This window comes from Microbulbifer sp. THAF38 (genome assembly GCF_009363535.1).
Lineage (GTDB): Bacteria > Pseudomonadota > Gammaproteobacteria > Pseudomonadales > Cellvibrionaceae > Microbulbifer.
On sequence record NZ_CP045369.1, the window covers coordinates 4,369,440 to 4,427,110 of the forward strand.

At 54.0% G+C, this 57,671-nt stretch carries 53 protein-coding genes (2 of these 53 cut by a window edge); 38 read left to right on the forward strand and 15 right to left on the reverse strand.

What is annotated here, in order from left to right; translation table 11 throughout:
- The 13 genes from FIU95_RS18945 to FIU95_RS19005 form a co-directional block, all read left to right on the forward strand.
- Nucleotides 1–1,046 carry the 3' portion of a hypothetical protein gene (locus tag FIU95_RS18945; protein ID WP_172975460.1) on the forward strand. 181 nt of this gene lie to the left of the window's left edge, so the window shows 1,046 of its 1,227 coding nt (coding positions 182–1,227); its start codon lies beyond the left edge, outside the window; the stop codon is at nt 1,044–1,046.
- 5 nt (nt 1,047–1,051) lie between these two features.
- Entirely contained in the window at nt 1,052–3,535 is a 2,484-nt protein-coding gene (locus FIU95_RS18950; RefSeq protein WP_152455523.1) for a LamG domain-containing protein, read from the forward strand.
- 155 nt (nt 3,536–3,690) lie between these two features.
- Complete coding sequence (locus tag FIU95_RS18955) at nt 3,691–5,262, forward strand: general secretion pathway protein GspF (protein WP_152455525.1); 1,572 nt, start codon at nt 3,691–3,693, stop codon at nt 5,260–5,262.
- A 12-nt stretch (nt 5,263–5,274) separates the two neighbouring features.
- Nucleotides 5,275–6,273, forward strand: coding sequence for an FAD:protein FMN transferase (locus FIU95_RS18960; protein WP_152455527.1), 999 nt, complete (start codon nt 5,275–5,277; stop codon nt 6,271–6,273).
- A 113-nt stretch (nt 6,274–6,386) separates the two neighbouring features.
- Nucleotides 6,387–6,911: an AraC family transcriptional regulator gene (locus FIU95_RS18965; protein ID WP_152455529.1), complete on the forward strand. Its 525-nt coding sequence runs from the start codon at nt 6,387–6,389 to the stop codon at nt 6,909–6,911.
- Between the two features lie 6 nt (nt 6,912–6,917).
- Nucleotides 6,918–9,014: a hypothetical protein gene (locus FIU95_RS18970; RefSeq protein WP_152455531.1), complete on the forward strand. Its 2,097-nt coding sequence runs from the start codon at nt 6,918–6,920 to the stop codon at nt 9,012–9,014.
- Nucleotides 9,007–11,874 (forward strand): tetratricopeptide repeat protein, encoded by a 2,868-nt coding sequence (locus tag FIU95_RS18975; RefSeq protein ID WP_152455533.1) that lies wholly within the window; start codon nt 9,007–9,009, stop codon nt 11,872–11,874. The genes FIU95_RS18970 and FIU95_RS18975 overlap by 8 nt, the downstream gene beginning before the upstream one ends.
- Nucleotides 11,861–12,511, forward strand: coding sequence for a tetratricopeptide repeat protein (locus FIU95_RS18980; protein ID WP_172975461.1), 651 nt, complete (start codon nt 11,861–11,863; stop codon nt 12,509–12,511). The genes FIU95_RS18975 and FIU95_RS18980 overlap by 14 nt, the downstream gene beginning before the upstream one ends.
- Nucleotides 12,511–12,789 (forward strand): hypothetical protein, encoded by a 279-nt coding sequence (locus tag FIU95_RS18985; RefSeq protein WP_152455537.1) that lies wholly within the window; start codon nt 12,511–12,513, stop codon nt 12,787–12,789. The genes FIU95_RS18980 and FIU95_RS18985 overlap by 1 nt, the downstream gene beginning before the upstream one ends.
- A gap of 236 nt (nt 12,790–13,025) precedes the next feature.
- Entirely contained in the window at nt 13,026–13,694 is a 669-nt protein-coding gene (locus FIU95_RS18990; RefSeq protein WP_152455539.1) for a MotA/TolQ/ExbB proton channel family protein, read from the forward strand.
- An 11-nt stretch (nt 13,695–13,705) separates the two neighbouring features.
- Nucleotides 13,706–14,233 (forward strand): biopolymer transporter ExbD, encoded by a 528-nt coding sequence (locus FIU95_RS18995; RefSeq protein WP_152455541.1) that lies wholly within the window; start codon nt 13,706–13,708, stop codon nt 14,231–14,233.
- Nucleotide 14,234: 1 nt separating this feature from the next.
- The gene (locus FIU95_RS19000) at nt 14,235–14,756 is read left to right on the forward strand and encodes a biopolymer transporter ExbD (protein WP_172975462.1); all 522 of its coding nucleotides are present in this window, start codon (nt 14,235–14,237) and stop codon (nt 14,754–14,756) included.
- A gap of 1 nt (nt 14,757) precedes the next feature.
- Nucleotides 14,758–15,762 (forward strand): AgmX/PglI C-terminal domain-containing protein, encoded by a 1,005-nt coding sequence (locus FIU95_RS19005; RefSeq protein WP_152455543.1) that lies wholly within the window; start codon nt 14,758–14,760, stop codon nt 15,760–15,762.
- An 83-nt stretch (nt 15,763–15,845) separates the two neighbouring features.
- On the opposite strand, the gene FIU95_RS19010 is transcribed toward FIU95_RS19005, so the two are convergent.
- Together FIU95_RS19010 and FIU95_RS19015 are read right to left on the reverse strand one after the other, a co-directional pair.
- Nucleotides 15,846–16,223 (reverse strand): DUF2237 family protein, encoded by a 378-nt coding sequence (locus tag FIU95_RS19010; protein ID WP_152455545.1) that lies wholly within the window; start codon nt 16,221–16,223, stop codon nt 15,846–15,848.
- A 2-nt stretch (nt 16,224–16,225) separates the two neighbouring features.
- Entirely contained in the window at nt 16,226–16,843 is a 618-nt protein-coding gene (locus tag FIU95_RS19015) for a DUF2939 domain-containing protein (protein ID WP_152455547.1), read from the reverse strand.
- 170 nt (nt 16,844–17,013) lie between these two features.
- On the opposite strand from FIU95_RS19015, the gene FIU95_RS19020 reads away from it, so the two are divergent.
- The 10 genes from FIU95_RS19020 (at nt 17,014) to FIU95_RS19065 (ending at nt 28,478) form a co-directional block, all read left to right on the forward strand.
- Nucleotides 17,014–17,757 (forward strand): hypothetical protein, encoded by a 744-nt coding sequence (locus FIU95_RS19020; RefSeq protein WP_152455549.1) that lies wholly within the window; start codon nt 17,014–17,016, stop codon nt 17,755–17,757.
- 29 nt (nt 17,758–17,786) lie between these two features.
- On the forward strand, nt 17,787–18,470 hold the full coding sequence (locus tag FIU95_RS19025; RefSeq protein WP_152455551.1) for an RDD family protein: 684 nt from the start codon (nt 17,787–17,789) through the stop codon (nt 18,468–18,470).
- A 6-nt stretch (nt 18,471–18,476) separates the two neighbouring features.
- Complete coding sequence (locus tag FIU95_RS19030) at nt 18,477–19,448, forward strand: stage II sporulation protein M (RefSeq protein WP_152455553.1); 972 nt, start codon at nt 18,477–18,479, stop codon at nt 19,446–19,448.
- Nucleotides 19,438–21,036 (forward strand): DUF4129 domain-containing protein, encoded by a 1,599-nt coding sequence (locus tag FIU95_RS19035; RefSeq protein WP_152455555.1) that lies wholly within the window; start codon nt 19,438–19,440, stop codon nt 21,034–21,036. Before FIU95_RS19030 ends, FIU95_RS19035 begins: the two co-directional genes overlap by 11 nt.
- Entirely contained in the window at nt 21,026–22,339 is a 1,314-nt protein-coding gene (locus FIU95_RS19040) for a DUF4350 domain-containing protein (RefSeq protein WP_152455557.1), read from the forward strand. Before FIU95_RS19035 ends, FIU95_RS19040 begins: the two co-directional genes overlap by 11 nt.
- Entirely contained in the window at nt 22,336–23,340 is a 1,005-nt protein-coding gene (locus FIU95_RS19045; protein WP_253868745.1) for a MoxR family ATPase, read from the forward strand. The genes FIU95_RS19040 and FIU95_RS19045 overlap by 4 nt, the downstream gene beginning before the upstream one ends.
- Nucleotides 23,337–24,734 (forward strand): DUF58 domain-containing protein, encoded by a 1,398-nt coding sequence (locus FIU95_RS19050; RefSeq protein ID WP_152455559.1) that lies wholly within the window; start codon nt 23,337–23,339, stop codon nt 24,732–24,734. The genes FIU95_RS19045 and FIU95_RS19050 overlap by 4 nt, the downstream gene beginning before the upstream one ends.
- Nucleotides 24,735–24,845: 111 nt before the next feature.
- Nucleotides 24,846–25,463, forward strand: a complete 618-nt coding sequence (locus FIU95_RS19055) for a 2OG-Fe(II) oxygenase (RefSeq protein WP_152455561.1) — start codon at nt 24,846–24,848, stop codon at nt 25,461–25,463.
- Nucleotides 25,464–25,647: 184 nt separating this feature from the next.
- Nucleotides 25,648–26,088: a hypothetical protein gene (locus FIU95_RS19060; protein ID WP_152455563.1), complete on the forward strand. Its 441-nt coding sequence runs from the start codon at nt 25,648–25,650 to the stop codon at nt 26,086–26,088.
- A 233-nt stretch (nt 26,089–26,321) separates the two neighbouring features.
- A complete protein-coding gene (locus tag FIU95_RS19065) occupies nt 26,322–28,478 on the forward strand; it encodes a TonB-dependent copper receptor (RefSeq protein ID WP_152455565.1) in 2,157 nt (718 codons plus the stop codon).
- A 91-nt stretch (nt 28,479–28,569) separates the two neighbouring features.
- Here FIU95_RS19065 and FIU95_RS19070 read toward each other — a convergent pair whose 3' ends face one another.
- The 5 genes from FIU95_RS19070 to cysK form a co-directional block, all read right to left on the reverse strand.
- The gene (locus FIU95_RS19070) at nt 28,570–29,208 is read right to left on the reverse strand and encodes an outer membrane beta-barrel protein (protein WP_152455567.1); all 639 of its coding nucleotides are present in this window, start codon (nt 29,206–29,208) and stop codon (nt 28,570–28,572) included.
- Nucleotides 29,209–29,357: 149 nt separating this feature from the next.
- The gene (locus tag FIU95_RS19075) at nt 29,358–29,615 is read right to left on the reverse strand and encodes a type II toxin-antitoxin system HicB family antitoxin (protein ID WP_152455569.1); all 258 of its coding nucleotides are present in this window, start codon (nt 29,613–29,615) and stop codon (nt 29,358–29,360) included.
- Between the two features lie 298 nt (nt 29,616–29,913).
- Nucleotides 29,914–30,105, reverse strand: coding sequence for a hypothetical protein (locus tag FIU95_RS19080; protein WP_152455571.1), 192 nt, complete (start codon nt 30,103–30,105; stop codon nt 29,914–29,916).
- 105 nt (nt 30,106–30,210) lie between these two features.
- Nucleotides 30,211–31,050, reverse strand: coding sequence for a 3'(2'),5'-bisphosphate nucleotidase CysQ (gene cysQ / locus FIU95_RS19085; protein WP_152455573.1), 840 nt, complete (start codon nt 31,048–31,050; stop codon nt 30,211–30,213).
- Nucleotides 31,051–31,087: 37 nt separating this feature from the next.
- A complete protein-coding gene (cysK, locus tag FIU95_RS19090; protein ID WP_152455575.1) occupies nt 31,088–32,005 on the reverse strand; it encodes a cysteine synthase A in 918 nt (305 codons plus the stop codon).
- A 301-nt stretch (nt 32,006–32,306) separates the two neighbouring features.
- Between cysK and FIU95_RS19095 the strand changes: the two genes are divergently transcribed.
- From FIU95_RS19095 to FIU95_RS19145, 11 genes are all read left to right on the forward strand, one after another.
- Nucleotides 32,307–32,981, forward strand: coding sequence for a lysoplasmalogenase (locus FIU95_RS19095; RefSeq protein ID WP_253868747.1), 675 nt, complete (start codon nt 32,307–32,309; stop codon nt 32,979–32,981).
- Between the two features lie 80 nt (nt 32,982–33,061).
- Nucleotides 33,062–33,742, forward strand: a complete 681-nt coding sequence (gene yrfG / locus FIU95_RS19100) for a GMP/IMP nucleotidase (protein ID WP_152455577.1) — start codon at nt 33,062–33,064, stop codon at nt 33,740–33,742.
- Between the two features lie 45 nt (nt 33,743–33,787).
- Nucleotides 33,788–34,165, forward strand: coding sequence for an RNA-binding S4 domain-containing protein (locus tag FIU95_RS19105; RefSeq protein ID WP_152455579.1), 378 nt, complete (start codon nt 33,788–33,790; stop codon nt 34,163–34,165).
- An 88-nt stretch (nt 34,166–34,253) separates the two neighbouring features.
- Complete coding sequence (locus tag FIU95_RS19110) at nt 34,254–35,744, forward strand: serine protease (protein ID WP_152455581.1); 1,491 nt, start codon at nt 34,254–34,256, stop codon at nt 35,742–35,744.
- Nucleotides 35,745–35,772: 28 nt separating this feature from the next.
- Nucleotides 35,773–36,210 carry a DUF4124 domain-containing protein gene (locus FIU95_RS19115; RefSeq protein WP_152455583.1) on the forward strand — a complete coding sequence of 146 codons (438 nt, stop codon included), beginning with the start codon at nt 35,773–35,775 and terminating at the stop codon, nt 36,208–36,210.
- 119 nt (nt 36,211–36,329) lie between these two features.
- Entirely contained in the window at nt 36,330–37,208 is an 879-nt protein-coding gene (hslO, locus tag FIU95_RS19120) for an Hsp33 family molecular chaperone HslO (RefSeq protein WP_152455585.1), read from the forward strand.
- 280 nt (nt 37,209–37,488) lie between these two features.
- Entirely contained in the window at nt 37,489–39,036 is a 1,548-nt protein-coding gene (locus FIU95_RS19125) for a phosphoenolpyruvate carboxykinase (RefSeq protein WP_152455587.1), read from the forward strand.
- A 215-nt stretch (nt 39,037–39,251) separates the two neighbouring features.
- Nucleotides 39,252–39,944 (forward strand): hypothetical protein, encoded by a 693-nt coding sequence (locus tag FIU95_RS19130; RefSeq protein WP_152455589.1) that lies wholly within the window; start codon nt 39,252–39,254, stop codon nt 39,942–39,944.
- Between the two features lie 3 nt (nt 39,945–39,947).
- A complete protein-coding gene (locus FIU95_RS19135) occupies nt 39,948–40,658 on the forward strand; it encodes a D-Ala-D-Ala carboxypeptidase family metallohydrolase (RefSeq protein WP_152455591.1) in 711 nt (236 codons plus the stop codon).
- An 80-nt stretch (nt 40,659–40,738) separates the two neighbouring features.
- On the forward strand, nt 40,739–41,851 hold the full coding sequence (locus tag FIU95_RS19140) for an AI-2E family transporter (protein WP_152455593.1): 1,113 nt from the start codon (nt 40,739–40,741) through the stop codon (nt 41,849–41,851).
- A 223-nt stretch (nt 41,852–42,074) separates the two neighbouring features.
- The gene (locus FIU95_RS19145; RefSeq protein ID WP_152455595.1) at nt 42,075–42,614 is read left to right on the forward strand and encodes a peroxiredoxin; all 540 of its coding nucleotides are present in this window, start codon (nt 42,075–42,077) and stop codon (nt 42,612–42,614) included.
- 60 nt (nt 42,615–42,674) lie between these two features.
- On the opposite strand, the gene FIU95_RS19150 is transcribed toward FIU95_RS19145, so the two are convergent.
- From FIU95_RS19150 to glnA, 5 genes are all read right to left on the reverse strand, one after another.
- Complete coding sequence (locus FIU95_RS19150; protein ID WP_152455597.1) at nt 42,675–43,007, reverse strand: PAS domain-containing protein; 333 nt, start codon at nt 43,005–43,007, stop codon at nt 42,675–42,677.
- A gap of 125 nt (nt 43,008–43,132) precedes the next feature.
- On the reverse strand, nt 43,133–44,539 hold the full coding sequence (gene ntrC, locus FIU95_RS19155; protein WP_152455599.1) for a nitrogen regulation protein NR(I): 1,407 nt from the start codon (nt 44,537–44,539) through the stop codon (nt 43,133–43,135).
- Between the two features lie 3 nt (nt 44,540–44,542).
- Nucleotides 44,543–45,625, reverse strand: coding sequence for a nitrogen regulation protein NR(II) (glnL, locus tag FIU95_RS19160; protein WP_152455600.1), 1,083 nt, complete (start codon nt 45,623–45,625; stop codon nt 44,543–44,545).
- Between the two features lie 349 nt (nt 45,626–45,974).
- The gene (locus FIU95_RS19165) at nt 45,975–46,625 is read right to left on the reverse strand and encodes a DUF4124 domain-containing protein (protein WP_152455603.1); all 651 of its coding nucleotides are present in this window, start codon (nt 46,623–46,625) and stop codon (nt 45,975–45,977) included.
- Nucleotides 46,626–46,843: 218 nt separating this feature from the next.
- A complete protein-coding gene (gene glnA / locus FIU95_RS19170; RefSeq protein WP_152456470.1) occupies nt 46,844–48,250 on the reverse strand; it encodes a glutamate--ammonia ligase in 1,407 nt (468 codons plus the stop codon).
- Nucleotides 48,251–48,569: 319 nt separating this feature from the next.
- Between glnA and thiI the strand changes: the two genes are divergently transcribed.
- The 3 genes from thiI to FIU95_RS19185 all read left to right on the forward strand — a co-directional run bounded on the left by thiI (nt 48,570) and on the right by FIU95_RS19185 (nt 54,684).
- Nucleotides 48,570–50,054, forward strand: coding sequence for a tRNA uracil 4-sulfurtransferase ThiI (gene thiI / locus FIU95_RS19175; protein WP_152455605.1), 1,485 nt, complete (start codon nt 48,570–48,572; stop codon nt 50,052–50,054).
- A gap of 227 nt (nt 50,055–50,281) precedes the next feature.
- Nucleotides 50,282–52,090 carry a translational GTPase TypA gene (typA, locus tag FIU95_RS19180; protein WP_152455607.1) on the forward strand — a complete coding sequence of 603 codons (1,809 nt, stop codon included), beginning with the start codon at nt 50,282–50,284 and terminating at the stop codon, nt 52,088–52,090.
- A gap of 512 nt (nt 52,091–52,602) precedes the next feature.
- Complete coding sequence (locus tag FIU95_RS19185; RefSeq protein ID WP_152455609.1) at nt 52,603–54,684, forward strand: glycosyl hydrolase family 18 protein; 2,082 nt, start codon at nt 52,603–52,605, stop codon at nt 54,682–54,684.
- Nucleotides 54,685–54,795: 111 nt separating this feature from the next.
- On the opposite strand, the gene FIU95_RS19190 is transcribed toward FIU95_RS19185, so the two are convergent.
- Nucleotides 54,796–55,659 carry a hypothetical protein gene (locus FIU95_RS19190; protein ID WP_152455611.1) on the reverse strand — a complete coding sequence of 288 codons (864 nt, stop codon included), beginning with the start codon at nt 55,657–55,659 and terminating at the stop codon, nt 54,796–54,798.
- Nucleotides 55,660–55,982: 323 nt separating this feature from the next.
- Here FIU95_RS19190 and FIU95_RS19195 point away from each other — a divergent pair, with 323 nt between their 5' ends.
- Nucleotides 55,983–56,303, forward strand: a complete 321-nt coding sequence (locus tag FIU95_RS19195; RefSeq protein ID WP_152455613.1) for a hypothetical protein — start codon at nt 55,983–55,985, stop codon at nt 56,301–56,303.
- A 17-nt stretch (nt 56,304–56,320) separates the two neighbouring features.
- On the opposite strand, the gene FIU95_RS19200 is transcribed toward FIU95_RS19195, so the two are convergent.
- Together FIU95_RS19200 and FIU95_RS19205 are read right to left on the reverse strand one after the other, a co-directional pair.
- Nucleotides 56,321–56,947, reverse strand: a complete 627-nt coding sequence (locus tag FIU95_RS19200) for a class I SAM-dependent methyltransferase (RefSeq protein ID WP_152455615.1) — start codon at nt 56,945–56,947, stop codon at nt 56,321–56,323.
- 79 nt (nt 56,948–57,026) lie between these two features.
- A protein-coding gene (locus FIU95_RS19205) for a phenylacetaldoxime dehydratase family protein (RefSeq protein WP_152455617.1) crosses the window boundary here: on the reverse strand, nt 57,027–57,671 show its 3' portion. 330 nt of this gene lie beyond the right edge of the window; 645 of the gene's 975 nt are visible here — the last part of the coding sequence; the start codon falls outside the window, past its right edge — the gene reads right to left on this strand; the stop codon is at nt 57,027–57,029.

Here is a 57,671-nt window from a genome sequence, read left to right on the forward strand (position 1 = left end):
TTGCCAACGGCGATCCTGCCAGCGCTGCCTATACAGCGATGCAACACGATGATTTCTTTAATGTGACCCTGAAAAATCTGGCCACTCCCTGGACTAACGAAGAGCAGGATGTGTTTGCGCCATTGAACGATTACAGTGCAACCGTTATCGGCATGGTGCGGGACGATATGGATTTTCGCCAATTGCTATCGGCAAATATTCTGTATACCGGGAATGTTTCCGGGTTGCCAGGCTACAGCACCAGTAATAATGATCACTACGAAGCTCTGGAAGCTGGTGGTTATTCCCTGAAAGAAAATCTCACCCAACAGAGTCAGTCATCCCTCAATGGACTCCCTGCCAGCGCCACCGCTGGGGTGATTACCAGTCGCGCCGCAGCAAAAGCCTTTTTTAGTGCTGGCACCAACCGAGCTATGTTCCGTTTTACTCTGCTCAACCACATGTGCCGGGATATGGAACAAGTGCAAGACAGCACTCGGCCACCGGATCGAATTCGCCAAGATGTGAGTCGCAGCCCAGGTGGGGATAGCCGGGTATTCCAGAACAACTGCGTCAGCTGTCATAGCGGCATGGACCCTATGGCCCAAGCATTCGCTTATTACGATTATGTCTACGATGCGGACAATGATCCGGAAGGTAATAACGGAGCCCTCGACTACAACGGCGCAGGAGATACAGACCCGGAAACCGGTAGTCGCGTGAAGGCCAAAAACCATATTAATGCGGCAAATTTTCCCCATGGATATCAGCTACCCGACGACCGCTGGGATAACTACTGGCGTGAAGGGCCCAACCTTCACCTGGGGTGGAGCAGCGCCCTGCCCGGTAGCGGTAACGGGGCAAAGTCTCTCGGTGAAGAATTCGCTAATAGTCGTGCTTTCGCCACCTGCCAAGTCACCAAAGTTTTTCGCCAAGTGTGCTTACGTGAACCCGAAGATGCCAGTGATCGCGCACGCATAGAAACCATCACGGACAACTTCAGCAGCTCCGGTTACAAACTGAAGCAGGTATACGCCGACACTGCAGTTTATTGCGCGGGGGATTAATAACAATGAAAACTTTTAAAAACCTGCAGATATTCACCTTCCTGTGCACAGTCGCATTTCTTGCCGCTTGTAGTGGCGGCAGTGGCCAGGATACGGAAGAGCAGCCAAATACCAACCAATCCAATAATGGTGCCAGCTATTCAGGGCCAGCACCAGAAACCGAGGATGTCAAACAGTACAAGCGCTATATCTGGGATAACCTGGCCGAACAAAATCGCTGTGGTAGCTGCCACGTAGAAGGCGCACAGAGCCCCCATTTTGTGCGTGGTGATGATATTAATGCAGCCTACGATGTTGGTCGCGAATTAGTAAATCTGAGCCTCCCAGAGGAATCTCGCCTGGTCACTAAAGTAGGTGGTGGGCACAACTGTTGGCTCTCCAGCGACGACGCCTGCGCTGAAATTATTACCAATTATATTGAAGAGTGGGCCCGAGCCAGCGGCGGCCTCAGTAATACCGTCACATTAACTCCCCCTATTGAACGCGATGTGGGTGCGAGTAAGAGCTTCCCGGTCTCCAGTAGTAACTTCGGTACTACCGTTTACCCGGTACTACGTAACTACTGTGCCAACTGTCACAGTGAGGATGCCGCGCTCACACAAAAACCTTATTTTGCCAGCTCCGATTTGGATCTCGCCTACGAAGAGGCGAAAAGCAAAATGAACCTGGACACCCCCGCGGACTCACGCTTCTCCGTGCGTCTGGGTAGTGAATTCCACAACTGTTGGGATGATTGCTCAGATAACGAAACGGAGATGACAGCTGCCATCCAGGCCTTTGCCGACAGTATTGCTACTACTGAGGTCAATCCAGATTGGGTTCTTAGTAAAGCCCTGCTTCTCACCGATGGCATCGTCGCCAGTAGTGGAGGCCGCATAGAAAATAATGCGATCGCCCTGTATGAATTCAAAACCGGCAGCGGCACCACGGCCTATGACACCTCCGGGGTAAACCCAGCCATTGATTTAGCTCTTTCAGGCGATGTGGAGTGGATCGAGTCCTGGGGTTTACAGCTGAAAGGGGGTAAGGCCCAGGGCGCTACGGCTACGAGTCGCAAGTTATACGAAACCCTCACAGCCACCGGCGAATACTCCATTGAGGTTTGGGCCGCGCCGGCCAATGTCACCCAGGAAGGTCCCGCGCGTTTAATCACCTATTCCGGCGGCGACGATATTCGCAACTTCACCCTTGGCCAGGCGCAGTACAGTTACACATTCCAGAACCGCAGTGACAATACTGATGCGGACGGCATGCCAGCGCTAATGACTGATGATGCCGACCAACTGGTACAAGCCAGCTTGCAACATGTGGTCACGACCTACGACCCGATCAATGGCCGTAAACTCTTTGTAAACGGCGCCGATACCGGAGAAATAGACCCCAGCGAAGCGGGCCTACTCAGCACTTGGGATGACACCTTTGCCCTAGCGGTTGGTAGTGAAGTGAGCAACGGAAATAGCTGGCAGGGTTCTATCCGCATGCTGGCAATTCACTCTCGCGCACTCTCTGCCGAGGATATTGCCACCAACTATGAAGTAGGTGTGGGAGAAAAATACTTCCTGCTATTTAAAGTTGAAGAGCACACCGGCATTGCCGAAAGCTATGTAATGTTTACCGTTCAGCAGTTCGACAACTACGCCTACCTGTTCAGTGAACCTACCTTTATCAGCCTGGACGAAAGTGTCGATCCGAAAGGTATCGCTATCGAAGGCATGCGTATCGGTATTAATGGTCGCGAGGCGGAAGTGGGTCAGTCCTGGGCCAACTTATCCACCGAAATCGATGATAGTTACGTGCCCCTGCAAGGCCAGCAGCTATCGAGGCTGGGTACCATCATTACCCTCGATAAGGGCCCGCTGGAAGATGAGTTTTTCCTCTCCTTCGAACGTATCGGCAATGTCACTTTTACCCGAGTGGAACCCACCCCTGCGGCCCCACCGGAATCGGCGGACCTGGAAGCCCAACCACGTATCGGCCTACGACGTTTCGAGCAGATCAATGCCAGTCTGTCACGCGCCACCGGTATTTCCAGCGCCCACCCGGATGTGATGGAAACCTGGGAAACCGTGAAGCGCCAGCTACCTGTATCCAGTGATATCACCGGATTCCTGGCTGCACAACAAATGGGTATCACCCAGCTTGCCGTGAAGTACTGCAGCACCTTGGTAGACTCCAATGAGCGCAGTGGTTACTTCCCAGGCTTTGATTTTAATGCTTCCGCTAATACGGCTTTCGACAGCGCTAGCAAACGGGCGCTGGTGATTAATCCATTAATGGAAAGCCTACTGGGCCACGAAATGAACTGGCACGACGGCAGCCACTCGCAGCTGTCGAATGCACCAGATCTGAGTACCGTGGAAGCAGAATTGAACAATCTGATCAATACCATGACCGCTTGTGGTAATGGTTGTGAAGCAGGGCGGACCGAGACCACGGTCAAGGCAGTATGCGCAGCCGCCATGGGCAGCGCGATGATCCTGATTCACTGATTATGAACGGACTATTGCCCAGGTGCGATTTTAAACACCACGCCTGGGCAATCTAATCGAGCTCCAGAAGAACCTGTTGAAGAATTTTTTCAACAGCCTTCATAAAAATTTAAAAAATAATTAACCGGCCCATCGGATATAAATCCGCAAAGACTATGAGCAAGAAAAAACATTTTGAGCTGGACCAGCCCCTACATCACCCGGACCACCATCGCCCGGTAACCCGTCGTGATTTTCTCGCCCAGGGTTTTCGTGCGGGCATGGCGACAGTATTAGGTGGCTCTGTATTTAGCATGTTCGCCAATCCACGTAATGCCCATGCAGCTCTATCTTCCGATCTGGAAGGCCTGCGCAAGAGCAACGGTGGCCCTTGTGATGTAAGCGCTTTCGGCGCCGGTAAAATCCCCTTTATCTGTTTCGACCTCGCCGGTGGAGCCAATATCGCTGGCTCCAATGTATTGGTAGGCAAACAAGGTGGCCAAATGGATTTTCTCGGCACGGCCGGTTACAACAAACAGGGCCTGCCGGGCGATATGATCCCCTCTGCGGGTGCAGGTTTTGTCAACACCGACCTGGGCCTCGCCTTCCATAGCGACAGCGGCATATTGCGCGGTATCTTGGAAAAAGTGAGCTCCGGCACCGCTACTGCTACCAATGGAGCGGTGATCCCGGCGCGCTCGGAAAACGATACCGGCAACAACCCCCACAACCCCATGTACGGTATCAATCAGGCCGGGGCCAATGGTTCCCTATTGGCCCTGATCGGCTCTCGCTCCAGTGATTCCGGTGGAAATTCCATGGCTCCGTCGGCAATGATCAACCCAGAAGTACGCCCCACCAAAGTGGACAGGCCTTCTGATGTTACCGGCCTCGTTGATGTGGGCGATTTGGTGGGACTGCTTAGCCAGGAAGACACGGTGGCAGTAATGGAATCCATGTATCGTATTTCTGATGCCAAGCTGGGGAAGGTAAACACCCGCGTGGGAGCCGACGCGATTATCAAGGACATGGTGCGCTGCGGTTACATGAAAAGCGCCGACTTAGCGGACCGCTTCGGTAATCCCGCCGATCTTAACCCCGAGGCCGACCCGGATATCGTCGGTCCCTCCGGTATTTTTACCAGCGCTGAACTGAGCGGGGATGGGGAATTCCGCAAAACCGCCTCAGCGATGAAACTAGTGGTGAATGGCTATGCCGGTGCCGGCACTATCACCATGGGCGGCTACGACTACCATACCGGCGACCGCGCCACCGGTGAGATGCGCGACCTTCGCGCCGGCCGCTGCATTGGCGCCTGCCTGGAGTATGCTGCACGTCGCAACCAGCCGCTGATGATTTATGTCTTCAGCGATGGTTCGGTTTTCTCCAACGGAATGATCGACGACTCTGTCGAAGGTCGTGGCAAGGGTGTGTGGACCGGGGACGATCAGCAAACCGCTGCTTCTTTCTTCCTGGTATACAACCCTGCGGGGCGCCCGCAATTACTCGGTGGCAGTGCCGACGAACAGGCAAGACACCAACAGCTGGGTTATATGCGTTCCTCCGGGGATGTAGAAACGTCCTCAAGCCCCGCCGCCAACAACGTCAATCTATTGGTGGAAACTGTAGTGTTGAACTACCTGGCCCTACATGGCGAACAGGATAACTTTGCCAGCCTCTTCCCCAACCATGGACTCGGAAACGGCACTCTCATAGACAGCATGACCGCTTTTGCCCCCATAAGATAATGTGAAATCGAAATGCTGCGTTTTATTCGATCCATCCTAATAGGCAGTGCTGCTCTCTGTGCAGCACCGGCACTGGCCGAGTGGCATTATGCCGAGCGTGCAATTATGGGGACTGAAGTCAGCCTGCAGCTTTGGCATGAAGATGCCAGTGAAGCGGAAAACCTGATTGAAAAGGTGATGGCAGAATTCCATCGCCTGGATAACCAACTGTCACCCTACAAACCAGAGAGTGAATTGTCCCAAGTCAATCGCGAAGCAGGTAGAACAGCGGTCAATATTTCTGATGAGCTGCTTTCTCTGGTGGATAAGTCTATCTGGTTTAGCCGCCTGACCGATGGAGCCTTCGATATCAGCTACGCTACTCTCGGCAAGCATTATGATTTCCGCAATAAAAAAAGGGCTGACACGGCCCTTACCGATTCTCTGTTGAAAGCTCTGAATTACCGTCACTTGCATCTAAATAAAAAGTCAAAAACCCTACGATTTGGTCACAAGGAGACAAAAATTGACCTAGGTGGCATTGCCAAGGGTTACGCTGTGGATAAAGCCATTCAGATTCTCGAACAGGCTGAAGTCTGTTGCGCCAGTGTCAGCGCCGGTGGCGATGCACGTATGCTCGGTGATAAACACGGTGAACCCTGGCTGGTAGGCATTCGCCATCCACGAGAGAAAAGCAAAAATGCCGCTGTGATCCCCCTAAGTGACACTGCCATTTCAACTTCCGGTGATTACGAGCGTTTTTTTATTGATGAACAACAAGAGCGTGTCCATCATATTTTTAATCCAAATACCGGAAAGCCCGCCGATACAACAGTTGGGGATAGCGATAAATTAATCAGTGTCAGCATTATCGGCCCAAGGGGTTTTGATACTGACCCGCTTTCCACCAGCGTATTTGTCCTGGGTAAGGAAAAAGGACTGGCACTCATTGATCGCCTGCCCCAATTTGAAGCGGTGGTTATCGACAGTAACAAACGTCTGTTTTTCAGCCAGGGACTGATAAATCCATAATAAACGTTCCAACGTCATAAAAAAATTGCCAACGGGATCACACCAGATAGCTACGCCCCTGACATAATTTGCGCCATTACACAATAAAGCCAAAAACAATCGAAAGGCCTTCCATGGGACGCGTTCTCCAGCTGTTTATTTTCTCACTCGTCCTCGTGTTGAGCGTAGCGTCTCAAGCTCAGAAAGAGTCTTTTTCCGCTGAAAAGCTGGAAAATCTAAAGCGCGATGTCATTAAGTTAAACCGGGATTTGTTAATCCTGGAAGAGGACCTACTCTACCCGGCACAAAGCCAAGTGGCTTTTTATGTTTCTGTGGATATTGGCCACTATTTCCAGCTGGACGCAGTCAAATTACATATCGACAATAAACTCACGGCTAGCCACCTGTATACCGAACATCAGCGCAATGCCCTTGTTCGCGGTGGTATTCAACCCCTGCACAAAGGCAACCTAAAGTCTGGTAACTACACCATTTCCGCATTCTTTACTGGCCTTGGGCCCCAAGGACGTGAGTATAAGCGGGGTGCTACTTTAGAGCTGGAAAAGACCGATGAGCCCGTTGTAATCGAGTTACGAATCTCAGATAAAACCGGCAAGCAACAGCCGGACTTTGAACTCATTCAATGGCCCACGCCCTGATTACCCATGAGCTACCGGCCCCTCTCCCACATAATATCCCTCAGTGTCGCTTTGCTAGGTGCCAGTTTGCCTGCTTATGGCACCGAGACCGAAGTTACCTCGGAAGAAATAGCGCCTCAGGAAAAGACGCAATCCGAAGACAAAAAGTATCGACAAGCTCAAGATATGTCTTACGGGGCAACCTTATATGAGTACTTTCAGGGCAATAACTTCGGTGCCCTTAGCACCCTGCTTGTCGCCAAACAACGTGATTCAATTAAAGTTCACCGCGACAGTGCCGCGTTGATTGAAGGGGGAATCAGCCTCAGTTTTGGTCTGCATCGGCGCGCTGCCGAACTTTTTGAGTTACAACTTCAAACCGGCAACCAAAATACAGATCCCAAACTGCACCAGGCAGCCTGGCTGAAGCTGGCAGAGCTGAACTATTTGCAGGGTGACTTTTCCCTGGCGGCAAAAAATCTGGAAAAGTCCGGAGCCATAGATTCCTCCACCCTTCCCCTTAACCTGGCCTTGCGCAGTGAAGAAATCTCCACAGCCCAGGAATTCCTTAAAAGAGCTAATCTGCCGCCGGCAGAGCGCCTACTTGGACACATCAATCTAGGCGCAGCCTTGGCCCGAAGAGGGGAGTTAGTTGCCGCCGCCGAGGAATATCGCTTCGCAAGCACACTGGCAAATGAGCAGGATAAACCCTCAGAGGATATCCTGATACTCGCTGACAAAGCGCATATCGGCGCTGGCTACGCTCTGGCATTATCAGAGCAGTTTACCCAGGCCCAAACTGAATTTTCCCAAGTGCGCCTGCACACCCCCTGGGCAACCAAAGCTCTGCTCGGGCTCGCCTGGTCTTCGATCAACAGCGAGCAATACCAGAAGGGTGTAGATGCTCTGCGTTTTTTATTGGCAGAACACCAACACAGTCCCGCCGCACGAGAGGCCAGGGTCGCCCTGCCCTATGCCTATGAAAAGCAGACTGAGCGCAATAAAGCCCTAAACGCCTATAGTGATGCAGCCAAATATTTCGAGAGCACATTGCAGCAGCTGCAGCACTTACAGCGGGCACTGTCTTCAGAACCGCTGGCGGACGCCAGTCAATTTAGCCAGTCACAACGCTACGGCTGGCTACAACTGGCTCAGGCCGCCCCCCTATTGCGGGATAACCAGCATTTTCTCTTGCCCATTTTACAGAGTGATCAATTCCAGCTACGCCTGTCAGAGCTGCGCGACCTGCAGCAGATGGATAGGGTACTCAATGACTGGTCGCAAAAAATTCCACAATGGCATTCATTGATCGAAGAGCGTCACCAAAGGCGCTCCGGCATTATCAGGCAGTACCAGAGCGCTGAGTTTGACCAGCAACTGCAAATCGCCAAGCAACACTACCGCAATCTCAACGATGCCCTGGCCCAAATAGAAGGGGAGCGTGACGCACTGACTCTGCTCGAAGCTACCGGCAACGGGGAGGGCGGAAATCACAGTGAGATATTCGAGATGCTGGAGATACTACAGGGCGCTGAGCAACGCTATCAACTACTGCGCAGTAACGGTAAAGGGTCCGACTACCAGGGCGAGACCCTGGCTAAAGCCCGTGGCATTTTATTGTGGCAAGCCAGCGAACAGTATCATCACCGCTTGTGGCAACAGCGCAAAACTCTGCAATTACTCGAAGCCAGCTTGCGCAATGGTGAGAAGCAGCTAGGTAAAACCACCGTAGAAGTGGGGCGCGCACCGCAATTGACCCAGCTTACAGAGCGTCTGGCTAGCACTGCGGCGCAATTATCCGGCCAACGCACAGCCATAGCCAAAACGGCTTCAGAGGTTGAGGCTGCCCTTCGCCGGGATATTATTGCTGAGCTGGGGCGAGAGCAATCGCGGATTCACGGTTACCAGGCCCATACCCGCCTCGCTATAGCGCGCTTACAGGATGCCTCCATGCTAGAGGCCGCCAGCCAGCCCCCGCCGGAGAACCCTGAAAAAAATACCCAGGTGGAAACGCAAGATGGCGAAAATACTCACGAAAAAGACAATGCCACAGTAGAGAAAATAACGGGGGAAAAGACCGCAGAAGCTCTATTGCCAGATAATGAAGGGGGGCAGAGTGAATAGGTTTGGTTCCAGAAGCTTTTCCCCGCGCCTGCTCACTGCCGCTATCTGCTGTATCAGTACCGCCTGCAGTAATCAATCCGCACTGACACTTGCAGATCTGCCCACGGCCACGGCTGCCTCCATTGAAGAACCTGTATCAGCGCCTCCTGAGTTGATACCGGTTGATCTCGCCACTCTGGTGCAGAGCTATCAACGGGCACTGGCCAGCCAGCCAGACCCGCAGATTCGCGCACAGATTCGTTTGCGCCTGGCCGATCTGGAAATGGAGCGACTAGAGCAACATCAGGCGGATAACCCGGAAGTTTCAGTCGGTTTTGCCAGTGCGGTGCAGCACTACCAGACACTCGCCAAAGAGAGCCCCCGAGACGACTATATTCTCTATCGTCTGGCGCGAGCTCGTGCTATGGATGGCGAAATGCCAGGCGCACTGCAAGCACTGGAGCGCATCGCCCAGGGCGCACCTGAGTCACCGTTTATGGGGGAGGTTTTATTCCGCCGAGGCGAAGCAGCTTTCAATCGCAAGGAGTATTCGGCAGCGGCACGGGACTTCCACGCATTGCTGGAGAAGGGCGAAAGCCCATTTTCCGATAATGCCCGCTATATGCTCGCCTGGTCAGAGTTTAAATCCAGCGATTACCGCCGTTCCACGGAGATATTTCTCGAGTCTCTGGATATTCTGCAGCAGCGTGCCAGCGAAGCAGAATTACCTCTGGGCCAGAAGCGCCTGCGCGAGGATAGCCTTCGTGGCCTGGCCCTGAATTTTAGTTACCTGGGCGGTGCCGAAGCTATCGAGTCCTTTAATCCCGATGGCAAACCACGAGGTTATCAGCACCTGCTGTACAGCGCTCTGGGCAATTGGTATCGAGAGAAAGAGTTATTCCGCAACAGCGCGGATACCTATCTGGCTTTTGTTAAGCACTACCCCAATAGCACTGATGCGCCATCATTACATTTGCAAGCTATTGAAACACTGCAAAATGGCGGCTTACACGATGAGGTGCTTCCAACCAAGCGGGAATTTGTACAGCGCTATGGTATTCGCAGTGAGTATTGGCAGCAGGCAGAGGCAAGTCAGCGCGAAGCCCTGGCACAATCACTGCGCCCCTGGCTTGAAGAGTTAGCCCAATTTGACCACGCGCGCGCGCAGGAACTTGCTCAGCTAGCAAGCAAGGCACCGGCTAATAAAAGTAAACAAAAACAGCAGCTCAAAGCTCAGTCTCGCAAAGCTTACCTAGCGGCAGCGGAACTCTACCGGCAGTTTTCACAGACGTTTCCACAGGACCCCCGCACTCCACCAATGGTCTTCCTGATGGCCGAATGTCTCGAGCAGGCTGGCGACTACGCTGGAGCCTGGCGCGCATACAGCCAGGTAGCCTGGGAATACCAAGACAAGAAGCATGGTGCGGAGGCTGGTTATGCAGCCATTCTTAGCTCTGCACAAGTGCATAAAGAAACACCGGACCAGGATGCCGAGCAAAAAATCCTGTGGCTGGATCGCAACATTGAGGCCAGCCTTAAATTTACCCAGAGCTGGCCACAGGATAAAAGAGCCTTACCAGTACAACTATCTGCCGCAGATAAGCTGCTACAACAGTCACGTTTTGCCGAGGCTATTGCCGCTGCACAAGCTGCAGATCAGTGGCAGCCACCAGCGAATAAGGCTCAGCAATTAAATATCGCGATGATCCTGGCTCACAGTCACTTTTCATTGAAAGATTATATGGCTGCGGAAGAAGCCTATACCCGTGCGCTGAATATACAGCCTAAGGACAGCCATTTGCGCGAGGACACACGCAAGCAACTTCAACTTTCCATCTATAGGCAGGCAGAGTTGGCACTTGCGCAACCAGCACTCACCGAGGATGGCAGAGAGATTCCCAGTGAGGAGGCGTTGCACCACCTGCTGCGAATCAGGGAGAGTGGACGCAGCGAAATTGCAGCCACCGCCCAGTATGACGCGATCAATTACCTGATGGAATTACAGCAGTGGCAGCGTGCCAGTGCTGAACTTGCAGACTTCCGGAGTTTCTATCCTGCACATCAGCTGGCACCTACCCTCGCCGCCAAGGCAGTAGTTATTTTTGAAGCCTTGAAAATGCCTGCCGCTGCAGCCGGCGAATTACTGCAACTTGCACAAAATGATCCCGACCGAGAAGTACGTCGCCAATCCTTATTCCTCGCGGCGGAAAGCTTGCAAAAAGCAGGTGAGTATCAAGGTGCCATTGAGAGTTACCGTAACTACAACAAGCTCTGGCCAAAGCCCGCTGAACAACGTCTGGAAGCGCAATATCAGTTAGTGCAACTGTACGCGCAAACCAATCAACCTAATAAACAGAATTATTGGCTACAGCAATTAGCAAAAAATTCAGAAAAATCCCCTCGGGGCCGCTACCTGTCCGCCTATTCCCAAAGCGCATTGGCAGAGCAGAGCTATGAAAAATTCGCTTCATTAAAATTGCACCTGCCGCTAAAAACCAGTCTCGCCAATAAAAGGCGCGCGATGAAAACCACCGTGGCCGATTATCGCAAGGTTCTCGAGCTGGAAATTGCGGAATTCACCACCCAGGCCAATTTCCGTTTAGCTGAAGTTTATCGACAGCTCAGCCATGACCTGATGGAATCTCAGCGCCCCAAAAACCTGAATGACCTTGAGTTAGAGCAGTACGAAATCCTACTCGAAGAGCAAGCCTTCCCTTTCGAGGAGAAGGCGATAGAGCTGCATCAGGCCAATATTCAGCGCACCAGTGATGGAATTTACGACGACTGGGTCAAACGTAGTTTTGCCTCCCTCGGCGAACTGTTACCCGCACGCTACAAAAAACCGGAAGCAACCCTGGAGTGGAGCCATGCACTGCATTGATTTGCGCAATTGCCCCAGTGGTATCTTTCGCTTCACAGCAGCACTACTGATTCTGGCGACCCTCAGCGCCTGTGGCAGCCTTCCGTTGGGTAAAAATGCTCAGCCGAAGGACGCCTCAATTGAAAATGAAGTTACGGAAAATCCTTATTTGGCGAATGCCAAGCGGGTTCCCAAAGAGGCCAGCGTCGCTATGGCCCAGGCACACGAGAGCTTTAACAACGGAGATAGCTCAACCGCAGTGCAGCAGCTACAGCAGGTCATTGAACGCTGGCCAGAACTCTCTGGCCCCTGGCTAAACCTCGGGATAGTACAGCAAAAAAGTGAACAGGCTGAGAATGCGGAAAATAGCTTTCGCAAGGCAATTGAGGCCAATGACAGTAATGTATTTGCCTGGAATCAGTTGGCTGCCCTACTACGCGACGCAGGCCGTTTCGAAGAGGCCGAACAGTGCTACCTGCAGGCGCTAAACCTTTGGCCCGACTTTAGCGATGCGCACCGCAACCTGGGTATTCTCTATGACCTCTATCTAAACAGGCCGGAAGAGGCATTACAGCAATACCGTTTGGCCCAGAGCAGTCGTGAACAAGAAGACAAATTACTCGGCGCTTGGATATTGGAACTGGAGCGTAGACTCTGATGCGAGATAAATTAATTATTCTAATGTCCGTAATATGCACCGGCTTCACCGCCCGTGCAGAAGAAATTACCACACTGGAATCCACGGTAATTGGCAGTCAGGAACAGCCCAAGGTGCTGTATATCATTCCTTGGAAGCAAGCCGACAGCCTGCAGCGCCTTGATAGTTCTCTAGCCCAAAATTTTAATACCGTTTTCAAGCACCAGGAGCTCTCAGAACTCAAACGGGAAATTCAACTGCTTAGTGCCAAGCCGGTTGTTGAAGAAAAAAATGAATAGAAAAAATAATGATACTCATCAAGCACCACAAACTAATGTAATCGTGCTTTTTTGCTGAAATTCAGCACTCCAGTGGAGCAGGGATAAGCCACCGCAGGTATTTCACTTATCAGGAATTTATTGTAGAGCCCTCATCTGGCTCCACAATATTCATCATCATGCCCAATGTCCATGGAATGGCCGTTTGGCAAAAAAATATCGCTAATTAAACACTTACTTCTGTGGAGACACTTATCATGGAATTTACTCAGGCGTTATTGCGCTTTTTCCAGAATGGCGGCCCTTTTATGTACCCTATTGCCCTGGTGCTGGTTATCGGCCTCGCTATGGTAGTGGAACGCTGGATTTTTCTTTCCCGCGCTAAGAGCGCCAATCGCCGCGCTTATCTGCAGGTATTACCGCTACTGCAAAAACGCAGTTATCAAAATGTATTACAACTGGCCCGGGACAACGATGCTGCGATGGGTCGCATTGCCGCCGCCGGTATTAATACCCTGCAATTCGCCAAGCGCGAGGAAAATATTGCATTGGCAATCGAAGAGGGCATCCTCGAAGCGGTACCGCGCTTGGAAAAGCGCACCAACTACCTGGCTACCCTGGCCAATATTGCTACCCTACTCGGTTTGTTAGGCACCATTATGGGCCTTATCGCAGCGTTCACCGCTGTAGCTGCTGCCGACCCTGCGGAAAAAGCTACTATGTTGTCTACCAGTATCTCAGTAGCAATGAATACCACCGCTTTCGGGCTTATCTCTGCGATTCCCCTTCTGCTATTTAATTCCATGCTACAAAACAAGACCAATGAGATTGTAGATAGCCTGCAGATGGCCGGAGTCAAGTTCCTAAACCTGTTGACTATGGGCCGCCCACAAAAAACGGAACAGCAGCGCGCAGTGAATGCCTGAGGGCTCTCGCCATGTTGAAATTAAATATTCGTCGCCGTGGACACGAGGAAGCAGAGCTGGACATCACCTCTTTTATGAGCCTGATGACTATCCTGGTTCCTGTACTGCTGCTCAATATGGTGTTTTCCCATATCTCAGTTTTAAAACTCAATCTTCCTGGTATCAGTGATGGAAGCATTAGTGCAACTGAACAGGAAAATCGGCAGTTGGAACTGGTATTACGCACCGCACATGTTGATATCAATTACCCGGCCGGGCAACTAGTCAGGCGAGTGGAGAATACCGATGGTGAGCCAGATATGGAAACGGTTTCCCTGATATTGCAGCAGATAAAGCGTAGCTTAAGGGAAAAATCCATCGAGAAAGACGACTTGGTTATTCTCTCGGAAAAAGGTACACCCTATAAAACCCTGGTGGCAGCAATGGATACCGCACGCAGTTATCGAGCAGTAGTTGCCGCATCAGTCGTCGATGCCGAGTTGTTCCCACAAATTTCCCTGGGCGATGCCCCCCAGCAAACAACCGTAGTGGGGAAATAAAATGATGCTTAACGCAGCCGCCAAATTACAGGAGCGGCGTCAGCGACAGAAACGACAGCAATCGAAGCTCAATCTGGTTTCTCTAATGGACATTTTCACCATTCTGGTATTTTTCCTATTGGTGAACTCCACTAGCGATGTACAGGTTTTACAAACAGACAAAACCATCAAGCTACCCAAGTCTACTTCTCAGCAAAAGCCGGAAGTTACTACCGTCGTGAGGGTGAATAACCAGCAACTATTCGTTGGTGATCGCATGATCGTCAGCATTAACGATATTGACGCTGGTAAGGAAAATATCGAGCCCCTCTTGAAGGAACTGGAGTACCGCGCCGAACGCGCCGGTGAGCTCAGCAACGAGCAAAAGCAAAGGGGACGCTCGGTTACCATTATGGGCGACGAGCAGGTTCCCTATGAGTTGCTCAAACAGATTATGCAGACCTGCGCCCAGGCAGATTACCGCGATATCTCTTTTGCTGTGGAGCAGACAGCACCAATAGATCCCGCGGGGGTGGAAAGCTGATATGAGCACTGCAACCAGCCGCTATGCCCCCTGGCAACTACAGGAAACCCTGTTGCCCTGGTCTGCTTCCAACCAGGAAGACCAGCGCTTTATAAAGTTCCTGCGTACAGGGCTTATTGTCTTCGCCGTTTGTGGTTCCATCATTACCTTTGCTCCAGTGCCGGAGCTGACCCGGGAACAAGCAGAGCGAGTGCCACCACAACTGGCCAAGGTTATCCTGGAGAAAAAGGAGCTCCCCAAGCCGAAGCCCAAACCCAAGGCCAAACCGAGGCCTGAGGAAAAAAAAACCGAGGCAGAGAAAACCAAAGAAAAACCAGAACCTAATAAAGTCGAGAAGGAAAAGCCGAAACCTGCTCCCAAACCCGAGCCCAGCAAAGTAGAGGCACCCCCTGTTGCCACTATACAAAAAGCGCGGGAAAAAGCGGCAAGCAGCGGCATCAATGCCCTGGCCGACGATCTATTGGATATGCGTGAGAGTTTTGATACGGGTGAAGTTACCCGCGGTCAGCTCAGTACCGGCAGCGCCACTGCCGCACAAACACAACGCAATATGATCAGCGATAAATCCAAAACTTCGAGTGGCGGAGTCAGGGCCGGGAGTATCAGCACTGACACAGGAGGCGTATCACTGGCGGGCCGACAAACCACCCAAGTTGAGCAGGCCCAGGCGAAGGGCTCCGCCAAACAGGCGGCGAGGAGAGTCAGAGGTGAGAAGTTGGCGCGTACCGATAATGCCATTCGCGGCATAATGGAGGCTAACAAGTCGGCGATCAATGCGATCTACAACCGCGCCTTGCGTCGTGATCCCACCCTGCAGGGTAAAATTACTGTGAAGCTGGTCATTGAAGCTAATGGCACTATTTCGTCTATCAAATTAATTGAGAGTGAGCTGAACAACCCAGCCCTGGAGCGCAAGCTGTTGGCGAGAATCCGCATGATTAACTTTGGTGCTGCGGATGTAAAAGCCACAACCCGCAATTACTCTATCGACTTCCTGCCATCCTGATCGGAATTTTAGATAATTGACATTGGCACAGCGGGGCAAATCTTTACAGCTTGCCCGCTGTGCCAATTTTTCTTTCGCACTAATTAATTCAAATCTGCAGCGTATTGTCGCAATAACTGTAGAGGTACTATCTCCAGAGCTTTCACATGGGTACGCTGTAAAAAAACTCGCGGAGCCCTATCCTGCTGCTGGGCCTCCAACCAGCGGGCGGCGCACAAACACCAGCGGTCTCCTGATACTAGCCCCGGAAAACCGTACTCCTCGATCGGCGTACTCAAGTCGTTACCACGGCTGCGGGAAAAACCTAGAAACTCTTCAGTCACCTCCACACAAACTGTGTGTGAGCCCTGATCCTCCTTGCAGGTGTTGCAGCAGCCATCGCGGAAAAAACCGGTCATCGGCTCCAAGCTGCAGGGAATAAGAGGATCACCAAATACATTTACTGAGTTATCCATTTCCATATTCAGTCCTCTGCCTCGGTGCCATTGAGCAACTCGATATCCACCAACTGCCAGTGCAAGCCGTTGCGCTGCATAGTCAGCCGCAGCTCCGCTCGGTCAGCCTCGCCATAATCCGCGCTCAGGTGGTTAATATCAGTAAAACGCCACTTGAGACGTCTCCAACTGCTCTCAGGCTTTTTTTCAGATTCCTGTTGGGCTTGTGGATAGAGATCTGCATCGGGGGCGGCATACTGACCAAACAGTCTTTGCTCCATCCCCTCCAGGTCCTCGCCGCCCCGCAGCAAGGCTGCTATCCCTTCCGGGGTGACAAATTGTTGCATCAACGGCCCCATAACAAAATTCGCACCAGCGGTCAGCAGTTCATCGAATTCCTGAGGGATCGAATTACCAATTGAGGAGCGCAGCTCTTCCTGTAATCGCACCCTTAAATTGTCACGTAATACCGGAAAATCCACATAGCGTTCCAGAGTATCGATACTTTCACGCCTTTTTTCTGGCTCCTGGGCACCCGCCATTTGTGCGGCACGCTGCAACTGCTCCATCGCATAAAAAGGCAAAGCCACATATCCAGCAACGATTAACGCCAGTACCACAATCCCCGCCCAAAGGGTTTTCTTCATTATTACCTCTCCTTATTACGTCTAGAGGGAATTTTATGCTGAGAAAGATCCATCACCTAATTTGTCCCTGTACTGGCGTGGCATTGTTCCTAAATCGTGCCTATGAGATATTCGCCCCCCAAGACTCTGCACATCCAACCAGTTAACTTTTAATAAGGACATCAGACAGGATGAGTGATATTTATCAGGCTCCCCAGGCAGAATTGGCCGGCAGGGAAGAGAGTAGTGACTTTGGTTCTGTAGAAAAGGGGCTTGCCGGAGATTATTCTTTTTCGATTGGCGATGCCATCAGTGAGGGCTGGAAACTCTCCCTTAGCAACCTCGGTACCATCTGGATTGGCCTGATACTCTACTTTGTAGGTGTTTTTGCATTAGCGTTTATATTGTTCTCGCTCTTCGGCCTCTCACTATTAGGCACCTTTGATATTGGATCATTCCTACTTTTGACTTTTATAGGTCCTATTGTATTAGTGGCGCTCTGTGCTCCTCTAATGGCAGGTATGGCCATGACGGGCATTAAAATTGCGCGAGGAGAAAAAGCATCCGGGACCGAAGTTTTTGCCTACTTCGATAAAATCATCCCCCTAGGACTCGTTTCTATTCTGACCTACATACTGATTTCTATAGGCTACGCCCTCTTTATCATTCCAGGCGTTTACCTGATGGTTGCCTATATTCTGGCTTTGCCACTAGTTGTCGATCAAAATATGGGGGCTTGGCAGGCTATGGAGGCCTCGCGCAAGGCAATTACCCACAATTGGTTCGCCTTCTTCGGTTTCTTAATTCTACTCGTCGCTATTTACCTGGTAGGAAGCTTTGCCTTCTTAATCGGCTTGATTTTTGCTCTGCCATTGATGTGTGTGGCCTACGGTATCGCTTATCGCCAGGTGTTCGGCGGCACTAGCAAAGCTTGATTTATTGAATACTCAACAGGAGCGGTGGCTTGCTGGATACCACCTATAACGTCGAAACCCCAGAGGGTATCGATCTGCGCGCACGGGCCGCCGGGCCTGTGCCGCGCATCCTCGCCTTTGCCGTGGATGTGTTCTATCGCACGCTGATACTGGCCGCTCTCGGTATAGGCTTGGCCTTTGCCAAAACTGCCGGTATGGGAATCTGGCTAGTCTGCTCCTTCCTACTGGAGTGGTTTTACCCGGTGTTTTTCGAGGTGCTGCGCGGCGGCCAAACACCGGGCAAAAAGGCCTTTGGCCTGATGGTGGTGAACGATAACCTCACCCCTATCTCCTGGGGCGCCTCCATCGTGCGCAACCTTTTGCGCTTCGCCGATTTCCTACCTTTCGCTTACGCCACCGGCATAATTGCCATGACACTGGGGCGCAACTTCCAGCGCTTGGGCGACCTGGCCGCGGGCACCCTGGTGGTCTATCGCGATACGGAAAAGGTGCCCATGGCACTGCCGGATGCAACACCGCTTCCACCGCCGCGCGACTTCAAACAGCAAGACCAGCTTGCGCTGATCAGCCTACTGGAACGCCACGAGGATTTGAGCGAGGCGCGCCAACAGGAGCTCGCCAACTTGCTCGAATCTATCACCGCCAAAAGAGACAGTGCCGCGCTGGAGTACCTGCGCTCAGTGGGCAGTTGGTTGCTGGGTGGCAGGGGCTAGGAATTCATGAGACAGAGAGATTTCGAAAATCGCCACCGCGATAGTTGGGCGCAGCTGGAAGCCTGGTTGAAAAATGACCACCACAGCGCCGAAGTGGCCGCATTGGACTTACCCGCCGCCTACCGGGAATTGTGTCAGCAATTGGCGGTAGCTAAGGAACGCCAGTACACCAACCGTTTGATCGACCATCTCAACCAGCTGGTTACCGCTGCCCACCACCGGGTTTACCGCCAGCAGACCTTGCGCCGCAAGGGGTGGCTGCACTACCTGCTGGCCGGATTCCCCCAGGCAGTGCGCGCCAACGGTCGCGTGGTGGCCCTGGCTACTGCACTGTTTTTACTGCCGGCCCTGGTGATGGGCATTGGCACCTATAACAACGACGCCCTGATTTACGCGATGATGTCGCCGGGAGACGTGCTCTCGCTGGAATCCATGTACGACCCCGGCAACCGGGTATTGGGACGCGAGCGCGGCTCGGACACCGATCTGGCCATGTTCGGCTTCTATATCAAGAACAATATCGGTATCGCCTTCCGCACTTTTGCCGGCGGCATACTGTTTGGCCTCGGCTCAATTTTTTTCCTGGTTTTCAATGGTCTCTATCTGGGCGCTGTGTTTGGGCACATCACTCGGGTGGGATTTGTCTCTACGTTTTACCCCTTTGTCATCGGCCACGGCGCTTTTGAACTGACCGCCATCGTGCTGGCCGGTGCCGCCGGGCTACTACTGGGCCGCTCCCTGGCCGATCCGGGACAGCATCGGCGCTCGGTGGCTTTGCGCCTGGCCAGTGTCGAAGCCATGAAAATTATGTACGGCACTTTCCTGATGCTGGTGATCGCCGCCTTCCTCGAAGCCTTCTGGTCCTCCAGCGCTGCCACACCCATAGCGATCAAACTCGGCTTCGGTGCTCTTCTATGGCTGCTGGTATTCGCCTATTTCGCCCTGGCCGGGCGCGGGGAGTCCCGCCATGCAAGTTAAAAACCTGGCGGTGCGCGCACGCCTGCGATCGCCCTGGGAATCCATCGACCTGGGTATCGCCCTGGCACGCAAGCACTGGCTGTCGATGTTTCTGGTTTGGCTGCTTCCGGCGGCACTACTACTGGGCGCCCTGGCCTGGGCTTTTCCCGGCCACCCCGGGTGGTCGATGTTCGCAATCTGGTGGTTAAAACCCGTGTTCGACCGCCTGCCGCTGTTTATGATCAGCCGCGCCCTATTCGGCACACCGGTCTCCGCACTGGCGGCCCTGAAGGAATTTTTCAAACACAACCGCACCGACTGGCTCGCCTGGATCACCATTCGCCGTCTGAGTCCGACCCGCTCCTTCGATATGCCCGTGACCGTGCTGGAGCAATCAAAAGGCAGTGCCCGCAGTGCGCGTCTCAGCGTGCTGCACCGCAAACACTCTGGAGCAGCCACCTGGCTGACCCTAACCGGTATCCACCTGGAGGGCTTCCTCCTGATTGCCGCCTTTATCCTGATTTACCTTTTTATTCCCGAGCAGGTTGCGGCAAACATCGACTGGGCTCCGCTGATTCGCGGTGAAACCCTGGTGCTGGAGTGGGTATCCAACGTTCTCTGCGTACTGATCATGGCCGCAGTGGCGCCGTTTTATATCGTCAGTGGCTTCTGCCTGTATATCGGCCGGCGTATTGAATTGGAGGGCTGGGATATCGAAATCCAGTTCCGCGACTTGGCCGAGCGCCACCAACGCAGCCTGCAGGCAAGCAAATCCGCTGCCGGCCGATCTTCTCCCTTGGCCTCGGTATTACTGTTGTGCGCGCTCGCCTGCACGACTCTGACACCGGCGCCACAGGCACAGGCGGAATCCCTGGAAAGCCCCCAACAGGCGCAACAGCGTATCGACGAAGTGCTCGCCGGCGAGGACTTCCACAATATTGAGCAGGTGAGTGGCTGGCGCCTTAAAGACCTCGGCGAGGAAGAGCAGGAAAAAATACCCGAGTGGCTTATCGAGCTGTTCGAGTGGCTGTTCAAGTGGCTCATGGAAAACCCTCCCGAGAGCGACGATTCCTCAGAGATCAATTGGGGGGCGCTGATCGCCAAGCCCATCGAACTATTGCTGTGGATTGCTGTAATCGCGGGCTTGATTTACCTGGGCTGGCGCCACCGTGAAGCCATTCTCAGCAGCCTGCGCTGGCAACACACCCCCAAGAAGAAAGTGGAGGTGCCAGAGACCCTGTTTGGCCTAGATGTACGTCAGTCGAGTCTGCCCGACGACGTGTGCGCAGAGGTGCTGCGCCTGTGGCAGGCCGGGGAAAAGCGCGCCGGCCTCGGCCTTTTGTACCGCGCCACCCTGTCTCACCTGATTGAGGACTTCCACTTCCACTTTGGCGATCATCTCACCGAGAGTGAATGCGCCCAATTGGTAAGCCGGCGTCAAAGGACCGCAGACGATACATCGCGCCCGGTAAGCGCTCCGCTGAGCCAGTTTGTACAGCAACTCACTGGCAGCTGGCAGCAGCTGGCCTATGCCCACCGCCCCCCCGCAGACCCACAGGTAAGCGAGTTGTGCCAGCAGTGGCAAGAGGTATTTGGCAATGACCACTAAACGCCTGTTGATCGGAATCGCCGTACTGCTGTGTGCCGGCCTGGTATGGCTGTTCCTCACTTTTTTTGAACGCTATACAGAAGAAAAGGATCGCGGCTGGGGGTCGGAAGCGCGGCGCAATCCCTTCCTGGCAGCCGAGCAGTATCTCGCCGGAGTAGGGCTGGAACCGCAGCAGGCGGAAAATATCTCCGTGCTGAATACCCTGCTGGCGGACGCCACTCTGTTTATCGCCAGTTCCAGCCAAGTCTATAACCCCCAGCGGGTCGAGGAACTGCTGCAGTGGGTGCGAGACGGTGGCCATGCTATCGTCGTCGCGCGCACCGAAGGCTTTGATTTCGAGGAGGGGCGCAGCGAAGAGCGCGACTGGCTGCTGGAAGCCCTCGGCGTCTCCATGCTGGAAGGGCATGGGGACTACTATTTTGAGCATCCACTGCAACCTCTGCTGGGAGAGGATGCAGAGCTGAAACCCGAACAGAGCCCGGGAGAGGCCCTGCGCGAATACAACCGCCGCATTGAAGAGGGCCAGGAAGAAGAGCAGGCGGAGTCTGAAAAGGAAAAGCCTCGCAATCCCGACGTGGACCCCGAAGATCTGGTCACCCTGCCCACCGCTGGCGGGAACGAGGCTCAATTACACTTCGACGCCAGCCACCTGCTCTACCATCCCGGCATCGAAGACAACACTGTCGAGGGCGCACCGGTATTTTTTGCCAAAGTCTGGCGCGACGACGAGGGCGTGCCCTTTATGCAGTTTGCCCAGGGGGAAGGCGTTATCACCCTGATGACAGACAGCACCATGTGGCAGTCGCACCGAATCGGGCATTTCGATCACGCCTACTTTTTACAGTTGCTGGCCGGAAGCGGTGATTTTGTTTTCCTCACCAGGCCACGCTTCGACTCGCTGGGATTGCTCGCACGCCAGTACGCTGCCGAATTTTTTATCTCCGGTCTGCTCGCCCTGCTGGGCTGGTTGATTTTGCGTGCGCGCCGCTTCGGTCCATTACAGCCATCGCCGGAGATAGCGCGGCGCTCCCTGTTAGAGCATATCTCCGCCTGCGGCCACTACTACTGGCGAGACGATCAGTGCCAGCGGCTACTCCGCGGGCAGCGTGAGGAGCTGTTGCGCCGCCTGGGAGCGACGGACACCAGCTCGTCTGCGCGCCAGACTCTGAGCAAAAGACTCAGCGCCACAACCAATCTCAGCGAACACAACATCATCGCCAGCCTGTGGGGCAAACCGGCGACCAGCGAAGAATCCTTTACCGAACAAATGCGCACCCTGCAGCGAATTGAGGCAGTCCTATGAGCGATACTACCCTGAATCCAGAACCCCAAACCCACAGCGAAACGCCAGACTGGCAGGCCGCGGCCGCCCAACTACAGCTACTGCGCAACAATATCAACCGCCTGTTGATCGGTCAGGAGCAGGTCGTCGAGCAGGTGCTGGTGGCTCTGCTGGCCTCCGGCCATGTCTTGCTGGAAGGCGTCCCCGGACTCGGCAAGACCCTGTTGGTGCGCACCCTGGCCAGCTGTTTTGGCGGCCACTTTCGCCGCATCCAATTCACCCCGGACCTGATGCCGGCGGATGTTACCGGCCACGCCATGTACAACATGGGCGAGAGCCGCTTCGAAGTGCGCCGTGGACCGGTGTTTACCAATCTACTGCTGGCAGATGAAATCAACCGCGCCCCGGCCAAGACCCAGGCGGCCCTGCTCGAGGTGATGCAGGAGAAGCAAGTCACTATCGACGGCAAGGCCTTTGCCGTACCCAGCCCCTTTATGGTGCTGGCCACTCAGAACCCCATCGAGCAAGAGGGCACCTACCCTCTGCCAGAGGCAGAGCTGGATCGCTTCCTACTTAAGGTTCTGATCGACTACCCCAGCCTGGAAGCCGAATTGCAACTGGCCGCCGCTGCCAGCAGCGGCCGCATAGAGAAACACCTGCGGGAGAAGGCTGCCGGTGAGATAACCGTGGAGCAGTTGCAGCAACTGCAGGCCCTGGTGCCCCAGGTAGCCCTGGACCAGCAGGTATTGGACTACGCCGTGCGCCTGGTGCGCGCCACCCGTGAAGCCAACCAGCTGCGCAGCCCGGCGGGTCCCCGCGCCAGTATCGGCCTGTTGCAGGCAGCGCGCGCCAGCGCCCTGCTGCAGGGGCGCGAGTTTGTTCTGCCAGACGACATCAAAGCCATGGCGATCCCGGTTATGCGCCACCGCGTCAGCCTGTCCCCGGATATGGAAATCGACGGCGAGACCACCGACAGCGCCCTGGCCATGATTATCGATAGCGTCGAGGCGCCGCGACTGTGACACAAAGCGCCGTCGCCACTGAAGTTCCGAGCACAAAGTCCAGTCTCGGGCGAGCAGGCCCCAGCCGCCGCCTGGTGAAACTACTCGGTTACTGGTGCCTGGCCGCTCTGGCGGTGAGTGCTGCACGTATCTGGCTGCCTCAATCTGCACAGCTGCTGCAGACTCTCTGGTGGACCGCTGGCGCGCTGTTAATCGGCGCGGCCCTGCTGGATTTCCTCACCGGGCGCAGGGTTCTGGGCCTGGGGGGCGAACGCAAACTGCCCGGTAATTTGGCCCTGGGCGTGCGTAACAGTGCGCGATTGAAACTGCACAACCGCGGCCAGCGCAGCCTCTCGCTATCCGTGTGCGACAGTGTGCCGCAACAACTGGGCAGCAGCGGGTTACCGCGCCAGGCGCTGCTGGAGCCAGATCAGGAAGTTGCCATTGAGTACACCCTGGTGCCGCACCGCCGTGGCAGTGCCGAATTCGGCCGAATCGAAGTCCTCGCCGACTCTCCCTGGGGTCTGTGGCAGACCCGTGTATGGCTCGGCAGTGAGCAAACCGTGAAGGTCTACCCCAACTTTCTCGGTATCTCCTCCCTGCAGGCGCTCTCCACCGAGCAGACCCTGCGCCATCTCGGCCTGCACCAACAGCAGCGCCGCGGCGAGGGTATGGACTTCCGCCAATTGCGCGAATACCGCCAGGGAGATAGCCAGCGCCAGGTAGATTGGCGCGCCAGTTCACGACTGCGCAAACTCATCAGCCGCGAATACCAGGACGAGCGCGATCAGGAAATTATTTACATGCTCGACTGCGGTCGGCGCATGCGTGCCAAAGACGGCGAGCTGAGCCATTTTGATCACGCCCTTAACGGCCTGCTGCTATCCGCCTATGTGGCGATCAAGCAGGGGGATGCGGTCGGCCTGCAGGCCTTCGCCGCCGCACAGGACAGCTCCGGCGGGCAGCTGCCGCCGGTGAAGGGTGAGAGTGCGATCAACCTGTTGCTGAACAATGTCTACGATCTGCACTCCGGCACCGGCAGCGTGGACTACAGCGGCGCCGCCCAACAATTACTGGTCACCCATAAGCGCCGTGCACTGGTGATCCTGATTACCAACCTGCGCGACGAAGACAGTAGCGAACTGCTCACCGCCGTGCGCCTGCTCACCCGCAACCACCTGGTGATGGTGGCGAGTCTGCGCGAGACCGCCGTGGACCGCGTGGCACAAAAGCCTATTGGAGATTTTTCCGAGGCAGTCGAGAGCGCTGCCGCGCGGGATTTTCTGCGCCGACGTGCGCGCCTATTGCAACAACTGCAGGCCTGTAATGTACTAGTGGTGGATTCCCGCCCGGAGCTTTTGCACCAGGCACTGGTGCAAGCTTATTGGCAGCTCAAGCGCAGCGGCAAAATCTGACCAGGTGCAAGCCCGGGGATTCAAATAAATGGATGCAAGAAGTAAAAAAAGAGTGATGTTAACGATGTTCCAATAAAAATAATCCCACTTTATAGGGAGCTAAAATTGACTATGTCCCAAGTCACTATCGAGCGGCTCAGCAGTGCCGAAGTAAAGCCTTCCCCCTTCCCCCATTTCTACTTAGAGCGCTCCCTGGCCTCCGACGAGGCCAGCGCCCTGATCGCAGACTTCCCCCCTCTACACAAAGGCGGCAGTTTCAACATCAAGGATGTCAAAACCTCGGAGCGCCTGCGCAGTTTTATCGAGCAGTTTGGCAGTGCCGAAGTGCGGCGTATTCTCGGTGAAAAATTCGCATTGGATCTATCTGATAAACCGATGATGGCCACCTTGCGTGGATACTCCCGGGCTAAAGATGGGCGCATTCATACAGACTCCAAAACCAAACTCATTACCGTACTGATCTATCTGAACAGCGACTGGTCGGCACCCACTGGACGCCTGCGTATCCTGCGCAGCGGCAAAAGCCTGGACGACTACAGTGATGAACTGCTACCCGGGCCGGGTTCTCTGGTGGCTTTCAAGGTGACCGATAATTGCTGGCACGGCTACCCCAGCTTTGTCGGTAAACGACAGGCGATCCAAATCAATTTTCTAAGCGGCGACAAGGCCAAGAAAAAACACCAGTTTTTTCATGGTATCAGTGCGCGATTAAAGTCTCTCTTGCGATAGAAATATCGGCTAATAGTTTTATTTGATAACAGCAACATAAAATAATTGAACTAAAAAATAGCAAAAAGCGGACCCTAAAAATTCGTTATTGGTAGTGGCACTTTTTACAGTCAGCGGGTAATCTGTTGCCACTTGCCCTCGGGGATTTATTAAGTCCACCCCGGTAACTTCAAGAACGCTATTTATGAGTCGCGCGCGCACCCGTAAAAACCGCCCACACCTGCCCCAGTGGCTGGCACTGCTGCTTTTACTGGCTTTTCTCAGCGCCCGCGGCTTGGTTCCCGCAGGGTTTATGCCCGCCGATTTCTCTGCGGGCACCCCCTACGGTCTTTGTCACGGCGACAGCCGCAGCGCCCTGTTATTAAATTCCCTGGCCAACCAGGCGCAGGATCATCATCACAACCTTGGTGATAATCACAGCGGGCACAACCACGATACACTGACCGCACATTCCTTTGCCGACAACCACTGTAATTTTTCCGCCGCTGCCAGTCTTGCCCAAGCACCAGCATTAGACCTGCATTTATTCATCGAGGGGAATATTCTCCCCCCTCACAGCAAAGGCATTAACCCCGCTCTTTCTTTACACTACAGCCGCCCCCTTATCCGCGCTCCTCCCGTTTAAAACCACGGTTTTCCTTATTTTTCACCACACAATATTCGAGGCCTGTTTCTGCGCTTCGCTGTACTGCCTTTGCCCGCATTCTTGCCGCTTAGGGTGCTGCAGCAGCCGTAGACCCACCTCGCGACAACTGTAATTCCCGCGACTCAGTCAGCGGGGGCAAACCTGTGCGCGCTTTTTTTACCGCGCTCCTTACGGCCGTACCCGACCTTCGGCCCAGAAACGGATAAGTCAGAATGCGAAAAGTTAAATCCCAAAAGAACAAGCCATTACACACTCCATTGAGCCTGGCAATTATTGCCGGCTGCACCTTTCCCGCAGCCTTAATGGCCAGCGAGGTCAATGAAAAAAAAGAGCGTGAAATGGAGCAGATGGTGGTCACCGGAGTAAAAACCGAGCAGCCACTAAATCTGCTGACGGACCCCAAAATGCCTCGTCAGCCTCTGCCTGCCAACGACGGCGCCGACTATCTAAAAACCATTCCCGGATTTTCCGTGGTACGCAAAGGTGGCACCAGTGGCGATCCCCTGTTGCGGGGCATGGGTGGTTCGCGCCTGGGCATGTTACTGGATGGAGAGTCTCTTATGGGCGGTTGTCCCGGCCGTATGGACCCGCCTACCGCCTATATTTTCCCCGAAAGCCTCGATGAAATAGAGGTAATTAAGGGCCCCCAGAGCGTCGCTCACGGACCGGGTAATTCCGCTGGGGTTGTACTTTTCAATCAGCTACAGGAACGTCCTACCGAACCCGAATGGGATATGCATGCGAGCCTGCTCGGCGGTAGCGCCGATCGAAAAGACGGGCTCTTTGACCTAGCTTACAAAACCCCGGAATTTTCCCTGCGCGGTTCGGCGACCTCTGCCTCTGCGGATGATTATGAGGATGGCGACGGTAATCAGGTGCACTCGAACTACGAGCGCTGGAGTGGCAAGGCCAATCTGGCCTGGACCCCTGACGATGACAATCGCCTGGAATTCGAAACGGCTTTTAGCGATGCCGAAGCGGCCTATGCCGACCGCGGCGTGGATGGCAGTAAATTTGCGCGCGAAAGCTACAAAGCCAAATATCGCCGCAGCAATATCGGCGATCTGCTGAATACCATCGACGTGCAGATCTATTACAACACTATCGATCACATCATGGATAATTACAGCCTGCGTGCCCCCTCGGGAATGACGACTAACCCAGTCGTGATGAATTTAGACAGCGAAACCATGGGTGCCAAGCTGAGCCTGCAGCTGAACCCTGCGGATAACATTGAGCTGACAGCAGGCCTGGATACCTGGCAAAACCGTCACCGCGGCCGCATGAGTATGAACCAGTCGATGATAGATTATCGCTCACTGAAGTGGGATGCGGATGCGGAATTTTCTCAGTTGGGCATTTTCTCCGAGGCCAGCTGGCAGTTTGCTCCCAACCAACGATGGATCGCCGGCGCCAGGCTGGACGACTGGAAAGTGAAAGATCTGCGCGAGACCATCGCGGTCTCCATGATGGCCAAAGTAGATAACCCAACCGCCGGCGAAAGCCGCTCCGAGCGACTGCCCAGCGGTTTTATGCGCTACGAGTTAGCCCTGCCGAGCCCTCCCAATAGTTCCGCCACTCTTTATGCCGGACTCGGATACAGCGAGCGCTTCCCAGATTACTGGGAACTATTCTCCCGCGAAGCGGCGGACTCCTACAGCGCGCTCAATATAGAGTCGGAAAAAACCAGTCAGCTAGATATTGGCGCTATCTATCGCACCGAAAAGTTGTCCGCCAGTATTTCCGCTTTTGCCAGTGATATCCGCGACTATCTATTAGTGCAGAATGATTACCAAAAGCCGGCGTTGATGTCAGGTATGGACACCATGTCATCCATGGATGCTGCTATGGATATGGGAGAGTCGGCAGATAGCCGGACCGTTGCGGTAATACGCAATATCCAGGCACGTACCTGGGGTTTGGAATTGGATGCCAGCTATCAATTGAACGATAACTGGCGCACCGAATTCACCGTCACTTCAGTGCGCGGTTCCAACGATACGGACAAGACTACCCTGGCCCAGCTACCCCCATTGGAAACACGCCTGGGGCTGCACTATGAGCAGGCTCAATGGTCGGCGGGTATTCTGTGGCGGGCCATTGCCAGCCAGGATCGCGTCGATGTCGGCAAGGGTAATATTATCGGACAGGACTTCGGTCCCACGGATTCTGCCGACGTACTATCGATTAATGCCGGCTGGCGCCCAAACCAGCGACTGCTGTTAACCGCTGGTATCGACAACCTGTTGGATGAGACCTATGCCGAACATATTAGCCGTGCGGGAGCGGAAATCCCCAATTTTCCGCAGCTGGATAGGGTCAATGAGCCCGGCAGAACCTTATGGATTAAAACCATTTACCGTATTTAAAATGTGCTGATTATTTTTCCGGTCTAAAAAACCGGCCATAGCATGTTAAGCGGGAAACACCTTGAATTTCCCGCTTAACATAGGTTTTTATTTAAAAACGATAGGAAAAATTCAGGCTTAAAGTACGCAGGTGCCCCAGATTTACCCTGTAGACAGAGTTAATATCGTTGTAGTTGTATTCGATAGAGGTATCAAAATCCTGGTTCCACATAAACCGGTAGCCGAGCCCTAAGTTCCAGAAAGAATCGCTGCCACTGGCGTCTATCACATGGTAGTAATGGCCGTCGTAATACCAGTCTTTTCCCTTGTCATCAACATCATACTGATGCCATTTATCTTTATGGTGATACCAATAACCATGTTTACGCACATCATTCAGATCCACGTCGGCATAGTTCCAGCCCGCCATCCAGTAGAGGCACTGAACATAGCAATTTAAGGTAAAATCCACCTTAAAATTCAGCCCCACCTGATTGATTCGCACATGGTTATCATTGAAGCGGGAAAATTGTAAATTTACCTGCCAAACACCCCCCGCGGGTGTCACTCCTACACTGACATAGCCAAAAAAATCCCGTTGATCATTGAGCTGCAGCTCTCCAGAACCCAATCCCAGCGTGGTAATAAGCCGATATTCACCCGACTCAATACCATCGAAAGGATTATTCCACTCCTTCGCAGCGACTATTGACGATAACAGCAGAGCCAGGATACATAACACTATCTTCATTCAATCCATCCTTGTAGCTCGATACCTATTCGCTCACCAAACTCGTTCAACAAACCTATTTATCTTTTTACCTTTATGGCGCTATCAGGGTTATTTGTTAGAAAAAATAGGCTATGCACAACCATTCCAATTTGTGCAGTAAGACAATCCTATACACTCTCGACATCAATAATGGCCCAGATACCGCCGGCAAAAGCGGGGTTATCACGCAAATCATCCACCTCCTGAGGTTGAGGCATTGGTTTCCCGGCTATACGTAACTCCTCCAGGCGCTGAAATATAGTTTCCGCCATTTTTTGCAGGGCGCCATCCAAGGTTTCGGCATAGCAATGACAATGCGGCAGGTCCGGTGCTATGGCACCAAAGCCGGCGTATTCGATGTTGTGAAGCACAACCGGATAGCGCATTGGAAAATTCTCTTATACATTGGCTTTCCAAAGCGTAGACGGGTTTCAATACTGCGAAGGAAATATGGCAAGTAAAATCAATTATTTCCCCAATGCAATTAATCCTGCGCAACGATTCTTACTAACCAGAGAAAATATAAAGAGAAAACCATTCATACTCGGATTAATTTTCTGAATTTAAATTGAAATAGATTACGGGGAATTGCACATTTTCCTGAAGTACGTATTAGAGGAATGGATAAAATACGATTGCTGTTGAAAGATATAAAAACGATATGTTGTGAGATTGACAGGAAGATTAGCGCGGCATTCTTCCGAGAAGCGCCCGGCGGGAAAAGATCATGCCATCTAGTGTGCGCCGCAGGGATTGTTGATTTTCCGACTCGGAATCTGCCAAAGCTTCTTGTTGTCGCTGTAACCAGGCAATTTCCTGCTCCAGCTCTCTGCGCAAACAGCGAATTTCACTGGGATCGAGCGCTTTGCTACTCACCTGGAGAGGCATGGTCCGGCCTTTTACGCTGGTGAAAAATTTGTGTAGATAATAATAAAGGAAGAGAATAATTTTCGCCCCCACCAAAGTGGGGGCGAGGCACGCTTAGTTCACTGGGGACTCTGCAATGAGCAAATCCTGCCAGTCGTAAGATGCATCACCGATTACATAGAAAAATGGATTCAGCAATGAGTCTTTACGGTTGTAACGCAATAGCTTGAAGGAATCGTCCACCACGATGCCACCAGCCGCCTCAACCACCGCCTGGGCCGCGGCTGTATCCCACTCACAAGTGGGCGCGAGTCGCGGGTAGAGATCAGCATCCCCCTCAGCCACCAGACACAGTTTGAGAGAGCTACCCATATTTTTACAAGCCACCGCACCAAGCCTGGATTCGATACGCTCTACCAATTGATCCACGGCACCGGCACCATGACTTCGGCTGGCAACCAGTTCCACCGCTTCGCCTGCCTCCAAACGCGGCTTCAGTGGGCGCACGCGTATTTCGGTATCCCCAGATTCGGTGCGTTTAAAGGCACCATCGCCCTTGCCACCGGCATAGGTGATATCCAGTACCGGTACATGCACTACCCCCAACACGGGCTCGCCATTCTCAATAAGAGCCACATTTACCGTGAATTCGCCGTTGCGGCGGATAAATTCCTTGGTGCCATCCAGCGGGTCCACTATCCAGTAACGCTGCCATTGGCTGCGCTCGGCAAATGACGGCATTTCCTGTTCTTCGGATAATACCGGCACTCCCTCAATCAATCGCGCCAGAGCCGGCGCCAAGATTTTGTGGGCCGCCAGGTCGGCAGCTGTCACCGGCGAGTCGTCCGCTTTAGTATCCACCTCCAGCTCAGCGCTGCTGTGGTAAACCTCCAGGATTGCTTCACCGGCGTTTTTGCAGATAGCAATCACCTGCTCCAATAATGCCTTATTCATTAAAACTCCCTTATTTTCAGCTGATGAGTATAAGGCCTTAAGATGGGAAAAGATCTTTTACAGATAGATAGCGCTCTCCGCTGTCATAACTGAAAATCAGCACACGGCTGCCTGGGGCGAACTCGCCCTCACGTTTTTTTAATGCCGCCAGACTGGCGCCGGAGGAAATGCCCACAAAAATCCCCTCCCGTTGGGCACATTGGCGCGTCATATCGAAGCTATCCTCTCCGCTCACCAAAATAGTGCCGTCGAGCATCTTGGTATTCAGCACTTCCGGAATAAATCCGGCGCCAATTCCCTGCAAGCGGTGCAGCCCTTTATCACCACCGCTGATCACTGGAGATTTTTCCGGTTCAACAGCAAAGACCTGCAGCTTTGGGAAGGATTCTTTTAGCACCTCACCACAGCCGGTGATATGGCCTCCAGTGCCGACACCGGTAATCAAGTAATCCAGTCCCTCTGGGAAATCTGCGAGGATTTCTTTGGCGGTAGTCTCGCGATGCACCTGAACATTAGCGCGGTTGCAGAACTGTTGTGGCATCCAGCTATTTTCATACTGCTTCAGCAGTTCCTCAGCCTTGGCAATTGCACCGCCCATGCCCTGCTCCTTGGGAGTGAGCACTAACTCGGCACCCATGGCTTTCATCACTTGGCGGCGCTCCATCGACATGGATTCCGGCATGGTGAGAATCAGGCGGTAGCCCTTCACCACCGCTACCATGGCCAGACCAATGCCGGTGTTGCCGGAGGTCGGCTCGATAATCACACCACCGGGCTGCAATGCGCCGCGGCGCTCGGCATCTTCGATCATCGACAGGGCGATACGGTCCTTGATACTGCTGCCGGGGTTAAAGCGCTCCACTTTCATCCACACCTCGATATCCGGGCGGAACAGGTGGTTGATGCGCACATGAGGGGTATTGCCGATGGTTTCCAGAATATTGGCTGCCTTCATCGATGAAGCTCTCCGTTATTGACTCTCCCGGCAGACAGTGGCCTGCCGACAAATAATTTTCTGTGCGCAAATAGTAACCCAGATGTGCACCCCCCCAAGAGATCAAGGTAAAAATCCAAGAGCAGTAAAGCTGGTTAGTTGCCTGGGAAATAACAACCAGTCTTCTATTCTTCACCCGAGAAATATTCGCACAGAATAGCGAACCTACAGAAATTCGGTTGGTGGCAACACGTCTTTGTGCCACATTGAATGGCTGGCCCCTCCTTCGGCTAACCATAAAATCAATAATAAAGGCGCTGTTATGAATCCCAATATGAACACCAATGCCCACAGTGCGGCCCACACAAGCCAATTTCTACCCGGCGCATTTTTTTTCTTTGCAACCCTTTTTATGCTGCTCGATGGTTTGGCGATTCAAGGGCTGTGGATGGCTTCGCTGAAAGCACTGCCAATCGCCATACTCGCCATGATGGCCATGCGCCATCTAGAGGGGCTCAGCCGCAGCCTGACACTGGCGGCCCTGGCTTTTTCCGCACTCGGCGATGTGCTGTTGGAAATGACATTTGCCCAGCAGTTTATCTTCGGACTGGGCGCCTTTCTGGTGGCACAACTCCTTTACGCGGCTAATTTCTTGCGTTTTGCCGACTTCCGCAATCGCCGCAGCCTGATACGTATCCTACCGGTGATTCTGGTCGCGGTAGGACTGGCCCGTTGGATACTTCCCGCGGCGGGAGAGCTGGCGCCAGCAGTGCTTCTTTACTTGCTGGCCATTGTCGCCATGGCCCTTGGCGCCGGGGCTCACCGAGGCAATTCCGGGCTGCTATTCGCGGGTGCACTCACTTTCATGCTGTCCGACGCATTGATCGCCGTTAACAAATTTATTGCTCCACTACCCTTGGCCGATACGGCGATTATGCTCACCTATTACGGCGCTCAGGTTGTCATCCTGTACGGCATACGTCGCGCCCAGGCATAATGCCAACCTTCATACTGGGGATAAGTTGGGAGGACTACACTTTGGCTTCCCACCCCACCACTGAGAGGTAGACAGGCCCCATGCTCGACTGGCGAAGTATCGATACCGTGCTGCTGGATATGGACGGCACCCTGTTGGATTTGCACTACGACAACCACTTCTGGCTCGACCACCTGCCCAAACGCTACGCCGAGGTACACGGCCTCGACCCCGAGCGGGCCCAGGTGGAACTGCAGCGGGAAATTGATGCGCGCCGCGGCACCCTGGAGTGGTACTGCCTGGATTTTTGGGCGGAAACCCTGAGGCTGGATATCCTCGCGATACTGCGCGAGATTGAGGAGCGCATTGCCCTGCGCCCCCATACTGAAGCCTTCCTGCAAGGGCTGCGGCAGCTGCGCAAACCCACTTACCTGGTCACCAATGCACACCGCCACGGGCTCGATCACAAGCTGCAAATCACCGGCCTCGAGCACTGGTTTGACGACATCATCTCCTCCCATGATTATGGACACGCCAAGGAGAGTGAGTGCTTTTGGCATGCCCTGCGCGAGGAAGTGGCTTTCGACCCCGGGCGCACCCTGTTTGTGGACGACAACCAGAGTGTACTGACCGCCGCACAGGATTACGGCATCGCCCACCTGCTGTGCATCCGCCAACCGGACAGCCGCGGACCCAAACGAGAGATCAGCGACTTCCCGGCGATTCACCACTTCGACGAAATTATGTCGCTGCAACCCAACAACAAAGCGCAGCAACAATAAGCCCGTATAACGTGGCCCCAAGTTCATATTGACCAACAGAATTCGATGGAAAAAGTACGTATCGACAAGTGGCTCTGGGCCGCACGCTTCTTCAAGACCCGTAGCATCGCCAAACAGGCCATCGAAGGCGGCAAGGTGCACGCCGATGGACACAGGGTCAAAGCCAGTAAGGACCTCACCGTTGGCGCGCTCTTAAGCATCCGTCAGGGCTGGGACCTGATTGAGGTGGAGGTTATCGACCTCTCTGACCAGCGCCGCGGCGCCGAGGTCGCCCGCACCCTCTACCGCGAGACCGAGGACAGCATTGCCCGACGCGAAAAGGAGCGCAATGAGCGCCAGGCGGCCAATGCCGGAATCCAGCGCGAGCGTCCCAATAAAAAACAGCGCCGCCAGATTCACCGCTTCCTGCGAGAACAGGAGTAGCGGCTAATGACAAAATTGGTGAAATTTCCGCCATTTTTATCTATAGCTGCTAAACTGCCCCCACTTAACCCGATAGAAAACAGCCACGATGAAACGACTGATTGCCATCTCTTTGCTGCTTTTGCTCGGAGTGCAGACGGCCCTCGCCGATAGCCGTGAACACGAGCAACTCAAGCGTTCGATTATCAAGATTTACACCACAGCCGCTGCTCCGGATTACTTCAATCCCTGGGCGCTGTTGAACCCCAAGCAGCTGTCCGGCTCCGGTGCGGTAATCCGCAACAAGCAGATACTCACCAATGCCCATGTGGTCGCCAATGGCAGCTTTATTCAGGTTCAGCGCCATGGCGATGCCAAGAAATTCCGCGCCCGCGTAAAGTTTATCTCTCACGATGCGGATCTGGCCCTGCTCACCGTGGACGACGACAACTTCTTCAATGACACCCGCCCCCTAACGCTAGGCAAACTGCCAGACCTGCAGGAAGAGGTCACCGTGTACGGCTACCCCATCGGCGGCAAATCCCTGTCGATTACCCGCGGCGTGCTGTCCAGGGTGGAACATCAGTACTACGCCCACGCCGAGAGCTTCCTGATGGCCGGCCAAATCGATGCGGCCATCAACCCCGGCAATAGCGGCGGCCCGGTGATCTCCGGCGGGCGTATTGTCGGTGTGGCCATGCAGACCAACCAGAGTGCCGAAAACCTCGGTTACTTCGTTCCTCCCAGCGTAATCGCCCACGTACTCGAAGACTCCGAAGACGGGGAGCACCAGGGCTTCCCCGAGCTGGGCGTGGTCACCCAGAGCCTGGAGAGCCCTTCCATGAAGAAGGCGGCCGGTCTCGATGAAGACCAGGACGGCGCCATGATCGTCAAGGTCTTTAGCGACTCCCCCGCCGCTGAGATCTTCCAGCCCGGCGACGTACTGCTCGAAGTGGATGGCTTCGAGGTCGCCGCCGATCGCACCGTAGAGTGGCGCGAGAACCAGCGCACCAATTACCACTACGCTGTAGACCGCCACCATGTCGGCGACAAACTGCCGGTCCGTTTCTCCCGCAACGGCGAAGAGCAGACCGCACAAGTGGCCTTAGCGGCCGCACCGCCCTCACGCGCCCTTGTGGTGGGTGAACAGTTCGACCGACAACCGCGCTACTACATCTATGGCGGCGTGGTCTTCGTGCCTCTGAACATGAATCTTATCAAGCGCTGGGGCAAGAGCTGGCACTCCAAAGCGCCAATCGATTATCTCTATGCGCGCAACCAGTGGGGCGAAGAAAGCCGGCGCGAGCTGGTGGTCGCCCTCAAGGTGCTGCCCGCCAACGTCAACCTGGGTTACCACGACTGGAAGAACTGGATTATCGATTCGGTGAATGGCCACAACGTCGCGGACTTCGATGAGTTTGCGCAGCTGATGGAAACCAACAAAGAAAACTTTGTGGAGCTGCGCGACCGCTCCGGCTACCGCATGGTGCTGGATCACGCCGAAGCCCAGGAACAGGAGCCGCTGATTCTACAGACTTACCATATACCCCAGCGCCACTCGCAGGGGCTGTTCAGTAGACTGGCCAATAAAGAGGAGTAAGGCCCGCAGTATGGGCTAGGGAGAAGCCGTGAAACAACTGAGAGGAATCCTATTCGGCAGCCTGCTGGTGGCTGCCAGCACCAGTGCCGGTGAACTCTACCGCTGGGTCGATGCCGATGGGCGGGTACACTTCAGTGACCGCCCACCTGCAGAGGTCAAGGCCCAGGATATCTCCGGGCAACTGGGCCCGATCAATGCCGCTGAGGCCACTCGAGTTCAGCGGAGTCTGATCACCTCTAAAGCCAATACCGCCGAGCGAGAGTACCAACAGCGTCAGCAAAAGGAACAACGTGCGCAGCAGCAGGAACAGCAGCGCATTTGCAGCAATGCTCGTCAACGCCTGCGCTCGATCAACGGGCGCGTGGCCTTTATCGACAAGAATGGCAAGGAGGTACGCTATTCAGAGCGCGAGCGCCAGCAGATGGCCGAGAAGCTCAAGCAGGAGATCGCCCGCCGCTGCGGCTGAGGCGCACCATCCCCAACGCCGGCATCCCGCTTGCCGGCGCCATAATTGTCCGGGCCGGCTACCATTTAGACATATCCACCTCTAAAATCCCGCGGTTTTAATACCGAGGCACTCGATCTATGTCCGATCAGCTGGAACGCTTTATCTTCTCCCAACACGATATTCGCGGGCAGATGGTGACCCTCACCGACGCCTACCGCGAAGTGCTCAAGCACAATCCACTGCCGACTCCGGTAGCGCATCTGCTGGGAGAGTTTCTCGCAGCCGCCTGCCTGCTCTCCACTACCCTGAAGTTCGAGGGCATATTGAGCCTGCAGGCCCGCGGTGAGGGCGATGTGCCGATGATTATGGCCGAGTGCACCCACCACAGCGATCTGCGCGGCATAGCCCGTATCGCCGAGGGCGCACAAATCAGCGAGGACGCCAGTCTGATGGACATGATCGGCCCCCGCGGCGTCATCGCCATCACCCTGGAACCCAAGCGCGGGGAGCGCTACCAGGGGGTGGTGCCTCTGGAGAAGGGCAGCCTGGCCGGGTGTCTGGAGGATTACTTTGCCCAATCGGAACAGCTGGAGACACGCTTCTGGCTGGAGTGCGATGGCAGCAACGTGGGCGGCATAATGCTGCAGGTATTACCCGGCAATAATGCCGCCAGTGCCGAAGAGAATAACGACGCCTGGGAAACCGCTCTGCACTTGGCAAACACCGTGACCGCCCAGGAGCTGTACGATGTACCCCACGATGAGCTGATTCACCGCCTGTTCCACCAGTTGAAACCGGCCACCCTGGGCACCGACAGTATCCGCTTCAAGTGCAGCTGCTCGCGGGAGCGCAGCGCCCGTGCCCTGGTTTCCCTCGGCGCCGAGGACGTCTACCGATTATTGGAAGAGCAGAACGGTGAAATTGTCACCGATTGCCAGTTCTGTAACGCGCAGTACCGCTTTGATCGGGAGCAGGTCGAATCCCTGCTCAATGCCCCGCCCCATACCCTGCACTAGAGAAATCGTTGCCGGTGGGGAGCTCTCTCCGCCGCCGGTGACACCCTCTTTTTCGCACAAAAATTCATACAATCTATAGGGTAAAAATACTACATAGATTATATGAATTTAAAACGCTCTAATTTGCAATGACAGCGCTGTCAAAGCGCAAAAAGTGATCGTATTTGCTACCCGCTTATTTTGAATTTTGCCATAATGCGCCCCCCTAATTTTGCCTGGCTGTCTAATACTTGGGCGGCCCTAATTTTTTTACTATCCAACATTCACGGGTAATCGACGAATGGCACAGATCGACGACACCGCGCTGGTTTATAAGAACCTTTCACCAGCACAATTGGTAGAGCAGGCTCTTACGCGCGGCGAGGGCAAACTTTCCGACACCGGCGCGCTGGTCACTGAAACTGGTGCCCGCACCGGCCGCTCCCCGGCGGACCGCTTTGTTGTGGAAGAACCCTCCACCGCCGACAGTATCGCCTGGGGCAATGTGAACCGCCCCTTCCCGCAGGACAAGTTCGATGCCCTGTGGGACCGCGTAGAAGCGTTTGTCGCCGGCGCCGACAGCTTTGTACAGCAGCTGCACGTTGGCCAGGACGAAGATCACTACCTGCCGGTTGTCGTAACCACCCAGACCGCTTGGCACAACCTGTTCGGCCGCAACATGTTTATCCGCGCCGAGAAGTACAACCCCAAGGGCAAGGAAGAGTGGCGCATCCTGCACGCGCCTAACTTTGTGTGTGAGCCTGAGCGCGACGGCACCAATTCCGAAGGCTGCGTTATCATCAACTTCGGCCAGCGCCGTGTGCTGCTGGCGGGTATGCGCTACGCCGGTGAGATGAAGAAGGCAATGTTCTCCGTGCAGAACTTCCTCCTGCCGGAAAAAGACGTTATGCCCATGCACTGTGCCGCCAACGTTGGCGAAGACGGCGATACCTGCCTGTTCTTCGGCCTGTCCGGCACCGGCAAGACCACCCTGTCCGCAGACCCCGACCGCTACCTGATCGGCGATGACGAGCACGGCTGGACCAAGGGTGCAGTATTCAATATGGAAGGTGGCTGCTACGCCAAGACCATCGACCTGAGCCAAAAGAATGAACCGGTAATCTGGGACGCTATCCGTTTCGGCGCTATCGTCGAGAACGTTGTGACCAACGAAAACGGCACCGCCGACTACTGTGACACCAGTCTCACCGAGAACGGCCGCTGCTCCTACCCGCTGGAGCACGTTGAAATGCGCCAGCTGGAGAACCGCGCCGGCGAGCCGAAGAACGTTATCTTCCTCACCTGCGATGTGTCCGGCGTACTGCCCCCAGTATCCATCCTCTCCAAAGAGGCTGCGGCATACCACTTCCTGTCCGGTTACACCGCGCGCGTTGGCTCTACCGAACTGGGTGCAGAGGCCGGTATTCACCCGACTTTCTCCACCTGCTTCGGCGCTCCGTTTATGCCCCGTGCCCCCCGTGAGTACGCGGACCTGCTGATGAAGCGTATTGAGGACTTCGGCTCCAAGGTATACCTGGTGAACACCGGCTGGACCGGCGGCTCTGGCGACAACGGCAAGCGTTTCCCGATCCCGGTTACCCGCGCTGTGGTAGCCGCTATCCAGAGCGGCGCCTTAGAAGGCGCTGCCACCGAGCACCTGGAAACCCTGAACCTGGATATTCCTCTGGAAGTACCGGGCGTGGACAAGGCCTACCTGAACCCGCGCGAAGCCTGGGAAGACAAGGCCGCCTACGACGACCAGGCAGGTAAGCTGGCCAAGCTCTTCGCCGAAAACATTGAAAAATTCAATGTCAGCGATGAAGTGAAAAGTGCCGGCCCCAAGGCCTAATGCTTTTTAAGTAGCCTTCTTTTAGTAGAAGCACAAAAAAGCCCCGCTGCCGCAAGGTAGCGGGGCTTTTTTATTCGCCTTTCCTTAAGCGAAGCGGCATTTAAGCAGAGTGTCGATTTTTGCGGCTATAGTGTTTAAAGAAGCGCCGACGAAATAGACGTCCGTGCGCAGACTTACACGTCTCAGGCCAAATTTCGGAGCTGTAGCCGCACCCCATGTCTGAAGGCAATTCCTTTACTCGCTTCAGGACACTCTACCCCCACCAGCCTCCCGGCCGGCGCACCAACTTTGTTGTGGTAGCCAGCCTGACCCTGCTACTTGCTGGCGTGCTAGCGGCCCTGTGGTTGTGGCTGTGGTTCAAGTCGCAGGAAAAACCCTATGTGGAAACTCGCGGCTATCGCATTGCCAGCGAAGAGAGTTTCGAGAGTTTTTTGCGCAGTAACGACAACCGTGCACGGGTGCAGGCACTCAGTGACTACCTGCGGAGCCAGGGAATAGGCGAAGTCACTGCGGTAAGTGATCTTTTGCGCCAAGGTAGCGAATGGCTGGAAATTGAGAAGCCCCCCTTCTCTCTCCCCCCGCAAGATCAGTGGCCCAAAATAGTCGCCACCCTAAAGCTACTGCAGGAGCAGATTGTGCCTCTGATCGGCCCGGTCGCGGTGGTCACCGGGTTCCGCAATGACAGCTATAACCGCGAGCTGGAGCACACCGATAAATCCCGTCACCGGGCGTTCTGCGCCCTCGACCTGATTCCAACATCCCATATCAGCCACGGTGAACTTGTGGAAGAGCTGCAAGCCCTGCACGCGCGCCTGGGACCAGAAAGCAATTTCGGCCTGGGTCTCGGTGAAGGACTACTTTTCCATATCGATACCTGTGGCTATCGCTCATGGCAACTGGTGGATTGAAGCATGGCTATACAAGACAACAGTAATCGTCAATCAGGCATCTCTCGAACCCGGCGCCGCTGGCTACTCCTTCTAGGTGGGCTGCTGCTGATCGCCATTATGATTGCGCTGCTATTCACCTCGGAGAAAACGCGCGATTTGGGCGAGCGAATCCTCAGTCCCATCGAACTCCTGCCACTACCGGGAACCCCTGAGGTTTACGATATCCAGGGATACCCTGCAGCCTCAGAGCGGGTCTTTAGCCGCTTTCTCAAGCAGAAGGAAAACCAGGCTCTATTTGCCAAGCTAAAGAATTACCTGCACATCAATCGGGTGGACCAAGTGGTAGCCCCCTTTGAACTCCTGCGCCAGGGCAGCGACTGGCGGGATCTGGATGAACCTGCCTTCGCTATTCCACCAGTGGAAAACTGGGGATTAATGATTTACACCCTGAGGGTGCTGCAACGGGAAATAGTGCCACGCATCGGCCCCGTTACCGTAGTCTCCGGCTGGCGTACCACCAGCTACAACAGCAAGGCCGGCGGTTCCAAAGGCAGTAAGCATTTGCGCTTTTGCGGCCTGGATATAGTGCCGCAGAAAAAATTCAGCCGCGAACAATTAGTTCCTGTCCTGAGAGATATCCACAAACACAAAGGCAAACAATGGAATATGGGGCTGGGCATTTATAAAGGTATTCGCTTTCATGTAGACACCTGTGGTTACAGGCGCTGGTAAATCCCCCTTGCTTCTGCTTAGATAGATCGCAATTTAGGCGCCCGATACCACAGGGCTTTGCAGAAGTAGAGGGAGTTCCAGTGCAGGAAAAATTAGAAAGGCGCTCATTTATTCTTTCGCTGATCTTGGTGTCAGTGGCTTTTATGGTACTGATTAAGCCCTTCTTCACACCAATTTTTTGGGCTTGTGCTATCGCCCTGATTTTTTATCCCGTGTACCGCCTATTAATGCAGCGCTTTCCCAGTTCTCCCAATTCCATGGCGCTGCTGACCCTTTTTATGTGCATCGTGTTATTGGTGATACCAGTATTGGTGGTCGCCACCTCCTTTATCAATGAAGCGGTAACGCTTTATCAGAAGGTGCAGGAGGGACAAATCGATGTATCTAAATCCCTAGAACAGGTGCGCAGCGCCTTTCCGCGCGTTAACGACTTCCTTGAGGGCATCGGTGTAGATATCGACGAGGCCAAGAAGCGTTTACTTGGCGGGGTAATGAATGCCGGCAGTTTTATTGCAAAAAACGCAATAGAAGTGGGACAGAACACTGTCAATTTTTTTGTCATGCTCGGCCTGATGCTCTACCTCACTTTCTTTTTAATTCGCGACGGGGAGAGGCTGGTCAACTTGATTATTCACGCACTGCCACTTGGTGATGAGCGTGAGCACCTGCTACTGGCTAAGTTTGCCGAAGTCACCCGGGCCACTATTAAAGGCAACCTGGTCGTCGCAATTACCCAGGGTAGCCTGGGCGGCATTATTTTCTGGGTACTCGATTTGCCCGCCCCCCTGTTATGGGGTGTGTTGATGACCCTATTATCATTACTGCCCGCCGTTGGTGCAGCACTGATCTGGTTTCCTGCAGCGATCTATCTGTATGGGGTTGGCGAGCCGGTCAAGGCCACCATACTACTGGCCTACGGATTTACCGTAATCAGCCTGGTGGACAACTTGCTGCGCCCCATCTTGGTAGGGCGGGATACCAAGCTGCCAGATTACCTGGTGCTGTTTTCCACCGTGGGCGGCCTGATACTGTTTGGCATCAGTGGCTTCGCCATGGGCCCCCTGCTAGCCGCATTGTTCCTCGCTTTCTGGGAAATCTTTATGCGGGAGTTTGTCCACCCGGAAGATATGCTGATGCCACCTAAACCCGAAGGCAACGATATGCTGATGCAACCAAAGAAAGATAGCGAGTAATTTGAGATCACTTTCTTTTTTAACCGCGTTGTCGAAACCTGAACTCGGTTTACTGCAGCGCTTTCGAACATTTTTTGATCTGACTCATGGCGTGAGCACTGGTCAGTCATATTTGGTAAAGATGGAAGATGCGGCAGGTCTTAGCCATATAAGCGTCATATACTAATGTGAGGCACACAATGGCAATAGATTAGACGCCAATTTTGCCAGAGCGGATGTCCCTATGAAATATTGGTTAACCCTGATTGTCGCCACCATGCTCAGCTTGCCGCTGATGGCGCTGGAAGTCGGGCAAAAAGCGCCTGACTTCACCTTGCAGGGCACAGATGGAAAGACGCACTCGCTAAAGGACTATGTGGGCAAGACCGCGGTGGTTATCGCCTGGTATCCCAGGGCTTTTACTAAAAACTGCACAATAGAGTGCAAATCCCTGGCCAAAAACGGTGACCAAATCCGGGCCTTTAACGTCACCTACTTTATGGCCAGCACCGATAAGCTCGACGAAAATGTCCGATTTTCCAAATACAATTCCGCCGACTTCCCCCTACTCAGCGACCCCACGGGAGAGGTTGCGAAAGCCTACGGTGTACTCATTCCCATTATCAAACTCGCCCGGCGCGTCACTATTTATATCGGCAAAGATGGGAATATTCTAAAAATCGATAAAGATATCAATCCCGCCACCAGCGCAGAGGATATCGCCAGTAATCTGGCCAAACTTGGCGTGGAGAAAACAGAAAATGCGGAGAGGGTAAAACAGTAATCAGCATGCGAACCCGGTCACCCCTGAACCGGATTCATAAGGCAGATGACAGTACTTCGCTCAGTCACTAATAAAAGAAATGCCGAAGCAGCACTGCTGCCCTTCAAAGTCGTCGAGCCACTTGCAAACACTCAAGTTGGCCCTGCCCTCAGAGGATTTATCGATAAATTCATGAGAATAGATGGGCTCTCCTGAGGCGAAGACCTTTAAGTCATCATCTCGCAATTCCACAGCGTTATCCGACCAGGGCAGCTGGGCATCGGTCTTGCCTTCCACTTCCTCGCCGGCCAATTCACAAATTTTGCGATTTCCCCAGAGATATTTTCCCTGCCGGTCTTTTACCCAAAACAGGAATGGCACTTTTTCAACAACAGAAAGCTCTTCGATTTTCACAAAAACCCTCCCTTATCGTTTCAGTAATAAGAGCTACAAATTCACGCTAAGGAGAATTTTAGGTGCTGAAAAGAATATTTCCTTTTTTGGCCTCTCTATTTTTTTTGCCGATTAAAAGCGCGAAATTACTCTCCGTTCATCCCCAATTCCTTCAACTTCCTCGTCAGGGTATTGCGTCCCCAGCCAAGCAGATCCGCAGCATCGCGCTTGCGCCCGGCGGTGTGTTTTAACGCGATTTCTATCAAAGCTTTCTCGAAGGCGGGTACGGCTTCGCTGAGAATTTCCTTGCGTCCGGCGCTGAGCGCTTGATCGGCCCAGATGCGCAAGGCTTTTTGCCAATCCAGCGGTGCTTCGGTCTCATTGCTCTGCTGGTGCAATTCTTGCGGTAGGTCTTCGATATGCACTTCGCGACCAGAGGCCATTACGGTAATCCAGCGACAGGTGTTTTCCAGCTGGCGTACATTGCCGGGCCAATCGAGGCCGGAGAGATATTCCTCGGCATCTTTACTCAGAATTTTTGGCTCTACACCGAGGTCTGCGGCGGCGGCATTGAAGAAGTGGCGCACCAGCCGCGGAATATCCTCGCGCCTGTCCGCCAGGCGCGGGATGTGAATTCGAATCACATTCAGGCGGTGGAATAAGTCCTCGCGGAATTTATGCTCGCGCACCAACTCCTCCAGGTTCTGGTGGGTGGCGGCAATGATACGCACATCCACTTTTACCGGAGTATGGCCACCAACCCGATAAAACTCCCCATCCGCCAGAACACGCAGCAGCCGGGTCTGGGTCTCCGCCGGCATATCGCCAATTTCATCTAAAAACAGAGTGCCGCTATTGGCCTGTTCGAAGCGACCGGCCCGCTGGGCGCTGGCGCCGGTAAAGGCGCCCTTCTCGTGCCCGAACAGTTCGGACTCCATCAGGTCTTTGGGGATGGCGGCCATATTGAGGGCGATAAACGGCTTGTCACGGCGAGGGCTGTGGTTGTGCAGGGCCTGGGCCACCAGCTCCTTACCGGTTCCCGATTCGCCATTAATCAACACGGTGATATTGGAATGGGACAGGCGTCCAATAGCGCGAAATACTTCCTGCATGGCCGGCGCTTCGCCGATGATTTCTTTGTTACCGGTACCATTATCCGGCTCAGCCCGTTCTTCCTGGACCTGCTCCTTGGCGTGCGCCAATGCGCGCCGCGTTACCGCTACAGCCTCGTCAATATCGAAGGGTTTGGGTAAATATTCGAAGGCCCCGCCCTGGTAAGCGGCAACCGCACTATCGAGATCGGAGTGCGCGGTCATAATAATAATTGGCAGGCCCGGACGCTCCGCCTGAAATCTTTCCAACAATTTAAAACCATCGGAACCGGGCATGCGAATATCGCTGATCACTACATCCGGGGAGTCGCTGTAAAAATCATCCAGGGCGCGATCACCGCTTTCATAGCACTGGGTCTCAATCCCCTCCCGCGACAGTGCCCGCTCCAGTACCCAGCGGATTGATCGGTCGTCGTCAATAATCCAAACGCGATTGCCCATTCTCTAGGTTCCTGTATTGGCTGATTCGGTAACAAGTGGCAGGTAAATCTGGAAGACACTGCGACCCGGTCGGCTGTCGCATTTAATTAGGCCACGGTGTTGGTTGATAATATTTTGCGAGATAGACAACCCCAGTCCCGAGCCCTCGGCACGACCGGAAATCATCGGGAAAAAAATGCGCTCGCGGATCTCCTCGGCAATCCCGGGGCCGTTGTCTTCAATTTCGATACGGCAAACCAGCGGGCAGTGGCGTCGACCAATGGTGAACTGGCGCTGCACGCGCGTGCGCAACACGATTTCCCCATTGGCGAGGCCGATACTCTCATCAATGGCCTGCATGGCATTGCGGGCGATATTCAACAGGGCCTGGATCAATTGCTCTGGGTCCGCCGGTACATCGGGAATTGAGGGATCGTAATCCCGGCGAATCTGCAGCTGCCCCCCGCATTCGGCCTCGACCAATTGTGCCACCCGCTCGAGTATCTCGTGCACATTGCTGGGCACCAGTTGTACTGGCTGGCGGGGCCCCAGTAGTCGATCGACCAGATTACGCAGGCGATCCACCTCTTCGATAATGATCTGGGTGTACTCTTCCAGGGAGGCGTCGGGCAGTTCGCGCTGTAGTAACTGTGCGGCACCGCGAATCCCGCCGAGGGGATTTTTCACCTCGTGGGCCATGCCTCGCACCAGGTTGCGTGCGGTTTCCTGAGTGCTGAGCAGTGCGTCCTCACGGGCGATGCGCAGCAGGCGATCCATCGGCTGCACCTCCACCAACAACACCCCCAGCTCCGGCACAGGGCTGACGGAGTAATCCACGGTCCGCGTTTTCAGATTATGCAGGCGCCAGCGGGCGCGGCGCACGGTGAACTTTTCCCCGGTGAGGAGCGCGTTTTGCAACGCCTTTTCTGCGGCGGCGGATTCCCGCACCACCTCCTGCAGTGGCATGCCTTCGACCCGCGCATTGGAGGCAGCCAACAGATCCTCAGCGGCATTATTCAGGTAGCAAAGCAATAACTGGTCATCCAATACCAGTACCGCTGAAGTAAGACTGTCTAAAAGCTGACGCAGCTGGCGATCATTAAGCATTCAATCGTTTCCGCTTTCTAACGGGCCCGGACACTCTCCTGTACCCGGCGCGATAACCCCTTGTATCTAGCCAGTGCAAAAAGCAAACCAAAATGGCGCACAGGATTATCGGGGGGCGCGCCCAGAGGCCCCAGAACTCTCCCCAACCTCCAAGCGTGCACGACCATGAGACTGATTAAGCCGCCGCAGGCACAGGCAAAACTGTTGAGACAAAACCGTGTGCGCACCATATTAGTGCGCAGAGCAAAATTTAACCAGGCGGATCTGGGGTGGAAGCCACCGCCACAAAAAAGTTATTTGCGGTGGCGGCATACGAGGAGGCCGCTTAAGGAGTGGCTTAGGCAGTGGATCAGGGAGTGGGCTGAGCCTGGGGAATACCCGGTCCCAGCGGGGCTTTGGGAGCTTGCGGTGCGCGCGGCGCCGGGTTGTCTGGCAGCTTGCCGCCAGGACGTTTCACATAGAGCGTAATCACCTGGGATTTGGCCAGTACCTGGCCGTTGGCATCGGTGAGTACCGCCTGCACGGTGTGGGTACCCCGCTCGAGTAGGGAGATATCCAGGCCCGCTCCCGAGGAGCGACCACTCCAGGGCTTGCCATCCACCACCGCAAAGAAACTCGCCCCTTCCGGGTACACCGGCTGCACATCCACCTGCAGCGGAATAAAACGCTGTCCAGGTGGGATGGTGGCGTCATTTAAGGGGCTCACTATCTGAATAGAAAACGGGCCAGAGTAACCGTCCTTGGCCTTGTCACCTTCATCTTTTGGCGACAACTTGCGGGTCGGCAGGGTGCGCGGCAAAGCGATTGGCTGCACATTAATTGGGGCCAACTCTACCCTTTGCGCCTGCCCATTGGGGGGCGGCGTATCGCTGAACGTCACCTGACCATCCGGGCCGACAACCTTGTAAATGGTACTAGAGGTGGTTCCGCCATCGGTGCCGGCGAGGGCCAGCAGGGGAACGGCAAGAAAAAGTGCCTGCAACAGTTTTAAATATCCCATAGCTCAATCAGCCGCGAAGCGGTACTCCTTGTGCTTGCCTACAAACGGGCTCCAATCTGCAGAGGGGCAGGCTTTCTAATCCACGAACGCTATATCGGCCACAGACGGCGAAAGTAACCCCCTCAACCGACAGTGTACCCCCAATAAAAAAGCCCGCACCAGAGAGGGGCGGGCTTTTCGAGAACGGCTCGACGGCATCGGCGTGATGCCGCTCGCCATTACACGGAGTAGTACATATCGAACTCGACCGGGTGAGTGGTCATGTTCAGGCGCTCAACCTCGGCGCGCTTCAGGTCGATGTAGGCATCGATAGCGTCGTCGGTGAAAACACCACCTTCAGTAAGGAAGGCGCGATCCTGATCCAGTGCGTCCAGGGCACCTTCCAGGCTAGCGGCAACAGTCGGGTACTCGGCCAGCTCTTCCGGCGGCAGGTCGTACAGGTCCTTGTCGGCAGCGTCGCCGGGGTGGATCTTGTTATTGATACCGTCGAGGCCCGCCATCAGCAGCGCTGCGAACGCCAGGTATGGGTTTGCGGTCGGATCCGGGAAACGGGTCTCGATACGCTTGCCCTTCGGCGAAGTCACATACGGGATACGGATGGAAGCGGAGCGGTTGCGCGCGGAGTAGGCCAGGATAACCGGGGCTTCGAAGCCTGGCACCAGGCGCTTGTAGGAGTTAGTGGATGCGTTACAGATCGCATTCAGGGCGCGCGCGTGCTTCACGATACCGCCGATGTAGTAAAGGGCGGTCTCGGACAGGCCCGCGTAGGCGTCGCCGGCAAACTGGTTGACACCGTCCTTGGTGAAGGACTGGTGTACGTGCATACCGGAACCGTTATCGCCAACCAGCGGCTTGGGCATAAAGGTCGCGGTCTTGCCGTAAGCGTGCGCCACATTGTGCACGGCGTACTTGAGGATCTGTACTTCGTCCGCTTTCTTGGTCAGGGTGTTGGCGGCAACGCCGATCTCACACTGGCCGGCAGTGCCCACTTCGTGGTGATGCACTTCAACGCGCAGACCCATCTGCTCCATAGCGGAACACATGGCGGCACGCACGTCGTGTAGGGAGTCAACCGGAGGCACTGGGAAGTAACCGCCTTTCACCCCGGGGCGGTGACCGATATTGCCCTCGGCAAAGCTGTGGCCGGAAGACCAGGCTGCCTCTTCGGAGTTGATCTTGTAGAAGGCGCCACCCATTTCGGCACCCCAGGTGATGTCGTCGAATACGAAGAACTCGGGCTCGGGACCGAACAGTGCGGTATCGCCCAGGCCAGTGGACTTCAGGTACTCTTCTGCGCGCAGTGCGATGGAACGCGGGTCGCGCTCATAGCCCTGACCGGTGATCGGGTCGACGATGTTACAGCGAATAATAACGGTGCTTTCGTCGGTGAAGGGGTCGAGAAAAGCGGTCTCGTCATCCGGCATCAGGATCATGTCGGACTCGTTGATGCCTTTCCAGCCAGCGATAGAGGAGCCATCGAACATCTTGCCCTCTTCGAAGAACTCGTCGTCAATCTCCGACACGGGCACAGATACGTGCTGTTCTTTACCCTTGGTGTCGGTGAAGCGCAGGTCTATCCACTTAGCCTCACTCTCATTAATCAAACCGAGCGTTTTCGCTGACATTGCTGTCCTCCAGGTCTTAAAAAGTATTTGGTCGCTATGCCTTTGCTGCCGGCATTCGCTCTTTACCTGGCGTGAAATAAAGCAAAGAGTGTGCCAAATTAGGGCAGTGGCGTCACAGCCGCGACTGGTGCCGGTGCGGGCCCCAGCACTGGGCCGACTGGGGCAGGATAGATGTATTGTGCCCGTGCAGCCACAGCTAAATGCACCAATTTGGCACATTTACTCTCCTGCTCGCGCAGAAATAGTGCACAACCAACTTGCCTCCGGCTAGTTTATAATGCCGCACCTTCTATCAACATGCGGTACCCCACGGATTCCCATGCACTTTGTCGTCAAGTTTTTTCCCGAGATCACCATCAAGAGCAACCCCGTGCGCAAGCGTATGTCGCGCCAGCTCAAGGACAACCTACAGCGCCTGCTGCGCCAGCTGGACGACCGAATCCAGGTGCGCAAAGACTGGGAAAAGATCGATGTGATCGCCCCGGACGCCGTGGCCCACCTTGGCAGCCGCATTGAAGAGGTGCTATCTCACACCCCCGGCATCGCCAACTTCTCCCGCGTGCGCCAGTTCCCCCTGGGCGACCTGCACGATATGTACGAGAAGACCCTGTCGGTGTGGGGCCCCGCCCTCAAGGACAAGACCTTCTGTGTGCGGGTAAAGCGCACCGGCGACCACGACTTCAAATCTCTCGATGTGGAGCAGTACGTGGGCGGCGGCCTCAATAAAAATACCGAAGCGGCCGGGGTGAAACTGAAAAACCCGGATATCACGGTGAAGCTGGAGATCCGCCACGACAAACTCAACGTGGTCGAGGAGCAGCACGCAGGCCTCGGCGGCTTCCCCCTGGGTACCCAGGACCCGGTGCTGTCGCTGGTTTCCGGTGGTTTCGATTCCACTGTGGCCAGCTACCTGACCATGAAACGCGGAATCCGCACCCACTTCCTGTTCTTCAATCTGGGCGGGCGCCAGCACGAGCTGGGCGTTAAGGAAGTGGCCTACTACCTGTGGAACAAATACGGCGCCTCCCACCGGGTGCGCTTCGTCACAGTGCCCTTCGACGAAGTAGTGGCAGAAATCCTCGAGCGCGTGGACGACTCCCATATGGGTGTAATTCTCAAGCGTATGATGCTGCGCGCCGCAGAAGTTATCGCGAAAGAGCTGGAAGTGGATGCCGTGGTAACCGGTGAGGCCATCGCCCAGGTTTCCAGCCAGACCCTGAAAAACCTGTCCGTGATCGATAGCGTCACCGATACCCTGGTACTGCGCCCGCTGATCACCAGCGATAAGACCGATATCATCCGCACCTCACGGGAGATCGGCACCGAGGAGTTCGCCGCAAATATGCCCGAATACTGCGGCGTGATCTCGGTGAAGCCCACCACCCGCGCCAAGATCGAGAAGGTGGAATCCGAGGAGAACCGCTTCGACTTCACCATCCTCGACCGCGCCATTGGCAACCGCTCGATTCAGAATATCGACGAGGTGATCGAAGAGGTGGACGGCGAGGCGCCGGAAGTGGAAATCCGCGAGGAGGCCGGCAACGCGGTGGTGATCGATATCCGCCATCCAGATGAAGAGGAGATGGACCCGCTGGAGCTTGATGGCGTCGAAGTAGAGACGATCCCCTTCTACCGCCTCAATAACAGCTTTGCCAAGCTGGATCAGGAGCGCGAGTACCTGCTCTACTGTGCGCGCGGCGTGATGAGCCGCCTGCATGCTTCCCACCTGCTGGACGAAGGCTTCCGCAATGTGGGCGTGCTGCGCCCACAGATCCCGCACCGCCCCGACGGCATCAAGAAGTAGCCGTCATTGCCCGGCGCGGGCGGAGCTGTCGCCCGCGCCCTTCTCGCTTTCTTCTCACGTTCTTCACCAGGTCGCCATTCTGCACACGACCGGTGATTTTTTACTCAAAATCACTCCCAATTGTCATGCGGCCCCCCTATAATCGCCGCCTTTGGCCGGAATGCTGCTGTAGAAACCCCGCAGGCCCCCGCCCCGATTTACCAAGTTTTAACGCCCAGAGGCCCCCAGTGATAGAGAATCTGCGCAATATTGCGATTATTGCCCACGTTGACCACGGCAAAACCACCCTGGTGGACAAGCTGCTCTCCCAGTCCGGCACACTCGACCGCCGAGACGAAGGCGCCGAGCGGGTCATGGACTCCAATGACCAGGAGAGAGAGCGCGGCATTACCATCCTCGCCAAGAACACCGCCATTCGCTGGAACGACTACCGCATCAATATCGTCGACACCCCAGGGCACGCCGACTTCGGCGGCGAGGTAGAGCGCGTACTGTCCATGGTCGACTCCGTATTGCTGCTGGTAGACGCGGTGGACGGCCCCATGCCGCAGACCCGCTTCGTTACCCAAAAGGCGTTTGAGCAGGGCCTCAACCCCATCGTGGTGATCAACAAGATCGACCGCCCCGGCGCTCGCCCCGACTGGGTGATGGACCAGGTCTTCGACCTGTTCGACAGCCTCGGCGCCACCGATGAACAGCTGGACTTCCCTGTTGTCTACGCCTCCGCCCTGAACGGCATCGCCGGCCTCGACGACACCGATCTGGCCGACGACATGACCCCGCTGTTCCAGATGATCGTGGACAAGGTAGAGCCGCCCAAGGTAGACCCGAAAGGCGCTTTCCAGATGCAAATTTCCGCCCTGGATTACTCCAGCTATGTGGGCGTTATCGGCGTTGGCCGTATTACCCGCGGCACCCTGACCCCCAACCAGCAGGTGGTAGTGCTGGACCGCGAGGGCAAATCCCGCAAAGCCAAGGTTCTGCAGGTGATGGGTTACCTGGGCCTTGAACGCACCGAGGTGGAGCAGGCCAGCGCCGGCGATATCGTCTGTATTACCGGTGTGGGCGAACTGAATATCTCCGATACCCTGTGCGACCCAGATACCCCTGAAGCCCTGCCCGCCCTGAGCGTGGACGAACCCACAGTGAGTATGACCTTCCAGGTCAACGACTCTCCTTTTGCCGGACAAGACGGCAAATACGTAACCTCGCGCAATATCAAGGAGCGCCTGGATCAGGAGCTGATCCACAACGTGGCCCTGCGTGTAGAACAAGGTGATTCCCCAGACAAATTCCGCGTTTCCGGCCGCGGTGAGCTGCACTTGTCGGTACTGATCGAATCCATGCGCCGTGAAGGCTTCGAGCTGGGCGTTTCCCGCCCGGAAGTGGTACAGCGGGAAGTCGACGGCGAAATCCACGAGCCCTACGAAGAGGTAGTGATCGACGTTGAGGAGCCACACCAAGGTCCAATTATGGAAGAGCTGGGCCTGCGCAAGGCCGACCTCACCAATATGGAGCCGGACGGCAAAGGCCGCGTGCGCCTGACCTTTATCGTGCCTTCCCGCGGTATGATCGGTTTCCGCTCCCAATTCCTTACCATTACCAGCGGTTCCGGCATTATGACCAGCATCTTCGACCACTACGGTCCGGTGAAGCAGGGTGAAGTGGCCAAGCGCATCAACGGCGTACTGGTCTCCATGGTGAAGGGCAAGACCCTGGCCTACGGCCTGTTCGCACTGCAGGACCGCGGCCGCCTGTTCCTGGGCCACGGTGAAGAGGTCTACGAAGGCCAGATCGTCGGCATTCACTCCCGCGGCAACGATCTGGTGGTAAACCCTACCAAGGCCAAGCAGCTCACCAACGTGCGCGCCTCCGGCACCGACGACGCGCTTACTCTATCGCCACCCATTCGCCATACCCTGGAGCAAGCGCTGGAGTTTATCGAAGAGGACGAGCTGGTTGAGGTAACCCCAAACCACATCCGCCTGCGCAAAAAAATCCTGCAGGAAAATATGCGTAAGCGCGCGAAGAAATAATTCCTATTTTCTTCAGCTTATAAAGGGCCCTATAGGGCCCTTTTTTATTTTTACGTTTGGCGACAGGAAGCATTTAAAATTTAAGCAAGTTGAAAAAATGCTTTATTCGGGCAAACAGCGTACATCACCATTTATTTTTTGAAAGCGCTGACAGTTACAGGTAGAAAATTGCCCCTAGTTATCACCTGGACCAATACTATTTTTATTTTTTTGGCCCAAATCATAAAAATTAATTCTTAAATATATCCAAGAATTCGACCATCATCACCAGGCACTTACTACATAAACGCCACGGCGGCAGAAACAGATTTTATCCTGCGAAAAGTCGTATACATATTTATTCTTTCACTTTTCTTGCACAATTTACCGAGAATAACGCTCTATTTATAACGTTTTTCTCAGTTTCAAACGGAACTTTTACCTCTCCAATTTCTTCCAATTTGCTCAACGATAAAGTTCAGTTCTATAACACTAAATTTCATCATATCTAAGGCCCATGGGAGGTCACTGTAATGTTTTCTTTCCTGCAATCTCAGGATCGAACAGGGATGTTAGTGGGGTGCCGCAATGAGCGCGGATTTGGATTAAAAAAAGTAGCAACGCTTGCCGCGGCACTCGTGCTGAGTGCTAATGTCAGCGCTCAGGAGACCAAACGTGTTTCGGCCTATTGGGCCGACTGGGAGTATTGGGCCGACTCCTCCTTCACCCACGATAACGTGGATTTTTCCAAACTGACCCATGTGCAATACGCCTTTGCCTGGAATGATGAAGAGGGCACCATCTACTTTACTGACCCCTATGTCTTCTACGGAATGGGGGCTCAATCTTTCTCCGGCGGCGCCGGCAATGGTCCGGTCAAATGCTCGCCGCCGTTCTGGCATCCCTACAGCCAGTACGATGCAAGCAAGCAAGACGCGGTTTGCCAGAGCTGGAACGATCACGAATCCGGTTTCGTAAAGTCGGTACACGACGATGGCGCCAAGGCGATTCTCTCCGTAGGTGGCTGGACTCTCTCCCATAAAGTCTCTGAGATGATGGAGAGCGCCAGTACCCGTGCGGCCTTTATCGAAAATGCGGTAACCCTGCTAACCGATTGGGACTTCGATGGTCTCGACCTCGACTTCGAATATCCGGGTTATGCGCCCAATGGCGGCCGCTCCATCGACAAAGACAACTTCACCACACTGCTGAAGGAGCTGCGTGCGCGCTTCGATGAAGTCGAAGCCGAGACCGGCAAGCGCTTGGAGCTAACCGCCGCCGTTGCTTGCGGCCCATCGATTGCACAAGAGGGCTACGATTTTGCCGAGGTCGGCGCAACACTCGACTACGTCAACCTGATGACCTACGACTTCGGTGGCGACTGGGACTCGGAGGCTCAGCATACCTCGCCGCTGTACCCCTATGCCGGCCAGGTCAACGAAGGCTTCGACGCGGACAGCTGTCGCAACATGTGGATGACTGAAGGCAATATTCCGTCCGAGAAAATCATCCTGGGTATGTCTCACTACGGCCGCAGCGTCGCCAGCGCCACCGCGATCGGTGAAGCCGCATCGGGACAGGATGTCGCTCACTGGGGCTCCGACACCGAAACGCGCTACTATCAAATCGTCGAAAAGATGCAAAATGATTCATCTTTCCAGACGGCATACGATCCGGAAGCGGTAACTCACTATGGGTGGTTCCCGGATGGCGGCTTCATTTCCTTCGAGGACACCACCTCAATCGCCGAGCGCTCCCGTTACGTGATCGAGCAAGACCTGGGCGGTGTAATGATCTGGCAGCTCCGGGGCGGCATGCTGCGCGAGAATAACCAATACCAATACCCACTTCTGGATGCGGCGCTAGAGGTCTTCGGACAAGGCGGATCAAGCACTGGAGATGATGGCAACGGAGACACTGGAAGTACTGGCGACACGGGTGACACTGGAAATACCGGCGACACCGGGGATACTGGTGATACCGGGGACACCGGAGATACTGGTGATACCGGGGACACCGGAGATACGGGTGACACCGGCGATAGCGGCAACACAGGAAATACTGGAGACACTGGCGATAGCGGCAACACAGGAAATACTGGAGACACTGGCGATAGCGGCAGCACTGGAAACTCTGCCTGCGAAGCGTTTGAACAGCCCTATGCTGGCGATCCAGGCTATGCGGTCGGTGATGTTGTTGTCTTCGAAGGTGTCGCCTACGAATCCACTCATGCGCCAAACTGGTGGTCTCCGAGTGCGGCACCATCGTTGTGGAGTGAAACTACCTGTCAAACAGGCGGCGACAATTCTGACAACGGCTCCGATACAGGGTCTGGCGACAGCACCGCTGACGACAGTACCGACACAGGCTCCGAGAATGGCTCTGATGACAGCACCGATAGCGGTGCCGATGACAGCTCGGATGACAACACCAATGGCGACGAAGGTTCAGCAGCCTCCTGCCCCGAGTTCCAACAGCCCTACGCGGGTGACGCCGGCTATGAAGTTGGTGATCGGGTGACTTTTGAAGGCCAGGTGTACGTCTCTACCTTCGGACCCAACTGGTGGTCCCCGGCCGCAGCACCGCAGTATTGGGAAGCCAGTTCCTGCCAATAATCTGGATACACACCAGCCATCTTCCCCAAATAGGCGGCTGAGTATCACCTCTAATAATAAAGGGCCCTTATGGGCCCTTTTATTTATTATTTAGCCCACTCAAAATATTTATCAAGGTGTATCTTTTAAGACATGCATCACTTCATCAAAATCGCTCTTAGATAAATGATATCTCAACCAACGAACACCCTCTTCCGTCAAATTTTGTTCATAATTAATATGTTTTTGATCTCTCAGATAAATTCTGATTCTGGGATAAGAAGCAATGAATTTTTTTAGCTTAAAATCAATTAAATTAATTTTATTATTATCATCCATTCTCAAAATATATTCAGGGACCCAACGGTTACGTGCTGCGCCAGTACCAGTTGCCGTTTCAATTTTTTGAACCTGACTCCAGCTATACTCTTCAGGGAAGAGCGAAAATAATGAATTAAACTTCACCCCATTCGAGCTAACAACAACATAGCTATTTAAACCCAATGCAATCAGAGGTATAAAAAAAGCGAGAAAGCACAACAGAATTATAAAATTATTACGGATCGACAGCCGCAACCCATACGACCCTAAATATCTCAACCTTAGCTCTTTATCAAGCTCTTTTCTTACAGCAAGAATCAAATATGAAATTATTTTTGACAGAAATGCAAATAATATTATAGAAACAAACATTACCGGCAGCACTGAAAAAATATATCCCTCATTAGTTAGGTCTGCCAAGATAGCTCCTTCAGAGAGAGATTCTACTCGCTGAGACACCACAAACTTAAAGTAAGAAATAATTATAAGAGCTAACAATGAAATGGTAAGTATAATTACAAGCCAGTCCCACTTGCATCGAATAACAATACGCCTTCTATTCACATCAGGCATAGGGAGCTGTAAAAAAGATGATTTCTTCTCTACTTTAGGCGGCTTCCAACCCCGACATAAAGCACATCTATGCCCAATATCTTCATAGAGCTCCCGCTCCATTATGCAGACTTCACATTGACCCATAGCAACAAATAAACCCTTAAACTAATAGAACCCAGAAAATTAAATTTTTATTTTCTAGCAAAACCAACATAAGCCATCCCTAAGAGAATATAGTCTTTTACCAAAGACGAGAGCATCATTTAGTACAGAAGAACCAGGTTGGTTGCATTCATATATCCAACAAGACTACGACAGATTATGTACCAGGTCACCTCTGCCAAAGCAGAATATAATTTGAAAAGTCGTAAAAATCGCGGTGAGAACCTCACAGCTTCCAAAGTAGCTATCTTCACGAGAGCAATAAATCAAAACTGACCCCCATGAAGATACTTAAATCTAACAAAAGCACCAAAGAATCACAGGTACTCGCTATTCACTATGCCAAAAAACTCGAAAATCACCTCCTTCTAGAGTTTGTATCATCCAGAAAAGAAATAGAGTTTTCTGAAGAAGCCAATCAAATAGCCCTGGGATTTTGGGATATGACCGACTTGTCAATTGAAGACCATGCCAGCAATAAATCTATTGAAGGCATTGGCAGTATCGAGTTCTGGATGCAGAAACTTTTTAACAAAGTGTACGGTTATATGGTTAAAAATGGTTACAAAACCCAGTGGCAAGAAATATCTAACAAGAGATAATCGATCATCAGAGTCACTTAAACTGACTTAATCGCCAGCCATCCAAATCTGCTACAGGGTATAATTTCAGCTCCAGGAATCAGCCTGGAAATTTGTACCCTGCTGTAATGAAAGGACTCCACACCTTTGTCTGTGAGAATTGACTTCTCTGATACCCGTTTAATACCAAAGCCAATTTTTTGGTAAAACTCTACCCTTTCTTCAATAGATGGTTCTGAGAAAACGCTGACAATCAATTTTCCGTTATGCTGGCATACACTCCGCATAACCTCGATAACTTTACTTGCGGGGTTAATGTTGCCAATCGTGTTGTACATGGATATGGCAATAGAGTATCTACTTTCAGAGGTATAAGTCTTCGCATCGGCAAGTAGAAACTGGAGATTGCTTATTCCCAGACTGAGGTTTCGTGCACTCTTAATATGCCCAGGATCATTATCTATACCCAAGCCGAATAGAAGGCGATCCTTCAAAAGCCTGAGATAACGACCATTACCACAGCCAAAGTCAATTAGGGTCGATCCTTTTAAAACCATATTTTTTAGAATGCGGCTCTCTTCATCGAGATATTCACCAAGACTGGAGTATTTATAAACCTTGCGAATTATGTCGTCTATTTCGTATGGAACTGTTTTAAATTCCATAACGCATTACACTAAATAATTTATATGTGCGTATTCTATGGTACCAAGCACACCATTTTAATTCTTATATAGATCTTTTTTAGCTAAGGAAACGTCGCAATCCTGTTTCTGGGTGGCATTCATGATAGAGAGCCCATCCCTGTCCATGGGGCACTACGGCCACTTCGTGGCTCAATAAAAGCTGCATCCCAGGAGCAAAGCGACTCGCATATTGCTGCGCGGCGGCATAGATAGCTTTATGGGTGGAGTGATGATGTACCCAGTTTTCCAGATCTGCCAGGGAGGCAAACCAAGCGATAGTTTCCGTATCCGGCCGACCCAAACCCGGTTGATCATCATTTAAAAGGCGCGCGCTAAGGCAACGCGATGCTATTGGGTTTTCCTGCAAGTAGCGTACTCCCTGCTCATACTCAGAGCACAGGGATTCCCGATAGGCATTTCGCTCAGCGAGGCTAGCTGCCGAATAGCCCTGAACCGTACGAATCATGCACAAATTTTCGGGCAGGGGTATTTCTTTATCCGCCCGCTCTCGAGTCGCTATTGGCTGCAGGTCTTGCAATTGACCAAGAAGCCCATCATTTTCCGCGGCGCTAATTCTGTCTCGCATTGCGCCCCAGTAGGCATGATCATGCTGTTCACAAATACCAAAATGTCTAAATATTCCCCAGTCAGCTGCAGGCGTTGAAGAGGAAACTTCAAAATGCGATCGCGGAGCGGCTAGCGC

Coding starts and splice junctions, on each gene's coding strand:
- FIU95_RS18950 (WP_152455523.1), top strand. CDS start 1,052: ATGAAAACTTTTAAAAACCTGCAGATATTCACCTTCCTGTGCACAGTC.
- FIU95_RS18955 (WP_152455525.1), top strand. CDS start 3,691: ATGAGCAAGAAAAAACATTTTGAGCTGGACCAGCCCCTACATCACCCG.
- FIU95_RS18960 (WP_152455527.1), top strand. CDS start 5,275: ATGCTGCGTTTTATTCGATCCATCCTAATAGGCAGTGCTGCTCTCTGT.
- FIU95_RS18965 (WP_152455529.1), top strand. CDS start 6,387: ATGGGACGCGTTCTCCAGCTGTTTATTTTCTCACTCGTCCTCGTGTTG.
- FIU95_RS18970 (WP_152455531.1), top strand. CDS start 6,918: ATGAGCTACCGGCCCCTCTCCCACATAATATCCCTCAGTGTCGCTTTG.
- FIU95_RS18980 (WP_172975461.1), top strand. CDS start 11,861: ATGCACTGCATTGATTTGCGCAATTGCCCCAGTGGTATCTTTCGCTTC.
- FIU95_RS18985 (WP_152455537.1), top strand. CDS start 12,511: ATGCGAGATAAATTAATTATTCTAATGTCCGTAATATGCACCGGCTTC.
- FIU95_RS18990 (WP_152455539.1), top strand. CDS start 13,026: ATGGAATTTACTCAGGCGTTATTGCGCTTTTTCCAGAATGGCGGCCCT.
- FIU95_RS18995 (WP_152455541.1), top strand. CDS start 13,706: ATGTTGAAATTAAATATTCGTCGCCGTGGACACGAGGAAGCAGAGCTG.
- FIU95_RS19000 (WP_172975462.1), top strand. CDS start 14,235: ATGATGCTTAACGCAGCCGCCAAATTACAGGAGCGGCGTCAGCGACAG.
- FIU95_RS19005 (WP_152455543.1), top strand. CDS start 14,758: ATGAGCACTGCAACCAGCCGCTATGCCCCCTGGCAACTACAGGAAACC.
- FIU95_RS19010 (WP_152455545.1), bottom strand. CDS start 16,223: ATGGAAATGGATAACTCAGTAAATGTATTTGGTGATCCTCTTATTCCC.
- FIU95_RS19015 (WP_152455547.1), bottom strand. CDS start 16,843: ATGAAGAAAACCCTTTGGGCGGGGATTGTGGTACTGGCGTTAATCGTT.
- FIU95_RS19020 (WP_152455549.1), top strand. CDS start 17,014: ATGAGTGATATTTATCAGGCTCCCCAGGCAGAATTGGCCGGCAGGGAA.
- FIU95_RS19030 (WP_152455553.1), top strand. CDS start 18,477: ATGAGACAGAGAGATTTCGAAAATCGCCACCGCGATAGTTGGGCGCAG.
- FIU95_RS19035 (WP_152455555.1), top strand. CDS start 19,438: ATGCAAGTTAAAAACCTGGCGGTGCGCGCACGCCTGCGATCGCCCTGG.
- FIU95_RS19040 (WP_152455557.1), top strand. CDS start 21,026: ATGACCACTAAACGCCTGTTGATCGGAATCGCCGTACTGCTGTGTGCC.
- FIU95_RS19045 (WP_253868745.1), top strand. CDS start 22,336: ATGAGCGATACTACCCTGAATCCAGAACCCCAAACCCACAGCGAAACG.
- FIU95_RS19055 (WP_152455561.1), top strand. CDS start 24,846: ATGTCCCAAGTCACTATCGAGCGGCTCAGCAGTGCCGAAGTAAAGCCT.
- FIU95_RS19060 (WP_152455563.1), top strand. CDS start 25,648: ATGAGTCGCGCGCGCACCCGTAAAAACCGCCCACACCTGCCCCAGTGG.
- FIU95_RS19065 (WP_152455565.1), top strand. CDS start 26,322: ATGCGAAAAGTTAAATCCCAAAAGAACAAGCCATTACACACTCCATTG.
- FIU95_RS19070 (WP_152455567.1), bottom strand. CDS start 29,208: ATGAAGATAGTGTTATGTATCCTGGCTCTGCTGTTATCGTCAATAGTC.
- FIU95_RS19075 (WP_152455569.1), bottom strand. CDS start 29,615: ATGCGCTATCCGGTTGTGCTTCACAACATCGAATACGCCGGCTTTGGT.
- cysQ (WP_152455573.1), bottom strand. CDS start 31,050: ATGAATAAGGCATTATTGGAGCAGGTGATTGCTATCTGCAAAAACGCC.
- cysK (WP_152455575.1), bottom strand. CDS start 32,005: ATGAAGGCAGCCAATATTCTGGAAACCATCGGCAATACCCCTCATGTG.
- FIU95_RS19095 (WP_253868747.1), top strand. CDS start 32,307: ATGAATCCCAATATGAACACCAATGCCCACAGTGCGGCCCACACAAGC.
- yrfG (WP_152455577.1), top strand. CDS start 33,062: ATGCTCGACTGGCGAAGTATCGATACCGTGCTGCTGGATATGGACGGC.
- FIU95_RS19105 (WP_152455579.1), top strand. CDS start 33,788: ATGGAAAAAGTACGTATCGACAAGTGGCTCTGGGCCGCACGCTTCTTC.
- FIU95_RS19110 (WP_152455581.1), top strand. CDS start 34,254: ATGAAACGACTGATTGCCATCTCTTTGCTGCTTTTGCTCGGAGTGCAG.
- hslO (WP_152455585.1), top strand. CDS start 36,330: ATGTCCGATCAGCTGGAACGCTTTATCTTCTCCCAACACGATATTCGC.
- FIU95_RS19125 (WP_152455587.1), top strand. CDS start 37,489: ATGGCACAGATCGACGACACCGCGCTGGTTTATAAGAACCTTTCACCA.
- FIU95_RS19130 (WP_152455589.1), top strand. CDS start 39,252: ATGTCTGAAGGCAATTCCTTTACTCGCTTCAGGACACTCTACCCCCAC.
- FIU95_RS19135 (WP_152455591.1), top strand. CDS start 39,948: ATGGCTATACAAGACAACAGTAATCGTCAATCAGGCATCTCTCGAACC.
- FIU95_RS19145 (WP_152455595.1), top strand. CDS start 42,075: ATGAAATATTGGTTAACCCTGATTGTCGCCACCATGCTCAGCTTGCCG.
- ntrC (WP_152455599.1), bottom strand. CDS start 44,539: ATGGGCAATCGCGTTTGGATTATTGACGACGACCGATCAATCCGCTGG.
- glnL (WP_152455600.1), bottom strand. CDS start 45,625: ATGCTTAATGATCGCCAGCTGCGTCAGCTTTTAGACAGTCTTACTTCA.
- FIU95_RS19165 (WP_152455603.1), bottom strand. CDS start 46,625: ATGGGATATTTAAAACTGTTGCAGGCACTTTTTCTTGCCGTTCCCCTG.
- glnA (WP_152456470.1), bottom strand. CDS start 48,250: ATGTCAGCGAAAACGCTCGGTTTGATTAATGAGAGTGAGGCTAAGTGG.
- thiI (WP_152455605.1), top strand. CDS start 48,570: ATGCACTTTGTCGTCAAGTTTTTTCCCGAGATCACCATCAAGAGCAAC.
- FIU95_RS19185 (WP_152455609.1), top strand. CDS start 52,603: ATGTTTTCTTTCCTGCAATCTCAGGATCGAACAGGGATGTTAGTGGGG.
- FIU95_RS19190 (WP_152455611.1), bottom strand. CDS start 55,659: ATGGAGCGGGAGCTCTATGAAGATATTGGGCATAGATGTGCTTTATGT.
- FIU95_RS19195 (WP_152455613.1), top strand. CDS start 55,983: ATGAAGATACTTAAATCTAACAAAAGCACCAAAGAATCACAGGTACTC.
- FIU95_RS19200 (WP_152455615.1), bottom strand. CDS start 56,947: ATGGAATTTAAAACAGTTCCATACGAAATAGACGACATAATTCGCAAG.